The 56,583-nt window shown below is 54.0% G+C and carries 59 protein-coding genes and 2 tRNA genes (1 of these 61 running past the window's edge); 22 read left to right on the forward strand and 39 right to left on the reverse strand.

Features of this window, described 5'->3' with window-relative positions; translation table 11 throughout:
- Positions 1 to 18 precede the first annotated feature (18 nt).
- The 3 genes from OGY62_RS01370 to OGY62_RS01380 all read right to left on the reverse strand — a co-directional run bounded on the left by OGY62_RS01370 (position 19) and on the right by OGY62_RS01380 (position 2,355).
- Complete coding sequence (locus OGY62_RS01370; RefSeq protein WP_110493757.1) at positions 19 to 1,056, reverse strand: permease; 1,038 nt, start codon at positions 1,054 to 1,056, stop codon at positions 19 to 21.
- 190 nt (positions 1,057 to 1,246) lie between these two features.
- Complete coding sequence (locus OGY62_RS01375; protein WP_058668149.1) at positions 1,247 to 1,882, reverse strand: NAD(P)H-binding protein; 636 nt, start codon at positions 1,880 to 1,882, stop codon at positions 1,247 to 1,249.
- Between the two features lie 32 nt (positions 1,883 to 1,914).
- Positions 1,915 to 2,355: a YhbP family protein gene (locus OGY62_RS01380; RefSeq protein WP_012135284.1), complete on the reverse strand. Its 441-nt coding sequence runs from the start codon at positions 2,353 to 2,355 to the stop codon at positions 1,915 to 1,917.
- 52 nt (positions 2,356 to 2,407) lie between these two features.
- On the opposite strand from OGY62_RS01380, the gene OGY62_RS01385 reads away from it, so the two are divergent.
- A complete protein-coding gene (locus tag OGY62_RS01385) occupies positions 2,408 to 2,710 on the forward strand; it encodes a GIY-YIG nuclease family protein (RefSeq protein WP_058669124.1) in 303 nt (100 codons plus the stop codon).
- On the opposite strand, the gene OGY62_RS01390 is transcribed toward OGY62_RS01385, so the two are convergent.
- Entirely contained in the window at positions 2,697 to 3,200 is a 504-nt protein-coding gene (locus OGY62_RS01390) for a GNAT family N-acetyltransferase (protein WP_012135286.1), read from the reverse strand. The genes OGY62_RS01385 and OGY62_RS01390 overlap by 14 nt on opposite strands.
- Positions 3,194 to 3,718, reverse strand: coding sequence for a ubiquinone anaerobic biosynthesis accessory factor UbiT (ubiT, locus tag OGY62_RS01395; protein WP_024130981.1), 525 nt, complete (start codon positions 3,716 to 3,718; stop codon positions 3,194 to 3,196). The genes OGY62_RS01390 and ubiT overlap by 7 nt, the downstream gene beginning before the upstream one ends.
- A gap of 220 nt (positions 3,719 to 3,938) precedes the next feature.
- Here ubiT and ubiU point away from each other — a divergent pair, with 220 nt between their 5' ends.
- From ubiU to OGY62_RS01410, 3 genes are all read left to right on the forward strand, one after another.
- Entirely contained in the window at positions 3,939 to 4,934 is a 996-nt protein-coding gene (gene ubiU / locus OGY62_RS01400) for a ubiquinone anaerobic biosynthesis protein UbiU (protein WP_012135289.1), read from the forward strand.
- A gap of 8 nt (positions 4,935 to 4,942) precedes the next feature.
- Positions 4,943 to 5,821, forward strand: a complete 879-nt coding sequence (locus OGY62_RS01405) for a U32 family peptidase (RefSeq protein WP_286458916.1) — start codon at positions 4,943 to 4,945, stop codon at positions 5,819 to 5,821.
- A 185-nt stretch (positions 5,822 to 6,006) separates the two neighbouring features.
- Positions 6,007 to 7,014, forward strand: a complete 1,008-nt coding sequence (locus tag OGY62_RS01410) for a luciferase-like monooxygenase (protein WP_012135293.1) — start codon at positions 6,007 to 6,009, stop codon at positions 7,012 to 7,014.
- 90 nt (positions 7,015 to 7,104) lie between these two features.
- On the opposite strand, the gene mtr is transcribed toward OGY62_RS01410, so the two are convergent.
- From mtr to OGY62_RS01470, 12 genes are all read right to left on the reverse strand, one after another.
- Complete coding sequence (gene mtr / locus OGY62_RS01415; protein WP_047461011.1) at positions 7,105 to 8,349, reverse strand: tryptophan permease; 1,245 nt, start codon at positions 8,347 to 8,349, stop codon at positions 7,105 to 7,107.
- 153 nt (positions 8,350 to 8,502) lie between these two features.
- A complete protein-coding gene (deaD, locus tag OGY62_RS01420; protein WP_024130983.1) occupies positions 8,503 to 10,401 on the reverse strand; it encodes an ATP-dependent RNA helicase DeaD in 1,899 nt (632 codons plus the stop codon).
- The gene (gene yrbN, locus OGY62_RS01425; RefSeq protein WP_010723222.1) at positions 10,394 to 10,474 is read right to left on the reverse strand and encodes a protein YrbN; all 81 of its coding nucleotides are present in this window, start codon (positions 10,472 to 10,474) and stop codon (positions 10,394 to 10,396) included. The genes deaD and yrbN overlap by 8 nt, the downstream gene beginning before the upstream one ends.
- 105 nt (positions 10,475 to 10,579) lie before the next feature.
- Complete coding sequence (gene nlpI, locus OGY62_RS01430; protein WP_012135296.1) at positions 10,580 to 11,464, reverse strand: lipoprotein NlpI; 885 nt, start codon at positions 11,462 to 11,464, stop codon at positions 10,580 to 10,582.
- A 109-nt stretch (positions 11,465 to 11,573) separates the two neighbouring features.
- On the reverse strand, positions 11,574 to 13,709 hold the full coding sequence (gene pnp / locus OGY62_RS01435; protein ID WP_047461008.1) for a polyribonucleotide nucleotidyltransferase: 2,136 nt from the start codon (positions 13,707 to 13,709) through the stop codon (positions 11,574 to 11,576).
- A 246-nt stretch (positions 13,710 to 13,955) separates the two neighbouring features.
- On the reverse strand, positions 13,956 to 14,225 hold the full coding sequence (gene rpsO / locus OGY62_RS01440; protein ID WP_003861789.1) for a 30S ribosomal protein S15: 270 nt from the start codon (positions 14,223 to 14,225) through the stop codon (positions 13,956 to 13,958).
- 152 nt (positions 14,226 to 14,377) lie between these two features.
- Complete coding sequence (truB, locus tag OGY62_RS01445) at positions 14,378 to 15,322, reverse strand: tRNA pseudouridine(55) synthase TruB (protein WP_012135299.1); 945 nt, start codon at positions 15,320 to 15,322, stop codon at positions 14,378 to 14,380.
- Positions 15,322 to 15,723 (reverse strand): 30S ribosome-binding factor RbfA, encoded by a 402-nt coding sequence (gene rbfA, locus OGY62_RS01450; RefSeq protein ID WP_001040203.1) that lies wholly within the window; start codon positions 15,721 to 15,723, stop codon positions 15,322 to 15,324. Before rbfA ends, truB begins: the two co-directional genes overlap by 1 nt.
- Positions 15,724 to 15,943: 220 nt before the next feature.
- Positions 15,944 to 18,628, reverse strand: a complete 2,685-nt coding sequence (gene infB / locus OGY62_RS01455; RefSeq protein WP_012135301.1) for a translation initiation factor IF-2 — start codon at positions 18,626 to 18,628, stop codon at positions 15,944 to 15,946.
- 24 nt (positions 18,629 to 18,652) lie between these two features.
- The gene (nusA, locus tag OGY62_RS01460; protein WP_286458919.1) at positions 18,653 to 20,140 is read right to left on the reverse strand and encodes a transcription termination factor NusA; all 1,488 of its coding nucleotides are present in this window, start codon (positions 20,138 to 20,140) and stop codon (positions 18,653 to 18,655) included.
- Between the two features lie 28 nt (positions 20,141 to 20,168).
- Positions 20,169 to 20,621 (reverse strand): ribosome maturation factor RimP, encoded by a 453-nt coding sequence (rimP, locus tag OGY62_RS01465; protein WP_012135304.1) that lies wholly within the window; start codon positions 20,619 to 20,621, stop codon positions 20,169 to 20,171.
- A 207-nt stretch (positions 20,622 to 20,828) separates the two neighbouring features.
- Positions 20,829 to 20,905 (reverse strand) — tRNA-Met (locus OGY62_RS01470).
- A gap of 346 nt (positions 20,906 to 21,251) precedes the next feature.
- On the opposite strand from OGY62_RS01470, the gene argG reads away from it, so the two are divergent.
- Complete coding sequence (argG, locus tag OGY62_RS01475) at positions 21,252 to 22,595, forward strand: argininosuccinate synthase (RefSeq protein ID WP_200024210.1); 1,344 nt, start codon at positions 21,252 to 21,254, stop codon at positions 22,593 to 22,595.
- A 205-nt stretch (positions 22,596 to 22,800) separates the two neighbouring features.
- Here argG and OGY62_RS01480 read toward each other — a convergent pair.
- From OGY62_RS01480 to rlmE, 6 genes are all read right to left on the reverse strand, one after another.
- Positions 22,801 to 22,887: transfer RNA gene (locus tag OGY62_RS01480), tRNA-Leu, on the reverse strand.
- A gap of 9 nt (positions 22,888 to 22,896) precedes the next feature.
- A complete protein-coding gene (secG, locus tag OGY62_RS01485; RefSeq protein WP_012135307.1) occupies positions 22,897 to 23,229 on the reverse strand; it encodes a preprotein translocase subunit SecG in 333 nt (110 codons plus the stop codon).
- Between the two features lie 227 nt (positions 23,230 to 23,456).
- Positions 23,457 to 24,794, reverse strand: coding sequence for a phosphoglucosamine mutase (gene glmM / locus OGY62_RS01490; protein ID WP_012135308.1), 1,338 nt, complete (start codon positions 24,792 to 24,794; stop codon positions 23,457 to 23,459).
- Positions 24,787 to 25,635, reverse strand: a complete 849-nt coding sequence (gene folP / locus OGY62_RS01495) for a dihydropteroate synthase (RefSeq protein WP_058668151.1) — start codon at positions 25,633 to 25,635, stop codon at positions 24,787 to 24,789. The genes glmM and folP overlap by 8 nt, the downstream gene beginning before the upstream one ends.
- Positions 25,636 to 25,725: 90 nt before the next feature.
- A complete protein-coding gene (ftsH, locus tag OGY62_RS01500) occupies positions 25,726 to 27,660 on the reverse strand; it encodes an ATP-dependent zinc metalloprotease FtsH (protein WP_012135310.1) in 1,935 nt (644 codons plus the stop codon).
- Between the two features lie 99 nt (positions 27,661 to 27,759).
- Positions 27,760 to 28,389, reverse strand: coding sequence for a 23S rRNA (uridine(2552)-2'-O)-methyltransferase RlmE (gene rlmE, locus OGY62_RS01505; RefSeq protein WP_000145975.1), 630 nt, complete (start codon positions 28,387 to 28,389; stop codon positions 27,760 to 27,762).
- A gap of 126 nt (positions 28,390 to 28,515) precedes the next feature.
- Here rlmE and yhbY point away from each other — a divergent pair, with 126 nt between their 5' ends.
- Positions 28,516 to 28,809: a ribosome assembly RNA-binding protein YhbY gene (gene yhbY / locus OGY62_RS01510; protein ID WP_004139797.1), complete on the forward strand. Its 294-nt coding sequence runs from the start codon at positions 28,516 to 28,518 to the stop codon at positions 28,807 to 28,809.
- 155 nt (positions 28,810 to 28,964) lie between these two features.
- Here yhbY and greA read toward each other — a convergent pair whose 3' ends face one another.
- Positions 28,965 to 29,441 (reverse strand): transcription elongation factor GreA, encoded by a 477-nt coding sequence (gene greA, locus OGY62_RS01515; protein WP_012135312.1) that lies wholly within the window; start codon positions 29,439 to 29,441, stop codon positions 28,965 to 28,967.
- Between the two features lie 247 nt (positions 29,442 to 29,688).
- Between greA and dacB the strand changes: the two genes are divergently transcribed.
- Positions 29,689 to 31,122 (forward strand): serine-type D-Ala-D-Ala carboxypeptidase, encoded by a 1,434-nt coding sequence (gene dacB, locus OGY62_RS01520; RefSeq protein WP_049010979.1) that lies wholly within the window; start codon positions 29,689 to 29,691, stop codon positions 31,120 to 31,122.
- Positions 31,123 to 31,270: 148 nt separating this feature from the next.
- Here dacB and cgtA read toward each other — a convergent pair whose 3' ends face one another.
- From cgtA to rplU, 4 genes are all read right to left on the reverse strand, one after another.
- A complete protein-coding gene (gene cgtA, locus OGY62_RS01525; protein WP_286458921.1) occupies positions 31,271 to 32,455 on the reverse strand; it encodes an Obg family GTPase CgtA in 1,185 nt (394 codons plus the stop codon).
- Positions 32,456 to 32,470: 15 nt separating this feature from the next.
- Positions 32,471 to 33,436 carry a DMT family transporter gene (locus OGY62_RS01530; RefSeq protein ID WP_104868137.1) on the reverse strand — a complete coding sequence of 322 codons (966 nt, stop codon included), beginning with the start codon at positions 33,434 to 33,436 and terminating at the stop codon, positions 32,471 to 32,473.
- 96 nt (positions 33,437 to 33,532) lie between these two features.
- On the reverse strand, positions 33,533 to 33,790 hold the full coding sequence (gene rpmA, locus OGY62_RS01535; protein ID WP_012135319.1) for a 50S ribosomal protein L27: 258 nt from the start codon (positions 33,788 to 33,790) through the stop codon (positions 33,533 to 33,535).
- Positions 33,791 to 33,809: 19 nt separating this feature from the next.
- Complete coding sequence (rplU, locus tag OGY62_RS01540) at positions 33,810 to 34,121, reverse strand: 50S ribosomal protein L21 (protein ID WP_000271396.1); 312 nt, start codon at positions 34,119 to 34,121, stop codon at positions 33,810 to 33,812.
- A 258-nt stretch (positions 34,122 to 34,379) separates the two neighbouring features.
- Between rplU and ispB the strand changes: the two genes are divergently transcribed.
- Together ispB and sfsB are read left to right on the forward strand one after the other, a co-directional pair.
- Positions 34,380 to 35,351: an octaprenyl diphosphate synthase gene (gene ispB, locus OGY62_RS01545; protein ID WP_047460989.1), complete on the forward strand. Its 972-nt coding sequence runs from the start codon at positions 34,380 to 34,382 to the stop codon at positions 35,349 to 35,351.
- 235 nt (positions 35,352 to 35,586) lie between these two features.
- Positions 35,587 to 35,859 carry a DNA-binding transcriptional regulator SfsB gene (gene sfsB / locus OGY62_RS01550; RefSeq protein ID WP_012135321.1) on the forward strand — a complete coding sequence of 91 codons (273 nt, stop codon included), beginning with the start codon at positions 35,587 to 35,589 and terminating at the stop codon, positions 35,857 to 35,859.
- Between the two features lie 70 nt (positions 35,860 to 35,929).
- Here the strand turns inward: sfsB and murA are convergent, their stop codons facing one another.
- The 7 genes from murA to mlaF form a co-directional block, all read right to left on the reverse strand.
- Positions 35,930 to 37,189 carry a UDP-N-acetylglucosamine 1-carboxyvinyltransferase gene (gene murA, locus OGY62_RS01555; RefSeq protein ID WP_012135322.1) on the reverse strand — a complete coding sequence of 420 codons (1,260 nt, stop codon included), beginning with the start codon at positions 37,187 to 37,189 and terminating at the stop codon, positions 35,930 to 35,932.
- Positions 37,190 to 37,242: 53 nt separating this feature from the next.
- Entirely contained in the window at positions 37,243 to 37,497 is a 255-nt protein-coding gene (ibaG, locus tag OGY62_RS01560; RefSeq protein ID WP_024130986.1) for a BolA family iron metabolism protein IbaG, read from the reverse strand.
- 169 nt (positions 37,498 to 37,666) lie between these two features.
- Positions 37,667 to 37,960, reverse strand: a complete 294-nt coding sequence (mlaB, locus tag OGY62_RS01565; RefSeq protein ID WP_049010395.1) for a lipid asymmetry maintenance protein MlaB — start codon at positions 37,958 to 37,960, stop codon at positions 37,667 to 37,669.
- On the reverse strand, positions 37,960 to 38,595 hold the full coding sequence (gene mlaC / locus OGY62_RS01570) for a phospholipid-binding protein MlaC (RefSeq protein WP_012135325.1): 636 nt from the start codon (positions 38,593 to 38,595) through the stop codon (positions 37,960 to 37,962). Before mlaC ends, mlaB begins: the two co-directional genes overlap by 1 nt.
- A gap of 18 nt (positions 38,596 to 38,613) precedes the next feature.
- Positions 38,614 to 39,165, reverse strand: a complete 552-nt coding sequence (mlaD, locus tag OGY62_RS01575; RefSeq protein WP_012135326.1) for an outer membrane lipid asymmetry maintenance protein MlaD — start codon at positions 39,163 to 39,165, stop codon at positions 38,614 to 38,616.
- A gap of 4 nt (positions 39,166 to 39,169) precedes the next feature.
- Positions 39,170 to 39,952 (reverse strand): lipid asymmetry maintenance ABC transporter permease subunit MlaE, encoded by a 783-nt coding sequence (gene mlaE / locus OGY62_RS01580; protein ID WP_047460983.1) that lies wholly within the window; start codon positions 39,950 to 39,952, stop codon positions 39,170 to 39,172.
- Positions 39,953 to 39,959: 7 nt separating this feature from the next.
- A complete protein-coding gene (gene mlaF, locus OGY62_RS01585; protein ID WP_012135328.1) occupies positions 39,960 to 40,772 on the reverse strand; it encodes a phospholipid ABC transporter ATP-binding protein MlaF in 813 nt (270 codons plus the stop codon).
- Positions 40,773 to 40,984: 212 nt separating this feature from the next.
- On the opposite strand from mlaF, the gene OGY62_RS01590 reads away from it, so the two are divergent.
- From OGY62_RS01590 to yrbL, 12 genes are all read left to right on the forward strand, one after another.
- A complete protein-coding gene (locus OGY62_RS01590; RefSeq protein ID WP_012135329.1) occupies positions 40,985 to 41,962 on the forward strand; it encodes a calcium/sodium antiporter in 978 nt (325 codons plus the stop codon).
- A gap of 14 nt (positions 41,963 to 41,976) precedes the next feature.
- The gene (gene kdsD, locus OGY62_RS01595) at positions 41,977 to 42,963 is read left to right on the forward strand and encodes an arabinose-5-phosphate isomerase KdsD (RefSeq protein ID WP_012135330.1); all 987 of its coding nucleotides are present in this window, start codon (positions 41,977 to 41,979) and stop codon (positions 42,961 to 42,963) included.
- Positions 42,964 to 42,982: 19 nt separating this feature from the next.
- Positions 42,983 to 43,549, forward strand: a complete 567-nt coding sequence (gene kdsC / locus OGY62_RS01600; RefSeq protein ID WP_012135331.1) for a 3-deoxy-manno-octulosonate-8-phosphatase KdsC — start codon at positions 42,983 to 42,985, stop codon at positions 43,547 to 43,549.
- Complete coding sequence (gene lptC / locus OGY62_RS01605; RefSeq protein WP_012135332.1) at positions 43,546 to 44,121, forward strand: LPS export ABC transporter periplasmic protein LptC; 576 nt, start codon at positions 43,546 to 43,548, stop codon at positions 44,119 to 44,121. Before kdsC ends, lptC begins: the two co-directional genes overlap by 4 nt.
- Positions 44,090 to 44,644 (forward strand): lipopolysaccharide ABC transporter substrate-binding protein LptA, encoded by a 555-nt coding sequence (gene lptA / locus OGY62_RS01610; protein WP_286458922.1) that lies wholly within the window; start codon positions 44,090 to 44,092, stop codon positions 44,642 to 44,644. Before lptC ends, lptA begins: the two co-directional genes overlap by 32 nt.
- A 6-nt stretch (positions 44,645 to 44,650) precedes the next feature.
- A complete protein-coding gene (lptB, locus tag OGY62_RS01615) occupies positions 44,651 to 45,376 on the forward strand; it encodes an LPS export ABC transporter ATP-binding protein (protein WP_012135334.1) in 726 nt (241 codons plus the stop codon).
- Between the two features lie 47 nt (positions 45,377 to 45,423).
- The gene (rpoN, locus tag OGY62_RS01620; RefSeq protein WP_286458923.1) at positions 45,424 to 46,857 is read left to right on the forward strand and encodes an RNA polymerase factor sigma-54; all 1,434 of its coding nucleotides are present in this window, start codon (positions 45,424 to 45,426) and stop codon (positions 46,855 to 46,857) included.
- 22 nt (positions 46,858 to 46,879) lie between these two features.
- A complete protein-coding gene (gene hpf / locus OGY62_RS01625) occupies positions 46,880 to 47,167 on the forward strand; it encodes a ribosome hibernation promoting factor (RefSeq protein WP_012135336.1) in 288 nt (95 codons plus the stop codon).
- 125 nt (positions 47,168 to 47,292) lie between these two features.
- Positions 47,293 to 47,784 carry a PTS IIA-like nitrogen regulatory protein PtsN gene (ptsN, locus tag OGY62_RS01630; RefSeq protein WP_012135337.1) on the forward strand — a complete coding sequence of 164 codons (492 nt, stop codon included), beginning with the start codon at positions 47,293 to 47,295 and terminating at the stop codon, positions 47,782 to 47,784.
- 36 nt (positions 47,785 to 47,820) lie between these two features.
- Positions 47,821 to 48,675, forward strand: a complete 855-nt coding sequence (gene rapZ / locus OGY62_RS01635; protein WP_012135338.1) for an RNase adapter RapZ — start codon at positions 47,821 to 47,823, stop codon at positions 48,673 to 48,675.
- Positions 48,672 to 48,944 (forward strand): PTS phosphocarrier protein NPr, encoded by a 273-nt coding sequence (gene npr, locus OGY62_RS01640; RefSeq protein ID WP_012135339.1) that lies wholly within the window; start codon positions 48,672 to 48,674, stop codon positions 48,942 to 48,944. Before rapZ ends, npr begins: the two co-directional genes overlap by 4 nt.
- Before the next feature lie 210 nt (positions 48,945 to 49,154).
- Entirely contained in the window at positions 49,155 to 49,826 is a 672-nt protein-coding gene (gene yrbL / locus OGY62_RS01645; protein WP_286458925.1) for a PhoP regulatory network protein YrbL, read from the forward strand.
- Here the strand turns inward: yrbL and mtgA are convergent.
- The 4 genes from mtgA to mnmL form a co-directional block, all read right to left on the reverse strand.
- On the reverse strand, positions 49,801 to 50,529 hold the full coding sequence (mtgA, locus tag OGY62_RS01650; RefSeq protein WP_286458928.1) for a monofunctional biosynthetic peptidoglycan transglycosylase: 729 nt from the start codon (positions 50,527 to 50,529) through the stop codon (positions 49,801 to 49,803). The genes yrbL and mtgA overlap by 26 nt on opposite strands.
- Positions 50,526 to 51,179 carry an isoprenoid biosynthesis glyoxalase ElbB gene (gene elbB, locus OGY62_RS01655; protein ID WP_012135342.1) on the reverse strand — a complete coding sequence of 218 codons (654 nt, stop codon included), beginning with the start codon at positions 51,177 to 51,179 and terminating at the stop codon, positions 50,526 to 50,528. Before elbB ends, mtgA begins: the two co-directional genes overlap by 4 nt.
- 230 nt (positions 51,180 to 51,409) lie before the next feature.
- A complete protein-coding gene (arcB, locus tag OGY62_RS01660) occupies positions 51,410 to 53,746 on the reverse strand; it encodes an aerobic respiration two-component sensor histidine kinase ArcB (protein WP_012135343.1) in 2,337 nt (778 codons plus the stop codon).
- Positions 53,747 to 53,944: 198 nt separating this feature from the next.
- Positions 53,945 to 54,874 (reverse strand): tRNA modification radical SAM protein MnmL/YtqA, encoded by a 930-nt coding sequence (gene mnmL / locus OGY62_RS01665; RefSeq protein WP_286458930.1) that lies wholly within the window; start codon positions 54,872 to 54,874, stop codon positions 53,945 to 53,947.
- Positions 54,875 to 55,547: 673 nt separating this feature from the next.
- Between mnmL and gltB the strand changes: the two genes are divergently transcribed.
- Positions 55,548 to 56,583, forward strand: partial view of a glutamate synthase large subunit gene (gltB, locus tag OGY62_RS01670; RefSeq protein ID WP_286458932.1) — the 5' end (the start) only. The gene runs 3,425 nt beyond the window's last position; only the first 1,036 of its 4,461 coding nucleotides appear in the window; its start codon is at positions 55,548 to 55,550; its stop codon lies beyond the right edge, outside the window.

The raw sequence follows: 56,583 nt of genomic DNA on the forward strand, positions 1-56,583 counted from the left end.
GCCCCCGGCATTTCCACTTCACACCAGCGCAATACTTCCCACTATCACCCCAGAAATCGCCACCAGTACGCCTGTAAGCCACAACGCTTTTGCCGGGAAGGCTTTACGCAGCATAATCAGCGACGGCAGACTCACCGCCGGCAAGGTCATCAGCAGCGCCAGAGCAGGCGCGGTTCCCATTCCTGCCAGCATCATCGTTTGTACAATCGGAATCTCTGCGGCGGTAGGGATCACAAACAGGCATCCCGCGACAGCCATCGCAATAACCCACATCAGCGTATTATCAACTGCGCCATCGGCATGCGGGAACAGCCAGACGCGCGCCGCGCCTAATACCAGTACCGCCAGGATATAAACCGGGATCGTACTCCAGAACAGCGACCACAATGCTTTTCCCCAGCGAGCAAAGAATCCGCCCTGCGGTTCAGATACGGTGATCTCCTGAGGAATGTCTACCTGCGGCGACTCTTTCACCCATTTCTGCACCAGCGTCGCTACCACCAGCACCATCGCCAGCCCGGCAACCAGACGAATAGCCGCAAAATGCCAGCCGAGCACAAAGCCCATAAACACCAGCGTTGCCGGGTTTAACAGCGGATTCCCCATCCAGAACGCCAGCGCGCCGCCCATAGAAACCTGCTGGCGACGCATTCCCGCCGCCACCGGCGCGGCGCAGCAGGTACACATCATACCTGGCAGCGAGAACAGGGTGCCAAACAGCGTGCCGCGAAAACGCGACTGCCCCAGCGTACGTAGCAGCCAGTCGCGCGGGATCAACACCTGAATCAGCGAACCGAGGATCACCCCCAGCACCGCCGCCTTCCAGACCGCGATAAAATAGATCATCGCGTAGTCCCAGGCCGCTCGCCACGGGTTCGCATCCGCCTGCGCCAGAATAGATTTACCGATACTGTGCGTTTCCGCAGCCGTGAAGGCTTTGCCGTAATAAGGCTGCCATTTCACATACCAGAGGCCAACGATAACGACGAGAAAGAAGAGTGCGGGTTTCCACCATTGAAATGGCGTCACCGCCTGAGATGAAGACTGACCAGCCATAGCATTCCCCAGGAAGTTATTGAGATAATTAAGCCCGTGAATACTACGCCTTTGGGAAATGTTTGGAAACGTCGTTTTTTATTGGATGGGGGCAAAATGCCCGGTGGCGCTCGCGCTTATCCGGCCTGGAGAACGCCACGAAATCCCAGGCCGGATAAGGCGTTAGCCACCATCCGGCAGTGAACAGATGCTATAACGCCCTTTCCCGCAACCGGGATGAGGTCAGGATGGTAACGCCTTCTTGCTCCGGCGCCAGAGCCTCCTCCAGCATCGCACGCGCCACATCTCTGGCGTCGATGGATTTCCAGTTTCCCGGCAGCAGCCGGAACAGCGGCGCAAACAGCGTTTCATTCATCCGGTGTTTAGCTCTGTCGCCAAGCAACATGGAGGGACGCGCAATCGTCAGGCGCGGCCATTGCTGGGCGATTAACGCCTCTTCCATTTCACCTTTGACCCGGTTATAGAAAAACGGCGATCGCGCATTTGCGCCCATTGCGCTCACGACCAGCATATGTCGGGCGCCCAGCCGCCGCCCCGTCAGCGCGGTATCCACCACCAGCGTATAATCCGCATGAATAAACGCCTCTTTGCTTCCGGCCTCGCGGCGAGTCGTTCCCAGACAGCAAAAAACAATGTCCACCGGATCGGTCACCTGCGCCAGCGCATCGGTCAGTTGAGGATCGTGAGGATTATAAACACCGACCATATCCGCCAGAGGGCGGCGTGTGGGCGCGGCTATCGAATGAATCCGGGGTTCATTAAGCAACATCCGCAGGAGGTGTCCTCCCACCAGCCCCGTCGCCCCTGTAATTAACACCTGAGTCATCGCGCGCTCCATAACCTCAACCATTCATCTAACTATAGGCTACGGATCGGGCTGCGTAGCCAGTGCATTTTTTTGCCAAATCCCAACGTGTTGTCAGTGAATTTAATTTCATCCAGGCGGATTTCCCATACTGGCGCAGGCAGCATTCTGGCGACAGGAAAGCGGCGGAGATAGGCCTGACGCGCCGCATCGCTTTCCTCGCCCTCAAGCTTGCGGATCTCCCCTTTAAACTGTATTCCGCGAATCCGCGCCACCGTTTTCGGCTGACCGTTGACCGTTCCGGCAACGGGCGCGCGCGGGCCGGACATCTGCGCATGGCGCGTTTTCTCTTCCGTGAGTACATAAAACGCGACCTTTTGCGCATCAAACAGATAAAACGCGTTTGCGCACCAGAGTTCGCCCTCATGCTGAACGCACCAGGTGACCACATGCTGCTTTGCCAGCCAGCGGCTTATCGCGGTGAGTGTTTCCATCGTTATTCTCTCTTATACTGGGCATCTGAAAATTAACACGCTAATGGTCATGATGACACCCTGGTATCTGTATCTGATCCGCACCGCAGACAATGCCCTCTACACCGGGATTACGACCGATGTGGCGCGCCGCTATAAGCAGCATCAAAGTGGTAAAGGCGCAAAAGCGTTGCGCGGAAAAGGGGAACTCACCCTGGCGTTTTCGGCGCGGGTCGGCGAGCGCTCGCTTGCCCTGCGCATGGAGTATCGCATCAAGAGACTCACAAAGCGCCAGAAGGAGCGCCTCGTGACAGAAGGTGAAGGGTTTGAGGCGCTACTGGCCAGCCTGCAAACCCCAACGCTTAAAAGCGATTGAAATGGTCGTGGTATTCCACCAGGCCCGTCACGCCGTCCAGCGCGTCTTCCGCCAGGCGGTGTACCTGGAAAGCGCTTTCGGTGCCCGGCCAACGGCAATGAAGATCGTAATGCGCCGCCAGTTCAAAACCGAAACGGCTGTACAATGCCGGCTCGCCCAGCGTGACGACCGCCGCATAGCCAAACTCGTTGAGTGAATCCAGTCCTTCGTAGACCAGTTGGCGCGCAAGCCCTTGTCCACGGTAGTTTTCATCTACCGCCAACGGCGCCATTCCTACCCATTGCAGGTCTTCACCCTGTACATCGACCGGACTAAACGCCACATAGCCAACCACCTGACCTTCGTCGTCAGTGGCGACCAAACCCAGCGTCAGGAAGCCATCTTCGCGCAGGTCATGCACCAGCTTCGCTTCCGCATCGCTTTCGAACGTGCGGCGCAGCAAAGCGTCGATACCGGGCGCGTCAATGGGAATTTCAACTCGAATCAGCATGGTTCACCTACCGAGGTCTGTTTGGTTTCTGGCGAGGTTTTCATACCCGCCTCAACAAAATCCGCCAGTTGCAGCAGCATAATGCGTAACGCTTTCGGCATCTGCTCCAGTTCGATGGCGTCCATCAGGTTTTTCACATACAGCCCTAACTCTGTATCGCCTTCAATGACCAGACGACGCTGGAAGAAGAGCGTATCAGGGTCCTGCTTACGCGCCGCAATCATCAACAAGTCGCTGGCATCGGCGCTAAAGCTCACGTCGGCCTCAGCGTTCTGACTGACAATCAGTTTGCCGTTCTCAACAGAGGTGTACCATCTGAGGTTAATATCACGCACCGTAATACTTAACCAACGGCCTTCGAGGAACTCAAGCTCCCCATCTGCCAGCGCCTGACGAAATTGCCAGCTCAGAACCTGTTCCAGAACCTGGCGCTTCAGCGCAAAGGGCGTCAGTTTAACCGGAACACTCATCAGAGACGGGCCAAAATGTACTAAGCGTGAACGCAGTTTATCCAACACGAGCTTTACTCCCTGTTTCAATAATCCCGTTATTTTGCCATATCAGATAAACGACATAGCGGCGTAAATCAACAATTCGATACGAAATTGTTACCCAGTTATAGGTGTAACCAATACGCCTTTAACTGCCTTAAATCAAAAATTGTCGCAGCAAGGTTAACTAAAATCTCTCTTCGTTAACAATTTTGCGGCCTGGACGGCGCAACATTCAGGAATAATTATGGAGCTGCTCTGCCCTGCCGGAAATCTCCCGGCGCTTAAGGCGGCCATTGAGAACGGTGCTGATGCCGTTTATATCGGGCTAAAAGATGATACTAACGCCCGTCACTTCGCCGGTCTTAATTTTACTGAGAAAAAATTGCAGGAAGCGGTGAATTACGTCCATCAACATCGCCGTAAACTGCACATCGCGATTAACACGTTTGCACACCCGGATGGATATGTTCGCTGGCAGCGTGCCGTGGATATGGCGGCGCAACTGGGCGCGGATGCGCTGATCCTGGCCGACCTTGCTATGCTTGAGTATGCAGCAGAACGCTATCCGCATATTGAGCGCCATGTCTCTGTTCAGGCATCGGCAACGAATGAAGAAGCAATTAACTTCTACCATCGCAACTTTGACGTTGCGCGCGTCGTCCTGCCGCGCGTGCTTTCCATTCATCAGGTGAAACAGCTCGCCCGCGTCACGCCCGTGCCGCTGGAGGTCTTCGCCTTCGGCAGCCTGTGCATTATGGCGGAAGGCCGTTGCTACCTCTCCTCTTATCTGACGGGTGAATCCCCCAATACCGTCGGCGCCTGCTCTCCGGCCCGCTTCGTGCGCTGGCAACAGACCCCTCAGGGGCTGGAATCTCGCCTGAACGAGGTGCTCATCGACCGCTATCAGGACGGTGAGAACGCCGGTTATCCAACGCTGTGTAAAGGTCGCTATCTGGTTGATGGCGAGCGCTACCACGCGCTGGAAGAACCTACCAGCCTCAACACGCTGGAACTGCTGCCTGACCTGCTGGCGGCGAATATCGCCTCGGTGAAAATTGAAGGGCGTCAGCGCAGCCCGGCGTATGTCAGCCAGGTGGCGAAAGTGTGGCGTCAGGCGATCGACCGCTGCATGGCCGACCCGCAAAACTTCGTCCCGCAAAGCGCCTGGATGGAGACGCTTGGCTCCATGTCCGAAGGCACTCAGACCACGCTTGGCGCGTATCACCGTAAATGGCAGTGAGAGAAGCAATGAAATATTCCTTAGGGCCGGTGCTTTACTATTGGCCGAAAGAGACGCTGGAAGCATTTTATCAGCAGGCCGCCACCAGCAGCGCCGACGTGATTTACCTTGGCGAAGCGGTGTGCAGCAAACGCCGCGCCACCAAAGTGGGCGACTGGCTTGATATGGCGAAATCCCTTGCCGGAAGCGGCAAGCAGGTCGTGCTCTCCACGCTGGCGCTGGTACAGGCCGCCTCTGAATTAGGCGAACTAAAACGCTATGTGGAAAACGGCGACTTCCTGCTGGAGGCCAGCGATCTCGGCGTCGTGAATATGTGCGCCGAGCGCAAGCTGCCGTTTGTCGCCGGTCATGCGCTTAACTGCTATAACGCGGTAACGCTGCGTCTGCTGCTTAAACAGGGCATGGTGCGCTGGTGCATGCCGGTCGAGCTTTCCCGCGACTGGCTGGTGAATCTGCTGAACCAGTGCGATGAGCTCGGCATCCGCAATCAGTTTGAAGTGGAAGTGCTGAGCTACGGTCATCTGCCACTGGCGTACTCCGCCCGCTGTTTTACCGCGCGTTCAGAAGACCGCCCGAAAGACGAGTGTGAAACCTGCTGCATCAAGTACCCGAACGGGCGCAACGTGTTGTCGCAGGAGAATCAGCAGGTGTTCGTGCTTAACGGTATTCAGACCATGAGCGGCTACGTTTATAACCTCGGCAACGAACTGACCTCCATGCAGGGGCTGGTCGACATTGTGCGCCTTTCCCCGCTGAGTACGGAGACATTCGCCATGCTCGACGCCTTCCGCGCCAATGAAAACGGCAGCACGCCGTTACCGCTGGCCGCGCACAGCGACTGCAACGGTTACTGGAAACGCCTGGCCGGTCTGGAACTACAGGTGTAACTGAACCTTGCCGGATGGCGGCATAAATGCCTTATCCGGCCTACAATACGTTTGTAGGCCTGATAAGCGAAACGCCATCAGGCAGTTGATGTTTGCGCCCCGCCTTATACCGCTCACTTTGTTAACAACGGTAATCAAATTTTAATGCAGTATTAAATGATTCACCGACGACAAAGTGAGCCGTTATGACTGACAAAACCATTCCATTTTCGCTGCTGGATCTGGCACCGATCCCCGAAGGCTCCTCTGCGAAAGAGGCCTTCTCACACTCACTGGATCTCGCCCGTCTGGCAGAGCGGCGCGGCTATCACCGCTACTGGCTGGCGGAACATCACAACATGACCGGTATCGCCAGCGCAGCGACATCGGTGCTGATTGGCTATCTGGCCGCCAATACCACCACATTGCATCTGGGTTCTGGCGGGGTGATGCTCCCCAACCACTCGCCGCTGGTTATCGCCGAGCAGTTCGGTACGCTGAATACGCTCTATCCTGGACGGATTGATCTGGGCCTGGGGCGCGCGCCGGGAAGCGATCAGCGCACCATGATGGCGCTGCGCCGTCATATGAACGGCGATATTGATAATTTCCCGCGCGACGTTGCTGAACTGGTGGACTGGTTCGACGCGCGCGATCCCAATCCGCATGTACGCCCGGTTCCGGGCTATGGCGAGAAGATCCCGGTGTGGCTGCTGGGTTCCAGCCTGTACGGCGCACAGCTGGCGGCGCAGCGTGGTCTACCGTTCGCCTTCGCCTCCCACTTCGCACCCGATATGCTGTTCCAGGCGCTGCATCTCTATCGCACCCAGTTCAAGCCGTCCGCGCGGCTGGAAAAACCGTATGCGATGGTGTGCATCAATATCATCGCCGCTGACAGCAATCGCGATGCGGAATTTCTGTTTACCTCTATGCAGCAGGCGTTTGTGAAACTGCGTCGCGGTGAGACCGGACAGCTACCCGCGCCAATTCAAAATATGGATCAGTTCTGGTCGCCGTCCGAGCAATATGGCGTGCAGCAGGCGCTGAGCATGTCGCTGGTGGGCGATAAAGCCAAAGTACGTCACGGGCTGGAATCTATTCTGCGCGAAACGCAGGCGGATGAGATTATGGTCAACGGGCAGATTTTCGATCATCAGGCGCGGCTGCATTCGTTTGACCTGGCGATGCAGGTGAAAGAAGAGTTGGTGGGGTAGTGCGTTGTTTTGCCCGGTGGCGCTTCGCTTACCGGGCCTACGAGATTGTTCAGGCCGGATAAGGCGTAGCCGCCATCCGGCACAACAAACTTACTGGTACACCGGTAGCAGGTTCACGCTCGACAGAATATGCACCAGCGCGTTGCCGATACCGAATACCAGGATCAGCGCAATCATCGGCTTGCCGCCCCAGACGCGGAATTTCGGGCTGCCGAAGCGTTGGCGTGAAGCTCGCGCCAGCAGAGCCGGAACAATGGCTGCCCAGATGGTTGCCGCCAGCCCCGCATAGCCAATAGCATACAGGAACCCGTTCGGCCACAGCAGACCGCCAATCACCGGCGGCAGGAAAGTCAGCAGCGCAGTTTTGAAGCGCCCCAGCGCCGAATCATCAAAACCAAACAGATCCGCCAGATAGTCAAACAGACCGAGCGTCACGCCGAGGAACGAACTCGCCACCGCAAAGTTAGAGAACACCACCAGCAGCAGATCCAGACTGCGGCTGTTCAGTACGCCGCTCAGCGCCTGTACCAGCACATCAATATTACCGCCCTGCTGCGCAATACCGATAAACGCCGGGCGCGGAATATTACCCATCGTACCCAACAGCCAGATGGTATACAGCACCAGCGCCATCAGCGTACCGTACACCAGGCATTTCACGATGGTACGCGGATCTTTACCGTAATACTTCATCAGGCTTGGTACGTTGCCGTGATAACCAAACGATGCCAGGCAAAACGGCAGTGTCATCAGCAGGTACGGCGTGTAAGACGCGTTGCTTTCGGCCACGTTAAACAGCGTCGCTGGCGTGACGTGCCCCAGCAGACTGCCGAAGGTCAGAAAGAAGGTGATGACTTTCGCGCCCAGCACAATCGCCGTCATCCGGCTAACCGCTTTTGTACTCAACCAGACGACAAAGGCCACCAGCAACGCAAACGCAAAACCTGCCGCCCGCGCCGGAACGTTCAGCGACATTTCAGCAAAGGTATGATGCAGAATCGAGCCGCTCGCCGAGATATAGGCGTAGGTCAGGATATAGAGCACAAAGGCAATAGAGATCCCATTCACCACGTTCCAGCCTTTACCCAGCAGGTCTTTGGTGATGGTGTCAAAGCTGGAGCCAATCCGGTAGTTGAGGTTGGCTTCGAGGATCATCAGCCCGGAATGCAGCATACAGAACCAGGTAAACACCAACGCCGCCATCGACCAGAAGAACCACGCACCGGACATGACCACCGGCAGGGAGAACATTCCCGCGCCAATAATGGTGCCGCCGATGATCACCACGCCGCCAAGCAGCGAAGGTGACGTTTGGGTGGTGGTTAGTGTTGCCATTCAGCCCTCTCTCCAGTGAATAATATTGCGACTGCATTTTATTGTGTCGCACTGTACCAGTACGCGAGTACAAAAGAAATAAAAAAAGCCCCGATCGCAATCATCGGGGCTGTATATTTTACTTTACGGTGCGAGACCGCGATTTAGCGTGAATTACGCATCACCGCCGAAACGACGACGACCGGTGGAGTCGTCACGACGCGGCGCACGGCCTTCACGACGCTCACCGCTGAAACGACGACCATCACCACGGCCACCTTCACGGCGCTCACCGCCAAAACCACGACCGCCTTCACGACGCTCGCCACCGAAGCTACGACCACCGCCACGACGCTCGTTACCGGAATGCGGTTGCGCATCGCCCAGCAGTTGCATGTTCATCGGCTTGTTCAGGATGCGGGTGCGCGTAAAGTGCTGCAACACCTCACCCGGCATACCTTTCGGCAGCTCAATGGTGGAGTGGGAAGCAAACAGCTTGATGTTACCAATGTAACGGCTGCTGATGTCGCCTTCGTTAGCAATCGCGCCAACGATATGACGCACTTCAACACCGTCATCACGGCCCACTTCAATGCGGTACAGCTGCATATCGCCAACGTCACGACGTTCACGACGCGGGCGATCTTCACGGTCACCACGATCAGCACGCGGGCCACGATCGTTACGATCGCGCGGACCACGGTCATCACGGTCACGGAATTCACGTTTAGGACGCATCGGCGCATCCGGCGGTACGATCAGCGTGCGTTCGCCCTGCGCCATTTTCAGCAGTGCGGCAGCCAGCGTTTCGAGATCCAGCTCTTCGCCTTCTTCGGTCGGCTGGATTTTCGCCAGCAGTGCGCGGTACTGATCCAGATCGCTGCTTTCCAGCTGCTGCTGAACTTTCGCTGCAAATTTTTCCAGACGGCGTTTGCCCAGCAGTTCTGCGTTCGGCAGTTCCACTTCCGGGATGGTCAGCTTCATGGTGCGTTCAATGTTGCGCAGCAGACGACGCTCGCGGTTCTCAACGAACAGCAGCGCGCGGCCAGCACGACCCGCACGACCGGTACGGCCGATACGGTGAACGTAAGACTCGGAGTCCATCGGGATATCGTAGTTTACAACCAGGCTGATGCGCTCAACGTCCAGGCCACGGGCCGCAACGTCAGTTGCAATCAGGATATCCAGACGACCGTCTTTCAGACGCTCCAGAGTCTGCTCACGCAGCGCCTGGTTCATGTCGCCATTCAGCGCGGCGCTGTTGTAACCGCTACGCTCCAGCGCTTCAGCCACTTCCAGGGTCGCATTTTTAGTACGAACGAAGATAATCGCCGCATCAAAATCTTCAGCTTCCAGGAAACGCACCAGCGCTTCGTTTTTACGCATGCCCCAGACAGTCCAGTAGCTCTGGCTGATGTCAGGACGCGTGGTCACGCTGGACTGAATGCGCACTTCCTGCGGCTCTTTCATAAAGCGGCGGGTAATGCGACGAATCGCTTCCGGCATGGTGGCAGAGAACAGCGCGGTCTGATGACCTTCAGGAATCTGCGCCATGATGGTTTCAACGTCTTCGATGAAGCCCATACGCAGCATTTCGTCGGCTTCGTCCAGCACCAGACCGCTCAGTTTAGAGAGATCCAGCGTGCCGCGTTTTAAGTGATCAAGCAGACGTCCCGGCGTACCAACAACGATCTGCGGCCCTTGACGCAGGGCGCGTAACTGCACGTCATAACGCTGGCCGCCGTACAGGGCAACCACGTTCACGCCGCGCATATGTTTAGAGAAATCCGTCATGGCTTCAGCAACCTGAACCGCCAGTTCGCGGGTCGGTGCCAGCACCAGAATCTGAGGTGCCTTCAGCTCAGGATCAAGATTGTTAAGCAGCGGTAAGGAGAACGCTGCGGTTTTGCCGCTACCGGTCTGGGCCATACCCAGAACATCGCGACCGCCCAGCAGATGCGGGATGCACTCTGCCTGGATTGGAGATGGTTTTTCGTAACCCAGATCGTTAAGGGCGTCAAGGATAGGAGCCTTCAGGCCCAGATCTGCAAAAGTGGTTTCGAATTCAGCCATGTAGTACGTGTGCCTCAAAATTAATGGCGGCCAGTCTACATAACTCATCATGAAATTGATCTGCAATTTTCATTGAAAAGTGTGAACCGGCTCAAAGTAGGTGTATTAACGAACAACAACGCCCTCACCCGTGAAGGTGATGGCAATCAAAAAGATTACGGGCTGATGTGTACGTCAGCTATTGCTGGTCCGATTCTGCCAGGTCATCTTGGTCCTGGCCCAGGAGCGATAATTCCAACAATGCGTATCGGTGCTCAACAAAGTTATGAACGTTGTTAGCCACCGCCAGTTTGAACAATGCCGTAGCGTTGTCCAAATCCCCCAGACTTAGGTAATACTTACCTAAATAGAAGTTGGTTTCACTGAGATGCTCAGCGAGCGAGGTGTTATCCGTTGCGTCCGCCTTCAGGCGTTCCATCAGCGTTGCTTCGCTAATGTTGCCCAGGTAGAACTCGACAATGTTCCATCCCCATTGTTCTTTATCCGATTTCTCGAAGCGTTGCTTTAACGCTTCTTTCGCCTGCTTCTCATCGAGCTTCTGCTCAGCGAGATAAAGCCACAGGCTGCGGAAAGGATCATTGGGATCGTCTTGATAAAACGCCAGCAGATCATCTTGCGCTAACTTGTCGCGACCGCCGTAATACAATGCGATACCGCGATTTAAGTACGCGTAGTTGTAAGTTGGATCAAGCTCAAGTACAGAATCAAACGCTTCATAGGCAGCATCAAAATTGCCTGCCTGCGTTAAATAAATGCCTAAGTAATTGAATACTTCAGGCATATCCGGTCGGATTGCCAGCGCTTGTGAAAAATCATTTCGCGCTAATGCCCTCAGACCCAGACTATCATACAACACTCCGCGCTCATATAAAAGCTGTGCGCGTTCGTCATCGGTTAAAGCCCGACTGGCAAGAATTTGTTCCATGCGTGCCAGAATCACTTCCTGCTGCAAAGTCGGTTGCAATGGCACCGCGAGGACTTCACTCTTACGCCAGGCAGAGTTGCTGCATCCTGCCAGCGTGAGTGCTGTCGCAACGAAACACCAGCGCAAAAAAGGCTTCATTTCCCACTCCCGAAGACAACGATTGAATGAACGTCCTGTTCCCCGGTTGCTGACAAGGCGTCCTGCCGGGTCAAAGGCCCTCCGCCAAAGCGGAGGGCAAATGGCAACCTTACTCGCCCTGTTCTGCTGCCGGAGCTTCCGGCGCCGCAGCTGGTTGAGACTGCTCAGTTGCTTCTTTAATGCTCAGACGTACGCGGCCCTGGCGATCAACTTCCAGAACTTTAACCGGTACTTCCTGACCCATTTGCAGGTAATCGGTCACTTTCTCTACGCGCTTGTCAGCGATCTGAGAGATGTGTACCAGACCTTCTTTACCGCCGCCAATGGCAACAAACGCGCCAAAGTCAACGATGCGGGTCACTTTACCATTGTAGATACGGCCCACTTCGATTTCCGCAGTGATCTCTTCGATACGACGGATAGCATGTTTCGCTTTTTCGCCGTCGGTCGCCGCGATCTTCACCGTACCGTCATCTTCGATTTCGATGGTGGTGCCAGTTTCTTCGGTCAGAGCACGGATAACAGAACCGCCCTTACCGATAACGTCTTTGATCTTGTCCGGGTTGATCTTGATGGTGTGGATACGCGGAGCGAACTGAGAAATGTCGCCACGCGGCGCGTTGATCGCCTGTTCCATCACGCCCAGGATGTGCAGACGCGCACCTTTTGCCTGGTTCAGCGCAACCTGCATGATCTCTTTGGTGATACCTTCAATTTTGATATCCATCTGCAACGCAGAGATACCGTCGCGGGAACCCGCCACTTTGAAGTCCATATCGCCCAGGTGGTCTTCGTCGCCCAGGATGTCAGACAGAACAACAAAGTTGTCGCCTTCTTTCACCAGACCCATCGCGATCCCCGCAACGGCCGCTTTAATCGGCACGCCTGCGTCCATCAGCGCCAGGGAAGCGCCACACACGGAAGCCATAGAGGAAGACCCGTTGGATTCGGTAATTTCAGACACCACGCGAACGGTGTACGGGAATTTGTCCATTTCCGGCATAACTGCCAGAACGCCGCGCTTCGCCAGACGACCGTGACCAATTTCACGACGCTTCGGAGAACCGACCATGCCGGTTTCGCCAACGGAGTACGGAGGGAAGTTGTAGTGGAACAGGAAGCTGTCAGTGCGTTCGCCCATCAGTTCATCAAGAACCTGCGCGTCACGAGCGGTACCCAGCGTCGCCGTGACCAGCGCCTGCGTTTCGCCACGAGTGAACAGCGCGGAACCGTGAGTACGCGGCAGCACGCCAGTACGCACGTCCAGGCCACGGATCATGTCTTTTTCACGGCCATCAATACGCGGCTCGCCGGCCAGTACGCGGCTACGAACAACGTTTTTCTCGATAGCGTGCAGGATTTCGCCCAGTTCGTTTTCGTCCAGGGTTTCGTCTTCTGCAACCAGCGCAGCGATGGTTTCAGATTTGATCACGTCAACCTGAGCATAACGCTCCTGTTTGTCGGTGATACGGTAAGCGTCGCTCAGGCGAGCTTCGGCCAGTGCAGCAACGCGCGCGTTCAGCGCTTCGTTTACCGCTTCCGGCTGCCAGTCCCAACGCGGTTTGCCCGCTTCTTTCACCAGATCGTTGATGTTCTGAATCACAATCTGCTGCTGCTCGTGGCCGAATACCACGGCGCCCAGCATGGTGTCTTCGCTCAGCAGTTCTGCTTCGGATTCAACCATCAGAACAGCCGCTTCAGTACCGGCAACCACCAGGTCCAGCTTACTTTCTTTCAGTTCGTCCTGAGTCGGGTTCAGTACATACTGGTCATTGATATAACCAACACGCGCGGCGCCAATCGGGCCGTTGAACGGAATGCCGGACAGAGACAGCGCGGCGGAAGCACCGATCATCGCGACGATATCCGGGTTAACCTGCGGGTTAACGGAAACGACGGTTGCGATAACCTGAACTTCGTTAACGAAGCCTTCCGGGAACAGCGGACGAACCGGGCGGTCAATCAGACGCGCGATCAGGGTTTCGCCTTCGCTCGGACGGCCTTCACGACGGAAGAAGCTGCCCGGGATACGGCCAGCAGCGTAAGTACGCTCCTGATAGTTAACGGTCAGCGGGAAGAAATCCTGGCCCGGCTTCGCTTTTTTCTGACCAACAACGGTAACGAATACCGCAGTGTCATCCATGCTTACCATAACGGCGGCAGTTGCCTGACGCGCCATCATGCCAGTTTCCAGCGTAACGGTATGCTGACCGTACTGGAATTTACGAACGATCGGATTAAGCAAAATAATACCCTTTCTTAATTTTTGACGGCACACTCAGGCGCCATCGTTAATACCCGATCTTCTGCGCATCCTCGCGACTAATGACAACCCTAACCCATGCTCTTTGGGTGAAGCCTCTCATTAGCCGCGCGAACCTCTGCAACGGAAGATCATCCATAGCAACAATACATTAGTTTCCAGTGAATTGCTGCCGTCTGGTTGAAAAAAGGGGCCATGAAGGCCCCCTCTTTCTGAAACTCGCAAGAATTAGCGACGCAGACCCAGACGCTCGATCAGCGCGGTGTAACGTGCAACATCTTTACGTTTCAGGTAGTCGAGCAGTTTACGACGCTGAGAAACCATGCGCAGCAGACCACGACGGCTGTGGTGATCTTTTTTGTGCTCTGCAAAGTGGCCCTGCAGGTGGTTAATCTGTGCAGTCAGCAGAGCAACCTGAACTTCGGTAGAACCGCTGTCGTTAGTACCACGACCAAACTCAGAAACGATTTTAGCTTTAGCTTCAACGCTTAGAGACATGATGAACTCCAAAAATAATAAAGAATGAAAGGGTGCCAATCTCTAATTCAGCGACCCCATGTAAACGCCGCGCGAACTTGTTAAAAAATTTACGTGACGTTAAGCGGCGGTATTCTACTCGTAGCGTCCTGTTATCGCAAGACGGAGCAGCATTACGCCGGGTACTCAACCACTAACCGACGAGGCGCCACGCGGCCTTCATCGTCGATTTCGCCCATGCCAATAAATTTTTCGTCATCACCTTCCGTCACGCGAACCAGCCCTTCAAGCGGCACGCCTGTCGTCCGTACCGGGTTACCGTTTTTAAAGTAAACCGATGACGTTAAAGGAAGATTGACAACTGGATAGTCCGAAGCCGGACTGTCCATCGGCATCAGCAGCGGATCTAACAGTTGCGCAGCCGGAATATCCTGCCGTTCCGCCTGTTCAACAAGCTCACGTAGCTGTTCCAGCGTGACCATACGGTCAACCGGATATTTACTGACCGCCAGACGTCGCAGGAAGATCACATGCGCGCCACACCCAAGTTTCTCACCCAAATCATCGATAATGGTGCGAATGTAGGTGCCCTTCGAGCAGTGAACCTCCAGCTCCAGTTCATCCCCTTCATGGCGAATAAACAGCAGTTCGTAAACGGTAATCGGGCGGGCTTCACGGGGAACTTCAATCCCCTGACGCGCATATTCGTAGAGCTTCTTGCCCTGATACTTCAGCGCCGAATACATCGATGGAATCTGCTCGATATCGCCACGGAACGTCTCCAGCGCGGCAGCTAACTGCTCTGCGCTGAAGGTTACCGGACGTTCCTGCACGATTTGACCATCGGCATCGGAGGTGTCGGTACGCTGCCCCAGGCGGGCAATCACGCGGTAACGTTTGTCAGAATCCAGCAGATACTGCGAAAACTTTGTCGCTTCCCCAAGGCAGATGGGCAACATGCCCGTCGCCAGCGGGTCCAGCGCGCCGGTATGTCCGGCACGGTTGGCGTTATAGATGCGTTTTACTTTCTGCAAGACGTCATTGCTGGACATGCCCTGCGGCTTATCCAGCAGCAGGACGCCGTGAATGTCGCGACCACGACGACGAGGACGACTCATTAGTCCTCCTTGCTGTCGTCCGGGTTCACACGACGTTCTTCGTCATGTTTCACCACGTTAGTCACCAAGTTAGACATACGCATCCCTTCAACCAGCGAGTTGTCGTAGAAGAAGGTCAGTTCCGGCACAATACGCAGACGCATCGCTTTCCCCAGCAGGGTACGGATAAAGCCAGACGCTTCCTGCAACGCTTTGATGCCCGCTTTTACCGCGTCTTCATCTTTGTCGTTCAGAAAGGTGACATACACTTTGGCATAGGCCAGATCGCGGGACATCTCCACACCGGAAACGGTGGTCATCATGCCAAGACGCGGATCTTTAATTTCGCGTTGCAGGATGATAGCGATCTCTTTTTGCATTTCCTGGGCTACGCGCTGCGGGCGACCAAATTCTTTCGCCATAATAAATTCTCCAGAATAAAGACAAAAAAGGGGCCAAAAGCCCCTTTTTAAATTTCATGCCGGGTGGCGCTTCGCTTACCCGGCCTACGCAAAACAATCTTCTAAGTATTTTGGGTTGCAACAAGGCGGCAAGGGTGTGAATCCCCGGGAGCATAGATAACTATGTGACCGGGGTGAACGCACGTAGCCAACGCAGTGGCGGCCCGAAAGACGACGAAGATTACGCGATAGTACGTTGGATCTCGATGATCTCGAACACTTCGATCATATCGCCAACGCGAACGTCGTTGTAGTTCTTAACGCCGATACCACATTCCATGCCGTTACGGACTTCGTTAACGTCATCTTTGAAGCGGCGCAGGGATTCCAGCTCGCCTTCGTAGATAACCACGTTGTCGCGCAGTACGCGGATCGGGTTGTGGCGTTTAATCGTACCTTCAGTAACCATACAGCCTGCGACAGCGCCAAATTTCGGTGATTTGAACACGTCACGGACTTCAGCCAGACCAATGATCTGCTGTTTCAGTTCTGGAGACAGCATGCCGCTCATTGCCGCTTTCACTTCGTCGATCAGGTTATAGATGACGGAGTAGTAGCGCAGATCCAAGCTTTCCGCTTCAATCACTTTACGCGCAGAGGCATCGGCACGCACGTTGAAGCCAACCAGGATCGCGTTGGATGCAGCAGCCAGGGTTGCGTCGGTTTCGGTGATACCACCTACGCCGGAACCGATGATCTTCACTTTCACTTCGTCGGTAGACAGTTTCAGTAAAGAGTCGGAGATCGCTTCCACAGAGCCCTGAACGTCCGCTTTCAATACGATGTTCACTTCATGAACTTCGCCTTCGGTCATGTTAGCGAACATGTTCTCAAGTTTAGATTTCTGCTGACGCGCCAGTTTAACTTCACGGAATTTACCCTGACGATACAGCGCAACTTCACGGGCTTTCTTCTCGTCACGAACCACGGTCACTTCATCACCGGCAGCCGGAACACCGGACAGACCCAGGATCTCAACCGGAATGGACGGACCCGCTTCCAGTACTTCCTGACCCAGTTCGTTACGCATTGCACGAACGCGGCCATATTCGAAGCCACACAGGACGATGTCGCCTTTGTTCAGCGTACCTTCACGAACCAGGACGGTTGCAACCGGACCACGACCTTTATCCAGGAAGGATTCGATTACCGCGCCGCTCGCCATGCCTTTACGAACTGCTTTCAATTCGAGGACTTCAGCCTGCAACAGGATTGCATCCAGCAGTTCGTCGATGCCGGTACCCGCTTTTGCAGATACGTGGACGAACTGGCTTTCGCCGCCCCACTCTTCCGGCAGGATGCCGTACTGGGACAGTTCGTTTTTAACACGATCCGGATCGGCTTCTGGCTTATCGATCTTGTTCACCGCAACCACAACCGGCACACCCGCCGCTTTCGCGTGCTGGATAGCTTCGATGGTCTGCGGCATCACGCCGTCGTCTGCCGCCACAACCAGAACAACGATATCCGTTGCCTGCGCACCACGAGCACGCATAGAGGTAAACGCGGCGTGACCCGGGGTATCCAGGAAGGTGATCATACCGTTGTCGGTTTCAACGTGGTAAGCACCGATGTGCTGGGTAATGCCGCCCGCTTCGCCAGAGGCAACTTTCGTTGAACGAATGTAGTCCAGCAGAGAGGTTTTACCGTGGTCAACGTGGCCCATGATGGTCACAACCGGAGCACGCGGTTCTGCCGCCGCACCTGTATCACGGTCGCTCATTACCGCTTCTTCCAGCTCGTTTTCACGACGCAGGATAACTTTGTGGCCCATCTCTTCAGCAACCAGCTGTGCGGTTTCCTGGTCGATGACCTGGTTGATGGTTGCCATCGCGCCCAGCTTCATCATCGCTTTGATGACCTGAGAGCCTTTTACCGCCATCTTGTTCGCCAGCTCGCCAACGGTGATGGTTTCACCAATCACAACGTCACGGTTAACAGCCTGAACCGGTTTCTGGAAGCTCTGTTGCAGAGCAGAACCTTTACGGTTTTTACCGCCTTTACCGCCGCGAACGGCCGCACGGGCTTCTTCACGATCGGCTTTCGATTCAGAGTGTTTGTTGCCTTTTTTCGCCGGACGCGCTGCTTTCGCATTGCGACTACGACCACGGCCGCCTTCAACTTCACGGTCGTTTTCGTCTTCGGCCTGGCGGGCGTGTTGAGACGTGGTAACGTGATAATCGCTGGTGTCTTCAGTCGGCTCCGCGTTATCAGTCCATTTGTTCTCTTCCGCCATGCGGCGAGCTTCTTCTGCTACGCGACGCGCTTCTTCTTCAAGTTTGCGACGCGCTTCTTCTTCCGCTTTACGCTTCAGCTCTGCTGCTTCATTTTCACGGCGGGCTTTTTCGGCCTGGGCGGTTTTGGTCATATCGTCAGTCTGTTGATTGCTCACTTTGTCTTTTTCCGCAGCTTCACGTTTCGCTTTTTCAGCGGCGTCACGTTTAGCTTGTTCTGCGGCCTCACGGTCAGCTTTTTGTTGCGCCTCGCGTTTGGCTGTTTCTTCTGCCTCACGACGGGCTTGCTCTTCCGCTTCACGCTGCGCCTGCTCTTCCGCAGCGAGACGTTCTGTCTCTTGCGGATCGCGTTTCACAAAGGTGCGTTTCTTGCGGACTTCGATTTGTACCGATTTACTTTTTCCACCGGTACCTGGAATATTCAACGTGCTGCGCGTTTTACGTTGCAGCGTCAACTTATCCGGCCCTGAACCATTTTCACGATTCAGGTGCGCCAGTAAAGTCTGTTTTTCTTGTGCGGACACAGAGTCATCAGCAGACTTCGGGATACCGGCATCAGCGAATTGCTGTACCAGGCGATCCACGGAGGTCTGTATCTCTGCGGCCAGCGCTTTTACGGTTACATCTGTCATGCTGTTCCTTCCTGCTACAGTTTATTACGCTTCGTCGCCGAACCAGCAAATATTACGGGCAGCCATAATCAGCTCACCGGCTTTTTCGTCGGTCAACCCTTCGATATCAGCCAGATCATCAATGCCCTGCTCAGCGAGATCTTCCAGCGTACAAACACCACGGGCAGCCAGTTTGAATGCCAGGTCGCGACCCAATCCTTCCAGATTCAGCAGATCGTCAGACGGTTTGTTATCACCAAGGCTTTCTTCCTGGGCCAGTGCCAGAGTGGTCAGTGCGTTTTTGGCACGCTCGCGCAGCGCTTCAACGGTCGGTTCATCCAGCCCGTCGATTTCCAGCAGTTCTTTCATTGGCACGTAGGCCAGTTCTTCCAGCGTCGCGAAACCTTCTTCAACCAGTATGGTTGCGAACTCTTCATCAATATCGAGATATTTGGTGAAGGTATCGATAGCTGCATGTGCTTCAGCCTGATGCTTAGCCTGCAAGTCATCAACCGTCATCACGTTAAGTTCCCAGCCGCTCAGTTGCGCAGCCAGACGGACGTTCTGACCATTACGTCCGATCGCCTGAGCCAGATTACCGGCTTCAACAGCGATATCCATGGTGTGTTTATCTTCATCCACCACGATAGAAGCGACGTCTGCTGGCGCCATCGCGTTAATCACGAACTGCGCCGGGTTATCATCCCACAGGACGATATCGATACGCTCGCCGCCCAGTTCAGTAGAAACGGCCTGAACGCGCGCACCACGCATACCCACACAGGCGCCGACCGGATCGATACGCTTGTCGTTGGTTTTCACCGCGATTTTCGCACGGGAACCTGGATCGCGAGCCGCCGCTTTAATCTCAATGACTTCTTCGCCGATTTCCGGTACTTCAATACGGAACAGCTCGATCAGCATTTCCGGTTTGGAACGCGTCACAAACAGTTGCGCACCGCGCGCTTCCGGGCGAACGGAGTACAGAACGCCACGAATACGGTCGCCAGGACGGAAGTTTTCGCGCGGCAACATATCTTCACGCAGGATCACGGCTTCAGCATTGCTGCCCAAATCCAAAGAGATGTTGTCGCGGTTTACTTTCTTCACCACGCCGGTGATGATTTCGCCTTCGTGCTCGCGGAACTGATCGACCACCATCGCACGCTCGGCTTCACGAACTTTCTGTACGATAACCTGTTTTGCCGTCTGGGTGGTGATACGGTCAAAGGTGACAGATTCAATCTGATCTTCAACGTAGTCGCCCAGGTTCAGGCTTTCGTCTTCAAAACGCGCCGCTTCCAGCGTAATTTCTTTTGTCGGCAGCGTGACTTCTTCTACGATTAACCAACGACGGAAGGTATCGAAATCACCGCTTTTACGATCGATTTGTACGCGAACATCGATCTCTTGTTCGTATTTTTTCTTCGTTGCTGTAGCCAGCGCACTTTCCAGCGCTTCAAAAATCTTCTCGCGTGGCAGCGCTTTCTCATTGGAAACGGCTTCAACAACGGCCAAAATTTCTTTGTTCATCGCGGGCTTTTCACCTCAATCCAGACTATTAAAAGTGGGGAACCAGGTTCGCCTTCTGGATATTACTCAGCGCGAACACTTCATCTTTACCTTCGACTGTGACAGTGATCATTTCACCGTCAACCGCTTTGATAACGCCCTGCCATTTACGACGGTTTTGTACCGCCATACGAAGTACCAGCGTCACTTCTTCACCCAGGAAACGCGCGTAGTGCTCAGCCGTGAACATAGGACGGTCGAGACCTGGCGAGGAGACTTCCAGGTTGTATGCCACAGTGATGGGATCTTCGACATCCAGCACCGCGCTCACCTGGTGACTCACATCAGCACAATCATCAACATTGATGCCATCTTCACTATCAATATAGATGCGCAGTGTGGATGTGCGACCGCGAATAAATTCGATGCCGACCAGTTCGTAACCTAAGGCTTCAACTGGCGCTGTAATCATCTCTGTTAATTTTTGCTCTAATGTGGACAAGCCCACCCCCAAGACATAAAAAAAGGGCCTAAAGCCCAGTTATTCTGTAGTCAGATAACAAAAAACCCCGATAAATCGGGGCTTTAGATAACTGAACCCTATAACCGCAACTGCGGTCTGGAGAACCTTCCGAAAGAATTTTTTTCAAATCCAGCTACGAAGGCCTAAGTCTTCACAGTATATTTGAAAAAGAACTCTAAGGGAAAGTGGTTGCGGGGGCCGGATTTGAACCGACGACCTTCGGGTTATGAGCCCGACGAGCTACCAGGCTGCTCCACCCCGCGCCTGAAACGTGGCAAATTTTACTCGCTTTGGGTAAAAGATGCAAATACTGCTGGGATTTGGTACCGAGGACGGGACGTAAAATCTGCGCGTATTATATTGATTCAATATGCGATATGTCAACCGCGTTAATAATATGCACATGAATGAATACTAACCCGGCCTCCGTTAAGAAGCCGCGCCAGTCAGGAAAGAAGCCACCCCATACCGTTTTTTAACGAAATTATCACTAAACTCTTCCTGTCATCCGTAAAAGATGATTAAATGAAAACTCACTTATTTTGCATAAAAATGCACTGAGAGCAGAAAGCCGATCTCTTCATCAGTCTATCAAGCAGGGTTTTATTTATGACGACGATTCTCAAGCATCTTCCGGTAGGTCAACGTATTGGTATCGCTTTTTCCGGCGGCCTGGACACCAGTGCTGCACTGCTGTGGATGCGACAAAAAGGCGCTGTCCCTTATGCATATACTGCGAATCTGGGCCAGCCGGATGAGGATGACTATGACGCCATTCCTCGTCGCGCAATGGAATACGGTGCAGAGAACGCTCGCCTGATTGATTGCCGTAAACAGCTGGTTGCCGAAGGGATCGCCGCGATTCAGTGCGGCGCTTTCCATAACACCACCGGCGGACTGACCTATTTCAACACCACGCCGCTGGGCCGCGCCGTTACCGGCACGATGCTGGTCGCCGCGATGAAGGAAGATGGTGTTAACATCTGGGGCGACGGCAGTACCTATAAAGGAAACGACATCGAGCGTTTCTACCGTTACGGCCTGTTGACCAACGCGGAGCTACAGATTTACAAACCGTGGCTGGATACCGACTTTATTGATGAGCTGGGCGGTCGTCATGAGATGTCCGAGTTTATGATTGCCTGCGGTTTCGACTACAAGATGTCCGTCGAAAAAGCCTATTCCACTGACTCCAACATGCTCGGCGCGACCCATGAAGCCAAAGACCTGGAATTCCTGAACTCCAGCGTCAAGATCGTCAATCCAATCATGGGCGTCAAGTTCTGGGATGAAAACGTGAAAATCCCGGCGGAAGAAGTTACCGTGCGCTTTGAACAGGGGCATCCTGTCGCGCTAAACGGTAAGACCTTCAGCGATGATGTTGAACTGATGCTGGAAGCTAACCATATCGGCGGCCGTCACGGTCTGGGCATGAGCGATCAGATTGAGAACCGTATCATCGAAGCGAAGAGCCGGGGTATCTATGAAGCGCCGGGGATGGCGCTGCTGCATATCGCCTACGAGCGTCTGCTGACCGGCATCCACAACGAAGACACGATCGAGCAATATCATGCGCATGGCCGTCAGTTAGGCCGCCTGCTGTATCAGGGCCGCTGGTTTGACTCCCAGGCGCTAATGCTGCGTGACGGTCTGCAACGTTGGGTGGCCAGCCAGATTACCGGTGAAGTCACGCTGGAGCTGCGTCGTGGTAACGACTATTCGATCCTGAATACCGTCTCTGACAATCTGACCTACAAACCAGAGCGTCTGACGATGGAAAAAGGAGACTCCGTGTTCTCGCCGGATGACCGTATCGGTCAGTTGACGATGCGCAATCTGGATATCACCGATACGCGTGAAAAACTGTTTGGTTATGCGCAGTCAGGCCTGCTTTCAGCCTCTTCCGCGACAGGTTTGCCGCAGGTTGAGAATCTGGAAAACAAAAGCAAGTAAGTTAACGGACAACGATTAAAGGCCGCGTAAGCGGCCTTTTTTGTGGGCGGTGTAGACTTTGTTTTTGTCGGTTGGATAAGGCGTTTACGCCGCCATCCGACATGTTACGTAATGTGCCTGATGGCACTTCGTTTATCAGGCCTACAACCTCCGCGAGATACAGACGAAAAAAAAGACGCTTTTCAGCGTCTTTCTTTCGGAATATTGGTACCGAGGACGGGACTTGAACCCGTAAGCCCTATTGGGCACTACCACCTCAAGGTAGCGTGTCTACCAATTCCACCACCTCGGCACGGAAATCTTAGTGTGGGATATCGCTGCTCGGCTGTGCCGGTGCAACTGGCTGAGTCTGCTCGGTTTTTGCCGGAGCGCTCAGATTTTCCCACTCACTTCCTTTATTGGTCTTGTTGCTGTTGATATTGCCCAGCGCCAGACTGATGATGAAGAACAGCGTTGCCAGCACAGCCGTCATGCGGGTCATGAAGTTACCAGAACCACTTGAACCAAACAGCGTAGCGGAAGCGCCTGCTCCAAAGGAGGCTCCCATATCAGCGCCTTTACCTTGCTGTAGCATGATCAAGCCTACCAGGCCAATTGCCACAATAAGGAAAACTACCAAAAGAGCTTCGTACATAATCAACCTGTTCCTTGCGGAGTTGCCGCATACCAATGCTTCAACCAATAAAGCGGGATAATTTACTGTTTCCCACTGAAGCGGGTGTGAATACTAACCAAAGCGAATGACCTTCGCAAGGGCAATTTTAGTGCATTGTATCAACTGCGGAAAAAAACAGCAAAAAGGTCTTTTTCCTGCAACAAAAAGGCAGCAAACGCCGCCTTTTTAGTCACTTATCACCAGGATTAAACCGCTTTTACGGCATCCGCAATACGATGAGCAAACTCAGTAACCTGTGCTTCATCCTCGCCTTCTACCATTACGCGAATTAACGGTTCAGTACCGGACTTACGCAGCAGCACGCGACCACGATTTCCCAGCGCCGCTTCGACTTCCGCCGTCACCGCCTTAACGTTGTCATTCTCCAGCGGATCGCCGCTACCGGCCGCATAACGTACGTTAACCAGAATCTGCGGGAACATTTTCATGCCGCTGCACAAATCGTGCAGACTCATGTGGTTACGCACCATCGCCGCCAGAACCTGTAGCCCCGCGACAATACCGTCACCGGTGGTGGTTTTATCCAGCAGAATAACGTGGCCGGAGTTTTCCGCCCCAATACGCCAGCCTTTTTCTTGCAGTTTTTCCAGCACGTAGCGGTCGCCAACTTTAGCACGCGCAAACGGAATGCCCAGCTGTTTCAACGCCAGCTCCAGGCCCATGTTGCTCATAAGCGTACCGACTGCGCCACCGCGCAGTTGACCCTGACGCAAACCTTCGCGGGCGATGATATACATGATCTGATCGCCATCGACTTTATTCCCTTCATGGTCAACCATGATCACGCGATCGCCGTCGCCGTCCAGCGCGATCCCTAAATCGGCTTTCTCCGCGATCACGCGAGCCTGTAGCGCACGCACATCCGTAGCGCCGACTTCTTCATTAATATTGACGCCGTTCGGCTCACAGCCAATCGCAATGACATTCGCACCCAGTTCACGCAGGACGTTCGGTGCAATGTGATAGGTCGCGCCGTTGGCGCAATCCACAACAATCTTCAGCTCATTCAGGCTCAGTTCGTTCGGGAACGTACCTTTGCAGAACTCAATGTAGCGCCCCGCAGCATCCACAATACGGCTGGCTTTACCCAGCTCTGAGGAATCCACGCAGGTGATCTCTTTTTCCATCTCTGCTTCAATGGCCTCTTCAACTTCATCAGGCAGTTTGGTGCCGTCAATGGAGAAGAATTTAATCCCGTTGTCATAAAACGGGTTATGTGAAGCGGAGATAACGATCCCGGCCTCTGCACGGAAGGTTCGGGTCAGGTAAGCCACCGCAGGCGTCGGCATCGGGCCGGTAAAAGAGGCAGACAATCCCGCTGCCGCCAGACCGGCTTCCAGCGCAGACTCCAGCATATAGCCAGAAATACGCGTGTCTTTACCGATAATGATTTTACGTGAACCATGACGCGCCAGCACTTTCCCTGCGGCCCAGCCCAGCTTAAGCACAAAGTCAGGAGTAATGGGCGCATCGCCTACACGACCACGGATCCCATCGGTGCCAAAATATTTACGATTACTCATAGCGTTTATTTTCCTTTGCAGACAGAGTGGCTTCTACCACACGCATCGCTTCTACGGTTTCTTTAACGTCATGGACACGAATGATATGCGCCCCCTGCATTGCGGCGATAACCGCACACGCCAGGCTCCCGCTCAAACGATCGGAGGGCCCGACGTTGAGCAACTGACCAATCATCGATTTACGTGACATTCCCACCAGCAGCGGCAGGTTAAAATGATGAAACTCCGCCAGACGTGCCAGTAACGTATAGTTATGGGAGAGATTTTTACCGAAACCGAATCCCGGGTCGAGCAACAATTTCTCTTTTGCGATGCCAGCCCTTTCACAGCGTGCTATTTGGTCAATAAAGTAGCGATTGACCTCCGCAAAAACGTCTTCGTACTTTGGCGCTTCCTGCATTGTTTTAGGCTGCCCTTGCATATGCATCAGGCAGACCGGTAAACCAGTCTCAGCCGCCGCCTCAAGCGCGCCCGGTTCAGAGAGAGAGCGAATGTCGTTGATGATGTGGGCGCCCACTCTTGCCGATTCCCGAATTACCTCCGGTTTTGAGGTATCCACTGAAATCCATACCTCAAAACGCTGGGCGATGGACTCAACTACCGGGATCACGCGTTCCAGTTCTTCTTCAACGCTGACATCCGCCGCACCCGGTCGCGTTGATTCGCCGCCGACATCAATAATCGTCGCTCCGGCGTTAATCATCAGATTAGCGTGCTTCACCGCCTCCACCAGCGTATTGTGCGTCCCGCCATCGGAGAAAGAATCCGGCGTGACGTTCAGGATGCCCATTACGTGTGGGTGAGAGAGATCCAGCGTGGAGCCCTGGGCGAAGAGTTTCATAGCTAATCCTTCTGATGTTATTTCAAATATAAAAAACCCCGGAGCAAGCCCCAGGGTTTCGGTGAAGCAGAGTCATCAATAACAGATAACTTATTTGTCGCCTAACTGCTCTGACATGGTGTTGCCTGGGTTCGGCGTACGCGGTTCATCAACCGGGCGCGGCGCACGAGGCGTGCCATTGTTGTCAGAGTTGTTGGTGCCGTTCGGATCTTCCCAGCCAGCCGGCGGGCGAACTTCGCGGCGCGCCATCAGGTCATCAATCTGCGGCGCATCGATGGTCTCATACTTCATGAGCGCATCTTTCATTGCATGCAGGATGTCCATATTGTCATTCAGGATCTGACGAGCACGATTGTAGTTACGTTCAATCAGCGCTTTCACTTCCTGGTCGATGATACGCGCGGTTTCATCAGACATGTGTTTGGCTTTCGCAACGCTACGCCCCAGGAACACTTCACCCTCTTCCTCTGCATACAGCAGCGGGCCGAGCTTATCGGAGAAGCCCCACTGGGTGACCATGTTACGCGCCAGGTTAGTCGCGACTTTAATGTCGTTCGACGCACCGGTAGAAACATGCTCTACGCCATAGATGATCTCTTCCGCCAGACGACCGCCGTACAACGTGGAGATCTGGCTTTCTAGTTTCTGACGGCTGGCGCTAATCGCGTCGCCTTCAGGCAGGAAGAAGGTCACACCCAGCGCACGACCGCGCGGAATAATCGTCACTTTATGCACCGGATCGTGCTCTGGAACAAGGCGACCAATAATCGCATGGCCTGCTTCGTGGTAAGCGGTAGATTCTTTCTGCGCTTCCGTCATCACCATGGAGCGGCGTTCCGCACCCATCATGATTTTGTCTTTCGCTTTCTCGAACTCAACCATGGATACCACACGCTTGTTGCCACGGGCAGCAAACAGCGCCGCTTCGTTCACAAGGTTCGCCAGATCGGCGCCAGAGAAGCCCGGCGTGCCGCGTGCGATGATTGCCGCATCGATATCCGGCGCCAGCGGTACGCGACGCATATGCACTTTCAGGATCTGCTCACGACCACGCACGTCTGGCAGACCTACCACGACCTGACGGTCGAAACGGCCAGGACGCAGCAGCGCAGGGTCAAGTACGTCTGGACGGTTAGTCGCCGCGATAACGATGATACCTTCGTTACCTTCGAAGCCGTCCATCTCAACCAACATCTGGTTCAATGTCTGTTCACGTTCATCATGACCACCGCCCAGACCCGCGCCACGCTGGCGGCCTACGGCGTCGATTTCATCGATGAAGATAATGCACGGCGCCGCTTTCTTAGCCTGCTCGAACATGTCACGCACACGAGATGCGCCAACACCGACGAACATTTCGACAAAGTCAGAACCGGAAATCGTAAAGAACGGGACTTTCGCTTCGCCTGCGATAGCTTTTGCCAGCAGGGTTTTACCCGTACCCGGAGGGCCGACCATCAGGACGCCTTTCGGGATTTTACCGCCCAGCTTCTGGAAGCGGCTTGGTTCACGCAGATACTCGACCAGCTCAGCCACTTCTTCTTTCGCTTCGTCACAACCTGCGACATCGGCAAAAGTGGTTTTGATCTGATCTTCCGTCAGCATGCGCGCTTTACTCTTACCGAACGACATGGCGCCTTTGCCACCGCCGCCCTGCATCTGACGCATGAAGAAGATCCAGACACCGATCAGCAACAGCATCGGGAACCAGGAAATAAAGATTGAAGCCAGCAGGCTCGGCTCTTCAGGTGGTTCGCCAACAACCTTGACGTTTTTGGTCAGCAGGTTATCAAGCAGCTTCGGATCGTTAACCGGAATGTAGGTCGTGTAACGGTTACTATCTTTCTTGGTAACGTTGATCTCACGTCCGTTGATACGCGCTTCACGAACCTGGTCCTGGTTGACCTCTTGCAGGAAGGTAGAGTAATCCACCTTACGGCCATTAGACTCGCTGGGCCCAAAGCTCTGGAATACTGACATCAGCACAACGGCAATGACCAGCCAGAGTATTAGGTTTTTCGCCATGTCACTCAAGGGATTAACCTCTTATTACAACTGTGTTAAAAACAGCGTCAGGATACTCTATATCCAGCTTCTTTCAAACTTTCGTCTGAAATCCCCCGGTTATGGTTTTCGCCCGGTCGCTACAATATACACTTCGCGTGAACGCGCACGCGAAGAGTCCGGCTTACGAACTTTAACCTTCGTAAACAGGGAGCGAATTTCCCTTAGGTACTCATCGAAACCTTCGCCCTGGAACACCTTCACTACAAAACTTCCACCTGGCGCCAGCACATCACGACACATTTCTAACGCCAGTTCCACCAGATACATGGCGCGGGGGATATCCACCGCCGGTGTTCCGCTCATGTTTGGTGCCATATCTGACATGACAACTTGTACTTTACTGTCACCCACGCGTTCCAGCAGCGCTTTCATAACAAGTTCATCACGAAAATCGCCCTGAAGAAAGTCCACACCAACGATAGGATCCATAGGTAAAAGATCACAAGCGATGATACGGCCTTTGCCGCCAATCTGCGTGACCACATACTGTGACCAGCCTCCTGGCGCAGCACCGAGGTCGACAACTGTCATCCCCGGCTTAAAAAGTTTGTCACTTTGCTGTATTTCATCAAGTTTAAACCAGGCACGGGAACGTAACCCCTTTTTCTGCGCCTGTTGAACATATTTATCGCTAAAGTGTTCCTGAAGCCAGCGACTCGAGCTGGCAGAACGCTTTTTACCTGTCATTTAACTTTCCCGTCGGGGCAATTCATCGTTACCCGTAGCGTAAATTTTTACGCGCTCATTTGGTGATATATGGGAGATGGCGGTAGAATGACCCGTTTTCAATCCCAACGTAAGCAAAAATATACGATGAATCTGAGTACTAAACAAAAACAGCACCTGAAAGGTCTGGCACATCCGCTCAAGCCGGTAGTTATGCTTGGCAACAATGGTTTGACCGAAGGGGTACTGGCCGAGATTGAACAAGCGTTAGAGCACCATGAACTTATCAAGGTGAAGATCGCCTCGGAAGATCGCGAAACCAAAACCTTGATCGTGGAAGCTATCGTACGCGAAACCGGCGCCTGTAACGTACAGGTCATCGGTAAAACGCTGGTACTTTATCGCCCAACTAAAGAACGTAAAATCTCGCTGCCACGCTAAGAATATCCTAAAGTCGAACACAAAATCTGTGTAAAACGAGGGGTTTTCCGCAAGCAGGAGAGCAAAATGCCACGCTCTCTTCGTTGATAAAAGGCCGCATAGCGGCCTTTTTCCTTTCTTTACAATACATCAACATCTTGAGTATTGGGTAATTCTTACAGGTATTCCACCTTAATCACTTCGTATTCCACTTCGCCGCCAGGCGTTTTGATGGTCACGACGTCATCCTGCTCTTTGCCAACCAGGCCGCGCGCGATAGGTGAATTCACGGAAATCAGGTTCTGTTTAAAATCCGCTTCGTCATCGCCGACAATACGCCAGGTCTGCTCTTCATCGTTATCGAGATTCAGAACAGTTACCGTTGCGCCGAAAACAACACGTCCGTTGTTCGGCATCTTCGTCACGTCGATCACCTGCGCATTCGACAGCTTCGCCTCGATATCCTTGATACGTCCTTCGCAGAAACCCTGCTGTTCACGCGCAGCGTGATACTCGGCGTTCTCTTTCAGGTCGCCATGCTCACGCGCTTCCGCGATAGCGGCGATGATTTCAGGACGGCGCACAGATTTCAGAAAATCCAGCTCTTCGCGCAGTTTTTCGGCACCACGTAAAGTCATCGGAATAGCTTGCATTTGTTATACCTCTTGAACATTCCTGTAGGGGGTGATTGACCCCGCCTCGGCTGCTAAGCCTGCTCCGGTATGCGTTCTACCAAAGCCAGAAGCAAAAAAATACCGACCCGGGTACAAAGCCCCAGGTCAGCTACAATTCTCAATTTGATACGTATTTTACCCTGGAGTTCCCTATGGGTCATCGTTTACTTTCCAGGGCATTGCGCCGTAGTATGACGGCTTGTTTCCAGGTTGTTAGCGCGAGATTATGCGATTTTCCAGATTTATCATCGGATTGACCACCAGTATAGCGTTCAGCGTCCAGGCCGCGAATGTTGATGAATACATCAATCAGCTCCCTGATGGGGCCAACCTTGCTTTCATGGCTCAGAAGGTCGGCGCGTCCACGCCCGCGATTGATTACCATAGCCAGCAGATGGCGCTGCCCGCCAGTACGCAAAAAGTGATCACGGCCCTCGCGGCATTGATTCAGCTCGGCCCCGATTTTCGTTTTACCACCACGCTGGAGACAAAAGGCAACGTGGACAATGGCGTCTTAAAAGGGGACTTAGTGGCGCGATTTGGTGCCGATCCGACGCTAAAACGCCAGGATATTCGCAATATGGTCGCAACGCTGAAAAAATCCGGCGTGACGCAAATTGCGGGAAATGTGCTCATCGACACCTCCATTTTCGCCAGCCATGATAAAGCGCCAGGCTGGCCCTGGAATGACATGACGCAATGTTTTAGCGCACCACCCGCAGCCGCCATTGTCGATCGCAACTGCTTTTCCATCTCCCTCTACAGCGCGCAAAAACCGAATGACTTAGCGTATATTCGCGTGGCGTCCTATTACCCGGTGACCATGTTCAGTCAGGTTCGCACTCTCCCACGCGGCTCTGCGGAAGCGCAATACTGTGAGCTGGATGTCGTTCCGGGGGATTTAAACCGCTTCACGCTGACAGGCTGTCTGCCGCAGCGCGCCGAACCGTTACCGCTGGCCTTCGCCATTCAGGACGGCGCCAGCTATGCCGGAGCGATCCTGAAAGACGAGTTAAAACAAGCAGGTATTACCTACAGTGGTACGCTGTTACGCCAGACGCAGGTCAACGAACCCGGAACGGTGGTTGCCAGCAAGCAGTCTGCGCCGCTGCATGATTTGCTTAAGATTATGCTGAAAAAATCGGACAACATGATTGCCGATACCGTCTTTCGCATGATCGGCCACGCACGCTTCAACGTCCCCGGCACATGGCGGGCGGGATCTGATGCCGTACGCCAGATCCTGCGTCAGCAAGCTGGCGTTGATATTGGCAATACCATCATCGCTGACGGTTCGGGCCTCTCTCGCCACAACCTGATTGCCCCGGCCACCATGATGCAGGTGCTGCAATACATCGCCCAACACGACAACGAGCTGAACTTTATCTCCATGCTGCCGCTGGCGGGATATGACGGCTCTCTGCAATACCGTGCGGGTCTGCATCAGGCTGGGGTCGATGGTAAAGTTTCGGCGAAAACAGGCTCGCTGCAAGGGGTCTATAATCTGGCGGGATTTATTACAACGGCAAGTGGGCAACGGATGGCGTTTGTTCAGTATCTTTCCGGGTATGCCGTTACGCCAGCTGACCAGCGCAATCGTCGTATTCCGTTAGTACGTTTTGAAAGCCGGTTGTACAAAGATCTTTATCAGAACAACTAGGTGAGGATAGTGCCGGATGGCGCTGACGCTTATCCGGCCTACACACTAGATGGGTCATTTAATTGCCGGATGGCGGCGCTTTGCGCCTTATCCGGCCTACTATCCGTAAGCCCGGTAAGCGTAAGCACCACCGGGCATTTGAACCATATTAACGCTTGTAGATGAACTCGACGCCTTCTTCGTCGTCTTCGTCCCAGTCGTCATCCCAGTCATCTTCCCAGTCATCTTCCGCTTCATCTTCGACTTCAGCGAGCTGCTGACGGTGATAATCGTCCCACATGAACTCCACTTTCTCCGGCTGCTTCGCTTCATCAGCCTGAACGATGGGGTTCTCAATGATAAAGGTCATCACATCCCAGCAGAGATCTTTCACGCCAGTCTGGCTGGCAGCGGAAATCATGTAGTACTTATCTTCCCAGCCCAGCGCCTGCGCGATAGCTTTCGCTTTTTCTTCCGCTTCGGCCTGGTCCAGCAAATCAATTTTGTTGAACACTAACCAGCGCGGCTTAGCAGCCAGATCCTGACTGTATTTTTCCAGTTCGCCGATAATGATACGGGCGTTTTCCACCGGATCGGAACCGTCGATCGGATCGATATCAATAAGGTGCAGCAGTACGCGGCAACGTTCCAGGTGCTTCAGGAAGCGAATCCCCAGACCCGCGCCTTCCGCCGCGCCTTCAATCAGCCCCGGAATATCGGCAACCACAAAGCTCTTTTCGTTGTCCATACGCACAACGCCAAGGCTCGGCACCAGAGTGGTAAACGGATAGTCCGCCACTTTCGGTTTTGCCGCAGATACCGCGCGGATAAAGGTTGATTTACCGGCATTTGGCATACCCAGCATACCCACGTCCGCCAGCAGCATCAGCTCCAGCATCAAATCACGCTTATCGCCCGGCGTACCCATCGTTTTCTGACGCGGAGTGCGGTTAACAGAGGACTTAAAGCGGGTATTGCCCAGGCCGTGCCAGCCGCCTTTGGCAACCATCAGACGCTGACCGTGTTTGGTCATATCGCCCATGGTTTCGCCGGTGCCCTGATCGATAACACGCGTACCGACAGGCACTTTGATCGTGACATCTTTCCCACGTTTACCGGTGCAGTCACGGCTTGCGCCATTCTGACCACGTTCAGCACGGAACGATTTTTCAAAGCGATAATCGATCAGCGTGTTCAGGTTTTCGTCGGCTTCCAGCCAGACGTCGCCACCATCGCCGCCATCACCGCCATCCGGGCCGCCTTTCGGGATGTATTTTTCGCGGCGGAAGCTCACGCAACCATTGCCGCCATCGCCAGCAACGACCAGAATCGATGCTTCATCAACAAACTTCATTTTACTCTCCGTAAATCATTCGCCTGAGCGGGGTTGCGAAACCACCGTTTCATGCTTGCGTAAACCGCCCCAAATACGATGACCAATGGCGGAATACATCGCGCCCGCAACCACGACAAACGCACCGAGATAACCTAAAAGGTTTAACATCGGTCTGGCGAAGAAATCGGGCCAGGCCATAGATAATAGATCTGAAAATAACAGCGTAAACAGCGGAGTGAGCGTGATTAACGCACTCACCTGCGCTGCCTGCCAACGCGCCATCGCTTCCGCCAGGGCGCCATATCCTACCAGCGTATTCAGCCCACAGAAAATCAAACACGCGAGCTGCCAGTCGCTTAACTGCGAGATAACCCCCGGCTTCGCCAGCGGCAATAACGCAATCGTACATAAAGTGTACAGTAAAAACAGGATCTGCTGTGAGGCCAGACGACGCAATAACACCTTTTGCGCGACGCCATAACTCACCCAGACCGTCGCCGCACCGACCCCAAAGATCACACCCCAGGTGTAATCAGTCAGTTTGGTAAAAATCTCGATCAGACTGGTATTAAAGAACATCACCAGCCCACAAAGCAGCATGAGCGCGCCAATCACCTGCGTGCCGCGCATCTTTTCTTTCAAAATAAAGACGCTGGCGACCATCATGCCAACCGGTGACAGTTGACCGATAACCTGCGATGCCGTCGGACTCAAATATTGCAGGGAAGAGCTGAACAGGATGAAATTCCCGAAAAGTCCACCTGTTGCAATCGCCAGCAACACCAGCCAGCGCGGTTTGCGAAAAATACGCAATGGCGGGAGCTTTCTTTTAACTGCCAGGATCGCGCCGAGGCCGATACTCGCCATTAAAAAGCGATAGAAGACAATGGTTGGAGGTTCCATCACCTCCAGCACCTGCTTCATTGCAATTGGCAAGGCGCCCCAACACATTGCAGTGGTGAGTGCTAAAAGGATGCCAATGCCAGCCTGCTGCTTCATGCCCGTTTTCCCTACAAGAAAATTTTCCGGGTTTTCAATGTAAAAAGCCCCGCAACACGTTGCGGGGCTTTAATCCGTTACCGGACCACGAAGAACTTACTCAGCAACGATGCTGATGTATTTACGGTTGTTCGGGCCTTTAACTTCGAATTTCACTTTACCGTCTGCTTTAGCAAACAGAGTGTGGTCACGACCGCAACCTACGTTAGTGCCAGCGTGGAATTTGGTGCCACGTTGACGAACGATGATGCTACCCGCCAGAACGGTTTCGCCACCGAAACGCTTAACGCCCAGGCGTTTAGCTTCTGAATCGCGACCGTTACGAGTTGAGCCGCCAGCCTTTTTATGTGCCATTTAAATCTCTCCTCAGGTCTTAGGCGCTGATGCCAGTAATTTTCACATCAGTGAACCACTGACGGTGGCCTTGCTGCTTACGATAGTGTTTACGACGACGAAACTTAACGATTTTAACTTTCTCGCCACGACCGTGAGCAACAACTTCAGCTTTGATTACGCCGCCATCAACGAAAGGAACGCCGATTTTGACTTCTTCACCGTTTGCGATCATCAGAACTTCAGCGAACTCAATAGTTTCGCCAGTTGCGATGTCCAGCTTTTCCAGGCGAACGGTCTGACCTTCGCTTACTCGGTGTTGTTTACCACCACTTTGGAAAACCGCGTACATAAAAAACTCCGCTTCCGCGCACGCCTTTTCAATGATTCAGAGTGCGCTATAAATATTCACAATAGGGCGCGAATATTACGCAAAACGCGAGCCTTTGACAAGTGCTACCGTCAATACATGAAGAAAAAAAACACAACGTGTACGGTAACGTTTATCTGCGCCGTTTTTTCAGTACAATCAGCATATATTCCTAACCCTAAACCCTTAGTTATCTCATCCCATGATGAGTTAATCGGGGCGATAAGCCCGGCTTTTGCGATGAATTTAGAAAAAATCAATGAGTTAACCGCGCAAGATATGGCGGGTGTCAATGCGACAATCCTTGAACAGCTCAATTCCGACGTCCAACTGATCAATCAGTTAGGGTATTACATCGTTAGCGGCGGCGGAAAACGTATCCGCCCGATGATTGCCGTACTCGCTGCGCGCGCCGTTGGTTATCAGGAAAATGCGCACGTCACGATCGCTGCCTTAATCGAGTTTATCCACACCGCCACCCTGCTACACGACGATGTTGTGGATGAATCCGATATGCGTCGTGGGAAGGCAACGGCGAATGCGGCATTTGGCAACGCCGCCAGCGTCCTGGTCGGTGATTTTATCTACACCCGCGCGTTCCAGATGATGACCAGCCTTGGCTCGCTGAAAGTGCTGGAAGTAATGTCAGAAGCGGTGAACGTCATCGCCGAAGGCGAAGTGCTGCAACTGATGAACGTCAACGACCCGGACATCACCGAAGAAAATTACATGCGCGTGATTTACAGCAAAACGGCGCGCCTGTTTGAAGCTGCGGCGCAGTGTTCCGGTATTCTTGCAGGCTGCACTCCTGAGCAGGAAAAAGGGTTGCAGGATTATGGTCGTTATCTCGGTACGGCCTTTCAGCTGATTGACGATTTACTCGATTACAGCGCTGATGGCGAGCAGTTAGGTAAAAATGTCGGCGATGACCTCAACGAAGGAAAACCAACGCTGCCGCTGCTGCACGCTATGCGTAACGGTACGCCAGAGCAGGCACAAATGATCCGTACCGCCATTGAACAAGGCAATGGTCGCCACCTTCTGGAACCCGTTCTGGAAGCTATGACCGCCTGCGGTTCACTGGAATGGACGCGTCAGCGTGCAGAAGACGAGGCCGATAAAGCCATCGCCGCCCTACAGATTCTGCCTGATACGCCGTGGCGCGAAGCCCTGATCGGTCTGGCGCACATCGCCGTACAACGCGATCGTTAACCCTCCCTTCTCATCCCGTGCTTTGCGCGGGATGAATCTTTAAGTTCCAGTAAATTCCAGTTACTCATTTCTTTTCCGGCCCTTTTCCCATCGCACGTATGCTGTCACATTTTATGAATATGCATACTCTTTACAGGAACATATTAGAGCAATACTATCACCTGGCGTATAGTATTTCTCACAGGCTGATTATCCAGGCCGCAAGCGACTGACTGACCGAAGGAGTGAGGGAATAATGGAAAATAAACTCATTGACTGGCATCCCGCAGACATCATTGCCGGATTACGTAAAAAAGGGACATCTATGGCGGCGGAATCACGCAAGAATGGATTAAGTTCCTCGACGCTGGCAAACGCCCTGACCCGACCGTGGCCGAAAGGAGAGCTCATCATTGCGAAGGCACTGGGTACAGAACCCTGGGTGATCTGGCCGTCGCGCTATCATGACCCAGAAACCCATGAGTTCATTGACAGAACACGTCTGATGCGGGCTCGAAAAGGGAAATAGAGAAGTAAGGAACGGATAACGCTCTGAACGGTAGCCCCCGAACAGGGGCTACCAGTGCATGAGGAAAAAATTACTCGCCTTTCACACGCTCAATATTCGCGCCCAGCGCGCGCAGTTTGTCTTCAATGCGCTCATAGCCACGATCGATGTGATAAATACGATCGACCAGCGTCGTGCCTTCTGCAATGCATCCCGCCAGCACCAGGCTCGCAGACGCACGCAAGTCGGTCGCCATCACCTGCGCCCCGGAGAGTTTTTCAACGCCGTGGCAAATCACGGTGTTGCTCTCGATTTCCGCGTGCGCGCCCATACGGATCAGTTCAGGCACATGCATAAAGCGGTTTTCGAAAATGGTTTCCGTGATGAAACCCGTCCCTTCCGCGACAAGGTTCAGCAGCGTGAACTGCGCCTGCATATCGGTCGGGAAAGCCGGGTGCGGCGCGGTGCGCACATTCACAGCTTTCGGACGCTGGCCATGCATGTCCAGGCTGATCCAGTCTTCACCGGTTTCAATATCCGCTCCGGCGTCACGCAGTTTAGCCAGTACGGCATCCAGCGTATCCGGCTGCGCGTTACGGCAGACGATTTTACCGCCGGAAATCGCCGCCGCGACCAGGAAGGTGCCGGTTTCAATGCGATCGGGCAGAACACGGTATACGCCGCCGCCCAGACGCTCAACGCCCTCAATGGTAATACGATCGGTGCCCTGACCGCTGATCTTCGCTCCCAACGTCACCAGGAAGTTCGCGGTATCGACGATCTCCGGCTCACGCGCGGCGTTTTCAATCACGGTGGTCCCTTCGGCCAGCGTTGCCGCAGACATGATGGTCACCGTCGCACCGACGCTGACTTTGTCCATCACGATATGCGCGCCTTTCAGACGACCATTAACAGACGCCTTCACATAGCCTTCTTCCAGCTTGATCTCAGCGCCCAATTGTTCCAGGCCGGTGATGTGCAGATCGACCGGACGCGCGCCGATGGCGCAGCCGCCTGGCAGAGAAACCTGTCCCTGACCAAAACGCGCAACCAGCGGCCCCAGCGCCCAAATCGACGCGCGCATGGTTTTTACCAGTTCGTAAGGCGCGCAGAAGATGTTGACCTGGCTGGCGTCGATCCAGACAGAACCGTTACGTTCCACTTTCGTTCCAAGCTGGCTGAGCAGTTTCATCGTCGTATCGATGTCTTTCAGCTTTGGAACGTTCTGGATCTCTACCGGCTCTTCTGCCAGCAGCGCCGCGAAAAGGATCGGCAATGCGGCATTTTTAGCGCCTGAAATTGTGACTTCGCCCTGGAGCGTTGTCGGCCCCTGTACACGAAATTTATCCATTATTCTGTTCTCTGTTAAGAATTCATATCTGCTACCGGCGTGTCGCCCGTCGCTCAAAAACCGTTAAGTTTGCGATCGCGTTCCCATTCCGCTGGGGTATACGCTTTGATCGATACGGCATGGATACGGTTATCCGCAATAAACTCCATCAACGGGCCGTAAACAGACTGCTGCTTCTTGACCCGGCTCATGCCGTCAAACATCTCACCCACGGCGATAACCTGAAAGTGACTGCCATCGCCAGAGACGTGGACTTCCTGGAGGGAGAGTGCGCTCATCAGCACGCTCTGAATTTCATGATTTTCCATGGGCTCTTCATTCGTCAAATAGGGAAAACAGCCCAACATCTTAGAGCAAAGTGGCGCTGTCATAAATAAGCAAAAAGCCCAGCTGATAAATCAGGCAAGGCTTTGGTGGCAAATCCCACTTAGGGGTTTTGCCGGATGGCGGCACAAGGCCTTATCCGGCCTACAAAAATTAACGTGGAAGCACGTCAGCAGGCAAATTATAGAGCTTCGCCAGCGTGTAAACCTTCTCGTTTACCCCTTGCAGCGAAACGCTGTTGCCCTGTCGTTTCGCCTGATCGACAAGATGCACCAGTAACGCCAGACCACCGGTATCCACCCGGGAGACCTGGCTCAGATCGATGCAGGTTACGCCTTTCATCGCATCAACGCGCGCATCCCACAGAGGGTTCAGCACGTCCTGGTCCAGCTCCCCCGCTAATGCCAGCGTGTCACCTTCGCGCGTCCAGCTAAGTGACTGCGTCATTATTTTTTCTCTTCCAGCGAAATTTTCTGACGAGAAATTGACTGCAACTGCGCGGTCAGGCCGTCGATGCCTTTGGTACGCAGCAGATCGCTCCACTCATTCTGTTTTGTGGTGATCATGCTGACGCCTTCCGCGATCATGTCATAAGCCTGCCAGTTACCGGTCTGGGTGTTTTTACGCCACTGGAAATCCAGTCGAACCGGAGGACGGCCATTCGGATCGATGATCGTCACGCGGATCGGCACGATGGTCGCATTGCCCAGCGGTTGTTCCGGCGCAATCTGGTAAGTCTGGCCGTGGTACATTGCCAGCGCCTGACCATAAGCCTGTTTCAGGTATTCACGGAACGCCGCGAAATAGGCGTCACGCTGCGCCGGCGTCGCCTCCCGGTAGTAACGACCCAGTACCAGCGCGCCCGCGTATTTCACCTGCACATACGGCAGCAGTTCCTGGTCAACGACGTCGCGCAGGTAATCCGGGTTGGCACGGATTTTCGGCTGTTCGTTTTTCAGACGATCGAAGGTTTTCTGCGCCGCCTCATTCATCAATTTATATGGGTTAGTCTGGTCCGCCGCGGTTGCCGCGCTCAACGGTGCAATGACCAGCAGCGCTACCATCATTAATCGCTTAAACATACATCGATTCTCCTGTGATTAATTTGTTGCGCCCGCAGGCGGTGTCGCTTCATTATTGCCTTCAGTTGGCGCTGGCGCATCGCCAGAATTCTTATTGTCGTCCCCTTTGCTGTTGTAAAGGAACTGACCAATCATGTCTTCAAGCACCATCGCGGACTTGGTGTCCTGAATAGTGTCGCCATCTTTGAGGATAGACGTTCCCAGTTCAGGATCTTCAAACCCGACGTTTAACGCCAGATATTGCTCCCCCAGCAGGCCAGAGGTGCGGATACTCAGCGAACTGGTGTCAGGAATGTGGTTATAGCGCTCTTCAATATCCAGCGTGACGCGCGGCAGGTAGGTTTTCGGATCCAGCGAGATATCCGCAACCCGGCCGACAACCACCCCGCCGATGCGCACCGGAGAGCGCGCTTTCAGGCCGCCAATATTGTCGAAGGTCGCATAAATCGTGTAGGTCGGCTCCGTGCGCATTGAGGTGACATTGGCCGCTTTCAGGCAAACAAACAGCGCCGCCAGCAACGCAACCAGCAAGAAGATCCCTACCCAAATTTCACTTTTTTTCGTTTGCATGAACTCAATTCCCAAACATCAGTGCGGTCAACACAAAATCCAGACCCAGAACGGCCAAAGACGAGTGCACAACGGTGCGCGTGGTTGCGCGGCTAATCCCGGCAGAGGTCGGAATCGCGTCATACCCATTGAACAGCGCAATCCACGTTACCGTGATGGCGAACACCACGCTCTTAATCAAACAGTTCACGAGATCCAGACGCCAGTCGACGGCATCCTGCATCGCCGACCAGAAGAAACCGGCATCGATCCCCTTCCAGCTAACGCCAACCAGCGATCCTCCCCAGATGCCAACGGCCACGAAGATAATCGTCAGCAGCGGCAGCGAAATCACCCCCGCCCACAGGCGCGGAGAGATCACCCGGCGCAGCGGATCGACGGCCATCATTTCCATACTGGAGAGCTGCTCAGTCGCTCGCATAAGACCAATTTCTGCGGTCAGCGCAGACCCTGCGCGCCCGGCAAACAGCAACGCCGCGACAACCGGCCCCAGTTCACGCAGCAATGAAAGCGCCACCAGCATACCCAGGCTGGTTTCCGCGCTGTAGGTCGTCAGAACCAGATAGCCCTGCAACCCGAGCACCATGCCGATAAAAACGCCAGAGACGATAATAATGAGCATCGACAGGACGCCCACATTATAGAGCTGACGCACCAGCAACGGCGCATGCTTGCGAAATTCCGGCTTACCAATCACCGCATTGAATAACATTAACCCGGCACGCCCGAACGTTCTGAGGGTTTTGATCCCCCGGTGTCCAAGCGATGCCAGCGCATTTAACAGCATGAGTGGCTTAACTCCCTGTTTCGAGTAAATCGGAGTGATAATCGCCCGCCGGATAGCGGAACGGAACCGGCCCGTCGGCAATACCGTCCAGGAACTGGCGGACGCGCGGGTCGGCATTTTCTTGCAGTTCCTTCGCGCTACCGTGCGCCACGATTTTTTTGTCCGCCATAATCCAGGCGTGATCGGCGATGCTCAGCACCTCCGGCACATCGTGGGACACGACAACGCAGGTTACGCCCAGCGTGCTGTTCAGTTCTGAAATCAGCTTCACCAGTACGCCCATCGTAATCGGGTCCTGACCTACAAACGGCTCATCGAACATAATGAGGTCGGGTTCCAGCGCAATAGCACGGGCTAATGCCGCACGCCGCGCCATCCCCCCGGACAGTTCAGAGGGCATGAGCTTTGCCGCGCCGCGCAGACCAACGGCTTCCAGTTTCATCATCACCGTGCTTTTCAACAGCGGCGCGGGTAAATTCGTGTGCTCCCGCAGCGGGTAGGCTACGTTATCAAACACGTTCATGTCAGTGAACAGCGCCCCCGACTGAAACAGCATGCTCATCCGTTTTCGTACCGTGTACAACCGCGAGCGAGACATGGCAGGTACGTTTTCGCCATCAAACAGTATTTCCCCGCTATCCGGCGGGATCTGTCCGCCAATCAGTCGTAACAGCGTGGTTTTACCGATCCCCGATGGCCCCATGATCGCCGTGATCTTCCCGCGTGGCACGGTCAGGGAAATATTATCGAAAATGCAGCGGTCGCCACGCGAAAAGCTGACGTCGCGCATATCGACTAAATTCGCCACAGACTGACCCATTGATTCATCCTTTGTATCGCCTTGTTGATCTAAGCATGGCGCTGAATTTAGCCATGAACCCAACATATTTACAGAATATTACCTGCCCTGGTTAGCTAAAGCTGGCATTTGTTTTACTTTTTAGCCGCATAAAGTCAAAATTAAGACTTCGTTACGGCTTCCAGAAGATCCCTCCAGTGGACCGGCGAGTATACCTGAAGAAAGGACTTTAGATGCTTTTAGCTACGGCGCTGTTAATTATTGGTTTACTTCTGGTGGTCTACAGCGCCGATCGTCTGGTGTTTGCCGCATCGATTTTGTGCCGGGCAGTGGGGATTCCTCCGCTCATTATCGGGATGACAGTCGTCAGTATCGGAACATCATTACCGGAGATAATTGTCTCAGTTGCCGCGTCGCTTCACGGGCAACTGGATTTAGCCGTGGGCACCGCGCTCGGCTCCAACATCATCAATATCTTGCTGATTCTGGGCCTGGCGGCGCTGTTTCACCCTTTTACCGTGCATTCTGATGTTTTGCGCCGCGAATTGCCGCTAATGTTATTTGTCAGTGTGCTGGCGGGTTCCGTCCTGCACGATGGCGAGCTGAGCCGTAGCGACGGAATCTTTCTTCTGCTGCTGGCCGTGCTATGGCTGCTGTTCATTGTTAAGATCGCGCGCCTGGCGGAGCGACAGGGAAATGACAGCCTCACCCGGGAGCAGGTGGCGGAGCTGCCGCGCGAAGGCGGCTTACCCGTCGCGTTTTTGTGGCTGGGTATCGCGCTGATTATTATGCCGATGGCGACGCGGATGGTGGTTGATAACGCCACCGTACTGGCGAACTACTTCGCCATGAGCGAACTGACTATCGGCCTGACGGTGATTGCGATTGGCACCAGCCTGCCGGAGCTGGCGACGGCGATCGCGGGCATCCGCAAAGGTGAAAATGATATCGCCATTGGCAACATTATCGGCGCCAATATTTCTAATATCGCCATCGTTCTGGGGCTGCCTGCATTGATTACGCCAGGCGACGTCAACCCGCTGGCGTTTGGGCGTGACTATAGCGTGATGCTGTTAGTGAGCATTGTTTTGGCATTGCTGTGCTGGCGGCGTCCGCGCCAGATTGGTCGGGGCGCAGGCGTGCTGCTGACCGGCGGTTTTATCGTATGGCTGGCGATGCTGTACTGGCTATCGCCGCTTCTTATTGGATAACGGGAAAACGGACTATGTCGCACTTAGCGTTACAACCGGGTTTTGACTTTCAGAAAGCAGGCAAAGACGTCCTGGAGATTGAACGTGAAGGCCTGGCGGAGCTTGACCAATACATCGACCAGAACTTCACGCTCGCCTGTGAAAAAATCTTCTCGTGCACAGGCAAAGTCGTTGTCATGGGGATGGGAAAATCAGGTCATATCGGGCGGAAAATGGCCGCCACCTTTGCCAGCACCGGCACTTCCGCCTTTTTTGTTCACCCGGGCGAGGCCGCGCATGGCGATCTCGGCATGGTCACCTCGCAGGATGTGGTGATCGCGATTTCCAACTCTGGCGAATCCAATGAGATTGCCGCATTAATCCCGGTACTCAAACGCTTGCAGGTGCCGCTGATTTGTATCACCGGGCGGCCAGAAAGCAGCATGGCGCGTGCGGCGGATGTGCATCTGTGTGTTAAAGTGCCGAAAGAAGCCTGCCCGTTGGGTCTGGCGCCGACCAGCAGCACCACGGCTACGCTGGTCATGGGCGATGCGCTCGCGGTCGCGTTATTAAAAGCCCGCGGCTTTACCGCCGAAGATTTTGCGTTGTCGCATCCGGGCGGCGCACTTGGCCGTAAACTTCTGCTGCGCGTTAACGATATCATGCACACCGGCGATGAAATCCCGCATGTGAATAAAAACGCCAGCCTGCGTGATGCCCTGCTGGAAATTACGCGTAAAAATCTCGGCATGACCGTCATTTGTGATGACACAATGAAGATTGACGGCATCTTTACCGATGGCGACTTGCGTCGTGTTTTCGATATGGGTGTGGATGTTCGCCAGTTAGGGATTGCCGACGTCATGACACCAGGGGGAATTCGCGTTCGCCCCGGTATTCTCGCCGTTAACGCCCTGAACTTAATGCAGTCCCGTCATATCACCTCCGTTTTGGTTGCTGATGGCGACCAGTTACTGGGTGTGTTACATATGCATGATTTACTGCGTGCAGGCGTAGTGTAGAAACTCAAGGATAAAAGAAATGAGTAAAGCAGGTGCGTCGCTTGCGACCTGTTATGGCCCCGTCAGTACACAGGTTATCGCCCAGGCGGAAAACATCCGTCTGCTCATCCTCGATGTGGATGGCGTGCTGTCTGATGGTCTGATTTATATGGGCAACAACGGTGAAGAGCTGAAGGCCTTTAACGTCCGTGATGGCTACGGCATTCGCTGTGCGCTCACTTCCGGGATTGAGGTCGCTATTATTACCGGACGAAAGGCTAAACTTGTAGAAGATCGCTGTGCCACCCTGGGGATCACGCATCTCTATCAGGGGCAGTCGGACAAACTTATCGCGTTTGGCGACCTGCTCGATAAGCTGGGCGTTGCGCCTGAAAATGTGGCTTACGTCGGTGACGATCTGATCGACTGGCCGGTGATGGAAAAAGTGGGTCTGAGCGTTGCGGTCGCTGATGCGCATCCGCTCCTGATCCCTCGCGCCGACTATGTGACGCATATCGCCGGTGGACGCGGCGCGGTGCGGGAAGTGTGCGATCTACTCTTGCTGGCGCAGGGTAAGCTTGATGAGGCCAAAGGGCAATCGATATGAGTAAAACCAGACGTTGGGTTATCATTCTACTGTCGTTGGCCGTACTGGTGTTGATCGGAATTAATCTGGCGGATAAAGACGATCCTGCTCAGGTTGTGGTGAACACCAGCGATCCGACTTATAAGAGCGAGCATACCGATACGGTCGTCTATAGCCCGGAAGGCGCGTTGAACTATCGTCTTATTGCGCAGCACGTTGAATATTATTCAGAACAGGCGCTTTCGTGGTTTACCCAACCGGTATTAACCACCTTTGATAAAGATAAAGTCCCGACATGGTCGATTAAAGCGGATAAGGCGAAATTGACCGAAGACCGGATGCTCTATCTGTATGGTCACGTTGAAGTCAATGCGCTGGCGCCTGACGCTCAACTACGCAGAATCACGACGGATAACGCGACGATCAACCTGGTGACGCAGGATGTCACCTCTGAAGATCTGGTCACGTTATACGGAACAACATTTAACTCCAGCGGACTGAAAATGCGCGGCAACTTACGCAGCAAGAACGCCGAGCTGATTGAAAAGGTTAGAACCTCCTATGAAATTCAAAACAAACAAACTCAGCCTTAATCTTGTGCTTGCCAGCACACTTCTGGCCACCAGTCTTCCGGCGTTCGCGGTCACCGGCGATACCGAACAACCGATTCATATTGAATCGGACCAGCAGTCACTGGATATGCAGGGTAACGTGGTGACGTTTACCGGAAATGTCGTCGTGACTCAGGGCACCATCAAAATCAATGCCGACAAAGTGGTCGTCACCCGTCCGGGCGGCGAGCAAGGCAAAGAGGTGATCGACGGCTTCGGCAACCCGGCGACGTTTTATCAGATGCAGGACAACGGCAAGCCGGTAAAAGGCCATGCCCAAAAAATGCATTATGAACTGGCGAAAGATTTCGTCGTCCTGACCGGTAACGCCTACCTGGAGCAGCTCGACAGCAACATCACCGGCGATAAGATCACTTACCTGGTGAAAGAGCAGAAAATGCAGGCGTTCAGCGAAAAAGGCAAACGTGTAACGACGGTTCTGGTGCCGTCGCAGTTGCAGGACAAAAACAAAGACCAGACCCCGGCACAGAAGAAGGGTAACTAATTCGTTATGGCAACATTAACTGCAAAGAATCTTGCGAAAGCCTATAAAGGCCGTCGCGTGGTGGAAGATGTCAGCCTGACCGTGAATTCCGGGGAGATCGTCGGTCTGCTCGGGCCGAACGGCGCAGGCAAAACCACTACCTTCTACATGGTGGTGGGCATTGTGCCGCGCGACGCTGGCAACATTATTATTGACGATGAAGACATCAGCCTGCTGCCGCTGCATGCCCGCGCGCGTCGCGGTATTGGCTATTTACCGCAGGAAGCCTCCATTTTCCGCCGTCTGAGCGTGTTTGATAACCTGATGGCGGTGCTGCAAATTCGCGACGATCTCACGACCGAACAGCGTGAAGACCGCGCCAATGAACTGATGGAAGAGTTCCACATCGAGCATCTGCGCGACAGCCTCGGACAAGCGTTGTCCGGCGGTGAACGCCGCCGTGTGGAGATTGCCCGCGCGCTGGCCGCAAATCCGAAATTTATCCTGCTGGATGAACCGTTTGCAGGCGTTGACCCGATTTCCGTCATCGACATCAAACGCATTATCGAGCACCTGCGCGACAGCGGCCTTGGCGTTCTGATTACCGACCACAACGTTCGTGAGACGCTGGCGGTGTGTGAACGCGCGTATATTGTCAGCCAGGGGCATCTGATCGCACACGGCACACCGACAGAAATCCTGCAAGACGAGCACGTTAAGCGCGTATACCTTGGGGAAGACTTCAGACTCTGATAGGGTAGAAGACTGCGACGTCACAGCGGGAGAAAACGACTCTGAACATGAAGCAAGGTTTGCAACTCAGGCTCAGCCAACAACTGGCGATGACGCCCCAGCTACAACAGGCCATCCGTCTGTTGCAGTTGTCTACGCTGGAACTTCAGCAGGAACTTCAGCAAGCGCTGGAGAGTAATCCGCTGCTTGAGCAAACCGATCTTCACGATGAAATCGACACGCGCGAAACCCAGGACAACGAAGCCCTGGATACCGCAGACGCGCTCGAACAGAAAGAGATGCCCGAAGAGCTGCCGCTTGACGCCAGCTGGGATGAGATTTACACCGCAGGTACGCCGTCCGGCACCAGCGGCGACTACATCGACGACGAGCTGCCGGTGTACCAGGGCGAAACCACGCAGTCCCTCCAGGACTACCTGATGTGGCAAGTCGGGCTGACTCCGTTCTCGGATACCGATCGCGCGATTGCCACCTCAATTGTCGATGCCGTTGATGATACCGGCTATCTCACCATTTCGCTGGATGACATTCTCGAAAGCATCGGCGATGAAGAGATCGGCCTCGATGAAATAGAAGCGGTGCTCAAACGCGTTCAGCGCTTCGATCCCATCGGCGTGGCGGCGAAAGATCTCCGTGACTGCCTGCTGATCCAGCTCTCACAGTTCGATAAATCCACGCCCTGGCTGGAAGACGCCCGGTTGATCATCAGCAATCACCTCGATCTGCTGGCCAATCATGACTTCCGCACCCTGATGCGCGTTACGCGGCTGAAAGAAGAGGTGCTGAAAGAGGCGGTCAATCTTATCCAGTCGCTCGATCCCAGACCGGGTCAGTCTATCCAGACCGGCGAACCTGAATATGTGATCCCGGATGTGCTGGTGCGTAAGCATAACGGTTACTGGATGGTGGAGCTGAACGGCGACAGCATTCCCCGTCTACAGATCAATCAACATTATGCCGCCCTGTGCAACGGCGCGCGTAATGATGCCGACAGCCAGTTCATTCGCAGCAACCTTCAGGATGCGAAGTGGCTGATCAAAAGTCTGGAAAGCCGCAACGACACCCTGTTACGCGTGAGCCGCTGTATTGTTGAGCAGCAGCAGGCCTTCTTCGAGCAAGGCGAAGAGTTTATGAAACCGATGGTGCTGGCGGACATCGCCCAGGCCGTCGAGATGCACGAATCGACGATTTCCCGTGTGACCACGCAGAAGTATCTGCACAGTCCACGCGGCATTTTTGAACTGAAGTATTTCTTTTCCAGCCATGTGAATACCGAAGGCGGAGGCGAAGCCTCTTCCACGGCGATACGTGCGCTGGTGAAGAAATTAATTGCTGCGGAGAACCCCGCGAAGCCGCTGAGCGACAGCAAGTTAACCTCTATGTTGTCGGATCAGGGTATCATGGTGGCGCGCCGCACCGTTGCGAAGTACCGAGAGTCTTTATCCATTCCGCCGTCCAATCAGCGCAAACAGCTGGTTTGAACCAACCGATAAGGAAGACACTATGCAGCTCAACATCACTGGAAATAACGTCGAAATTACTGAAGCCCTGCGCGACTTTGTCTCAACCAAATTCGCCAAACTTGAGCAGTATTTTGACAGGATTAATCAGGTCTACGTTGTTTTGAAAGTGGAGAAGGTAACACACATCTCGGATGCGACACTGCATGTAAACGGTGGCGAAATTCACGCCAGCGCGGAAGGTCAGGATATGTATGCCGCCATTGACGGTTTGATCGATAAACTGGCAAGGCAGCTAACGAAACACAAAGATAAACTGAAACAACACTAATTGTCCGGGCAGTTAGCGAGTGCAGGACGGCCTGTTGTGACGCACAACAGGCCATTTGTACAGTTAGCGCTCCGAATCTGCCTCATCAGGAATCATCCTGATGGAACAGGTTCTTAGGTGAAATTATGACAAATAACGATACGACTCTACAACTGAGCAGCGTACTTAACCAGGAATGTACGCGTAGCGGCGTTCACTGCCAGAGCAAAAAACGTGCGCTGGAGATTATCAGTGAACTGGCGGCAAAACAGCTCAGCCTGCCTCCGCAGGTGGTATTTGAAGCAATCCTGACGCGTGAGAAAATGGGCAGTACCGGCATTGGCAATGGTATCGCCATCCCGCACGGCAAGCTGGAAGAAGATACGCTGCGCGCCGTCGGCGTGTTCGTCCAACTCGAAACGCCTATCGCTTTCGATGCCATTGATAATCAACCGGTCGATCTGCTTTTCGCCCTGCTGGTGCCCGCAGATCAGACCAAAACGCATCTGCATACACTGTCGCTGGTCGCTAAACGTCTGGCGGATAAAACCATCTGCCGCCGTCTGCGCGCCGCGCAGAGTGACGAAGAGCTGTATCAAATCATCACTGACACCGAAGGTGGAAAGGATGAGGCATAACCACCCAATGGCATCTGTTGTGAGGAGAAACGGTACATGGTACTGATGATCGTCAGCGGTCGTTCAGGGTCAGGGAAATCTGTCGCCCTGCGTGCGCTGGAAGATATGGGTTTTTACTGCGTGGACAACCTCCCCGTGGTGCTGTTGCCCGATCTGGCTCGTACGCTGGCCGATCGCCAGATTTCTGCGGCCGTCAGCATTGACGTGCGTAACATGCCTGAGTCCCCTGAAATTTTCGAGCAGGCGATGAACAACCTGCCCGATGCGTTTTCACCACAGCTTCTGTTCCTTGATGCCGATCGCAACACGCTGATTCGCCGTTACAGCGATACGCGCCGTCTGCATCCGCTTTCCAGCAAAAATCTCTCCCTGGAAAGCGCCATCGACCAGGAAAGCGATCTGCTGGAACCGCTGCGTTCCCGCGCCGATCTGATTGTCGATACCTCTGAAATGTCCGTGCATGAACTGGCGGAAATGCTGCGTACCCGTCTGCTGGGCAAGCGCGAACGCGAGCTGACAATGGTGTTCGAGTCCTTCGGCTTCAAGCACGGTATTCCAATTGATGCCGATTATGTTTTTGACGTGCGCTTCCTGCCTAACCCGCACTGGGACCCGAAACTGCGTCCAATGACCGGCCTCGATAAACCGGTTGCGGCATTCCTCGACAGGCACACAGAAGTACACAATTTTATCTACCAGACTCGCAGCTATCTTGAGTTATGGTTACCCATGCTGGAGACAAACAACCGTAGCTATCTCACCGTAGCCATCGGCTGTACCGGCGGGAAACACCGTTCGGTGTATATTGCAGAACAGCTGGCAGACTACTTCCGCTCACGCGGTAAGAACGTGCAGTCACGCCATAGAACGCTGGAAAAACGCAAAACATGACCGTGAAGCAGACTGTAGAAGTCACGAACAAGCTGGGTATGCATGCCCGGCCTGCCATGAAACTGTTTGAATTAATGCAGGGTTTTGAGGCCGAAGTGCTGTTACGCAATGATGAAGGAACCGAAGCCGAAGCCAATAGCGTCATCGCCCTGCTGATGCTGGACTCTGCTAAAGGTCGCCAGATAGAAATTGAAGCTACCGGCCCGCAGGAGGTCGAAGCGCTGGCGGCGGTGATCGCGCTGTTCAATTCAGGATTCGACGAAGATTAGGCCATTTCGCTTTCGTCTCCTCCTTTCTCCCAGAAAACGCCATCCGGCGTTTTTTTTATTCTCTCGCCTTTCTGCCTGCGTCAATATTGTACATTCCGTGCGCTTTTCCGTCCTGATTAAACCTTAAGAAAACCTTAAGAAGGGTTGTTTACGTTCTATTTAAGTTGAGCGTTCATACTGGTTCTATTAGCAACATTACCAGGAGATCTCATGATACTTTTATCTGAACAAAATCCCCTGGGCACCGGACGCCATCGTAAATGTTATGCGCATCCGGGCGATGCCCAACGCTGCATTAAGATCATTTACAATGCCGACCGCAGCGGCAAGAAAGAGATCCGCCGCGAGCTGAAATATTACGCGCATCTGTCACGTTACCTGCAAGACTGGAGCGGCATCCCGCGCTATCACGGTACGGTAGAGACCGATTGTGGTACGGGCTACGTCTACGATGTAATAACCGATTTCGATGGCAAACCGTCCGTCACGCTGACTGAATTTGTGGCGCAGTGCCGCAATGACGAAGATGCCACCGTCCTGCGCCAGTTGCTGAAAACGCTCAAGCGTTATATCTACGATAACCGCATCGTCACCATGACCCTGAAGCCGCAAAATATTCTGTGTCACCGCATTAGCGAATCCGAAGCGATCCCGGTGATCTGCGACAACATCGGCGAGAGCACGCTGATCCCGCTGGCAAGCTGGTCAGCCTGGTTTTGCCATCGCAAACAGGAAAGACAGTGGGAACGGTTGATTGCCCAACCGGGTCTGGTGGCGGCGCTGAAGATGAACCGCCAGGAAGAAGACAAAAGCGCGCTGCCGCTCCCCTCTCTTGAGGCCGCGCGTCAGCGCAATCTTAATACAGATGGTTACGCGTCATAAACGATTCGCCGCCCAACTGGCGCATCTGACGCAAAATCCACGCCTGACGGCTACGCACGTAGCCTGAAGGCGCGTTCGCTTTAAAACGTAAAGGGTTTGGCAGCACCGCCGCCAATAGCGCGGCTTCTGACATACTTAACCGGCTGGCTGGTTTATTAAAATAGCGCTGCGACGCCGCTTCCACGCCAAACACGCCGTCGCCAAACTCCGCAATATTCAGGTAGACGGTCAGAATGCGTTTTTTACTCCAGACGGTTTCCAGCCCGACGGTGAGCCCGGCCTCCAGCCCTTTACGCACCCAACTGCGGCCATCCCATAAAAAGAGATTCTTCGCTGTTTGCTGAGAAAGCGTGGACGCCCCACGAATTCGGTTTTCATTGCGCTCATTGTACGCCAGCGCCTTCTCAATGGCCGAAACATCAAATCCCCAGTGCTCCGGGAATTTCTGATCTTCCGCCGCAATCACCGCCAGCCCCATCCACGGCGAGATCGCATCCATGCCAGCCCAGTCGGAATGCGCAACATAGCCGAAATCACCTTGCAGCCACGCGCTAATCTGCCGTTCCACCATCACTGCGGAAAAAGGCACCGGAACGACGCTGAACAGCGCGATGCCGCCGCCCCAAAAAACCGCCAGCACCACAAGGATGCGCAGGAGCAAACGGCGCAGGGACGCCAGCGGAGTGAAACGCCCTTTACTCATTCAGCCAGAACCAGTACGCGAGACACCAGTTTTTCAATGCCGGTCGCCGCCTGTGCAATATCCTGCGCCAGCATGTAAGCAGGCGTGGTGACAATTTTGTTATCTTCATCCACCACAATATCGTCAACCGGACATGGCACATGCTCGGCTCCCATATCTTCCAGCACTTCCGCCGTATCGATATCGGTGCCAATCGTCAGACGAAGCGGGAAACCAAAAATCCTGGGCAGCATTGCCGGGGCAATGCACATAAACCCTAACGGCTTACCCGACTGGTGCATGGCGATTGCCAGCGCGGCCAGGTCGCTATCTACCCGGCACTCGCTGCCCTGACTGGCAAAATTACTCAGGTTTTTCGCCGCGCCAAATCCACCCGGAACAATCAGCGCGTCCAGATCGCTGGAGACCGCCTGGGCGAGTGGACGAATTTCCCCTCGCGTAATACGCGCGGCTTCGATCAGGACATTTCGCGTCTCCGCCATCGCTTCGCCCGTCAGATGATTAATCACATCAGCCTGCTGTTTATCCGGCGCAAAGCAGATGGCCTGCGCGCCGCTGCGGGCAATCGCCAGAAGGGTCAGAACGGCTTCATGAATCTCGGCGCCGTCGTATACGCCACATCCACTGAGCACTACGCCAATTTTTTTCATCGTGATGATCCTTTTCGCAACTTACTGAAGCGTATTAATAATTCTGATTAAAATGCTGCGCTTCACACATTTAACTGATTCATGTAACAAAACATTTAAGATTTGCTATCTTAACTGCGTGCGGCCTGAAAAGCAGAGCTGCGCCTGTGTAAAAAACAATCATAACTTACGGCGCAGCCACGATTTCCCTGGTGTTGGCGCAGTATTCGCGCACCCCGGTCAATCCGGGGTCATTTTTTTTCCGCGTTTGCCACCCAGGCTTTCAGCACCGCGACGTCGTGCTGCCACTCCTGCTTCATCTCTTCAACCCATTCACCCACGTTATCTTCCCAGGCAGGAAGATCCGGCGACTGAATTTGCTGACCCAGTTGCTGTAGATGACGCAACCCAACGGAGCCCGCCGCGCCTTTAATTTTGTGCCCTTCTTCAACAACGCCTTTGGTATCCCGCGCCGTCAGGTTGGACTCCAGAATGCTTAAGTAACCCGGCATCATTTTTTCGAACACCGCCAGCCCATCCGTAATTAATTTCGGGCCGACCAGTTCGATATACTGCTCTAACATCGGGATATCTAACAACGCTTGCGATTTACTGCTCTCTTCAGATGTCACAGTGCTCTCCTCTTCGTTACGGGTATCCCAGTATTTTTTAATCATGGCGGTTAACGCCGGAACCGACAGCGGCTTGCTCAACACATCGTCCATTCCCGCGTCCAGATACTCTTTCTTGTCTTTCAGGACGTTAGCAGTGAGTGCGACCAGCGGCGGCAATTCTTCCCGCGCATAGCGGCGGGTAAGTTCTCTGGAGATATCCAGACCCGTCATATCCGGCAGTTGAATATCCAGCAGCAGCAGATCGTATTCACCCGGGGTGAACATTTCCAGTGCGGCTTTCCCGGTCATCGCCACATCAACGCTGTTGCCCAGTTTTTCCAGCACTGAACGCGCCACAATGACGTTCAGCTCAATGTCCTCGACCAGCAGCACATGCAGCGCAGGCAGCGGCATGTCATTCTCTTCCAGCGTGTCCTCGACCTCTTCCGCCACGGCTGGCGCATGTACGGTTAACGTAAAGACGGAACCTTTACCCGGCTGGCTGGAAACGGTGATGTCGCCGCCCATATTTTTTGCCAAACGGCGCGATACCGCCAGGCCAATCCCGGTCCCCGTCGCGGGTTTACCGCCATGACTGTCTTTCACCTGATAATACATGGCGAAGATTTTATCCTGCTCATCCTGCGGAATACCGATGCCGGAATCTTCCACGTCAAAATGCAGCACATCGCCTTCGTCATAGCGTACGCGCACCGTCACCTGCCCTTGCTGGGTAAACTTCACGGCGTTGCTGATCAGGTTCCACAGAATTTGGCGCAAACGCGTGCCGTCGGTGATCACCTTATGCGGCAGCGGCAACGTCGGATCGAGCACAAAGCGTAGCCCTTTTTGCTGCGCTTGCAGGCCGGAGAGATTCTCCAGATCCGCCATGAAACTGGTGAAATCTACCGGCTGGTTATCCAGTTGGACTTTACGCCGCTCCATCTTATCCATATCAATGATATCGTTGAAAATATTCCCCAACGTGACCGCAGAGACATGGATGGTTTTCAGGTATTTTTCCTGCTCGCTGGTAAGGTCGGTATCCAGCAGAATGCGGCTTAAGCCGACAATGCCGTTCAGCGGCGTACGCAGCTCGTGGCTGATCGTAGAGATAAACGTGGTCTTGTCGCGGCTGGCGCGTTCAAGCGCGTCCTGATAACGCTTACGTTCCGTAATATCGCGCCCAAAGCCCATCAGGCCATGACGTTTACCAACGCGGTCGTAATAGGGCACCTTGCGAATTTCAAAGCACGCTTTGCGCCCGTCCGGGTAATCGAGCCACTGTTCATAGGTCAACGAGACGTTATGGCGGAAGACTTTTTCGTCGGTCTCAATCACTTTTTCCGCCGCTTCGGGGGAATAGACGTCAGCCGGTTTTAAATGGACGAGCTGTTTTTCACTCTTGCCGGTCAGCAGTTCCATCGCGCGGTTACAGCCGGAAAACTCTTTATCCTCATTGCGATAAAAAACCAAATCCGGCGACGCATCGAGGAAAGAGCGTAAGAAAGAGGATTGCTGTTCAAGCTGAATCTGCGTCTCTTCACGCTCCTTGATTTCCACTTTTAGCTGTTCGAAGGTCGACTGGCGCTCAGCCTCCGCTTTTTCGCGATCGGCAATTTCCTGATTAAGCTGAGCAATATTGTCTTTCAGTTGTACCGTGAGTTTGAGATCGCGCTCGCGCATCTCTTCCAGCTTTTGTACCAGCCGTGACAGGCGCTGCCTGGACTCCTCCAGTTGCTCCACCACCACCGACAAGAAATAGACGGCCCAGGGCGTGATTAACAAGCCAAAAAAGATGGAGCGGATGACATCAATACTTTCGACCTGACCATGCAACACCATGGTAACTGCCATCTGCACCACTATCGCCAGCACCACCAGCGCTAATGCCAACAGCATCGAAAAGCGCACCAGACCCAGCTTCATCATCAGGTCGACATAGTATTGCGCCAGCATACGAATTTGCTTCATAGGGGATTCCTTCACGACAACTTCGCACAATAATACTCAATTCTGAGCAGTACGTTGAAAATTGTGCAATAAATGCGGAGGTTATCGGTGAAATGACCGGGTAGGCGGTAGGCCGGATAAGGCATAGCCGCCATCCGGCAATGTGCGCCAGGCTGCCTGATGGCGCTTCGCTTATCAGGCCTACACGCCTACGGGTGGTTAGCTCCCCGGCTGAATCCACGGAGTGCCAAGCGCGGAGCCTTGCGCGCCATGTTCGTTAAGATAGCGGTCCAGCTCCACCATGCCCGTCCAGCGATTCTCACACCATAGCGGGGCGAGCAACGTCGGACGACGGGCGCTGGCGGAAATGCGATGATAAATAACCTCCGGCGGCGTATGGCGAATCATCTCCCCCGCCGTCAGCGTGTACGCCTCCAGCGCAATGCCGTTCAGGCGTCCCGCCTCCCAGGCTTTCGCCATAATGCTGCCTTTTACAATATGCAGCGGGTGCAGCTTAATGCCATCCACGCCCGTTTCCACCACGCGATCCAGCGTTTGCAGGCATTCCGTCTGCCCTTCGCCGGGTAAACCCACAATCAGATGCGAGCACACTTCCAGCCCGCGCTCGCGCGCCAGTTGGGTGGTTCGCTGATAACAGGCAAAATCATGGCCGCGATTAATACGGCGCAGCGTTTTGTCATGCGCGGTTTGCAATCCCAGTTCCAGCCACACTTCATAGCCCTGGTCTTTATATTCGCAGAGCAGATCGAGCACCGCATCCGGTACACAGTCGGGGCGCGTACCGACGCACAGCCCGACAATGCTGGCCTGGCTTACCGCCTGCTGATACATAGAACGCAGCACCTGCACTTCGGCAAAGGTACTGGTGTACGCCTGGAAATAGGCCAGATAGCGTTTGGCGCGATTGACCAGATGCGCCTGATGCGCCAGTTGTTCGGCAATAGAGCGATACTGCTGCGCCTCATCGGCGAAAGAGGCGACATTACAGAAAGTACACCCGCCACGTCCGATGGTGCCATCGCGGTTTGGACAGCTAAATCCGCCGTGCAACGTCAGTTTATGAACTTTTTGCCCATAACGACGAGAAAGATCCCCACCAAACATATTGACTAATTTCTGTAACTGCATAATCTGATAGACCGCGCCTTGAAAAGAGGCCAAAGCCTGCCATTTTTAGCCTTTGTCGGCGATGACCTGGATCAATCGCTCCGGCAGGCTTTTATTTATTGCATAATCAAGCAAAATTACCGCAATTTCATTCACTCCATAGCTAATTACTTTTCCTTATAACTGCACACTTTTTTTATCTTCTGATGACACTGGCTAAAAAACAGTATCATGAAATGCCTGCGCCGCCTAAACCAGCATAAAATACTAAGCATTACGGATAATCAAGGTGAGATAAGGGTTAACAGGCCGTTATGATAGTGAGACAGATCACACTCTCCCCCGCGCTTATGCCGCATCAAATCAATGTAAAAAAGTCATTATTTTCAATACATTCATAAAGTTAATAGACCTATAGCACATTTTTGCATAAATAAGATTGCCATTTGACCTGTGTGTGGATTCCCGATAAGTTGGAAATCCGCTGGAAGCTTTCTGGATGAGCAGCCTGCTCATCATATTTATGCAGTAATTGAGATTCCCTCTTAAACGTATTTACCGATGCGAAAAGGATAAAAGAGGGCGAATGCGAGGTAAGCGTATGATACGCAACCCCCGTCGCCACGCTCTTTCTGTGCCCGTGCGCAATCGGTATCGGATGGGAGTCCCGCAGAGCCTGGGGAGGTTCACTGATATGTTGTACGATAAATCCCTTGAGAGGGATAACTGTGGTTTCGGCCTGATCGCCCACATAGAAGGCGAACCTAGCCACAAGGTAGTGCGTACCGCCATACACGCACTGGCCCGTATGCAGCACCGTGGCGCGATCCTCGCTGACGGTAAAACCGGCGACGGTTGCGGTTTGCTGCTGCAAAAACCCGATCGCTTTTTTCGCATCGTTGCAGAAGAGCGCGGCTGGCGTTTAGCCAAAAACTACGCTGTCGGCATGCTCTTCCTGAATAAGGACCCTGAGCTGGCGGCGGCATCACGTCGTATCGTCGAAGAAGAATTACAGCGGGAAACCCTGTCGATTGTGGGCTGGCGCGATGTGCCGACCAACGAAGGTGTCCTCGGTGAAATCGCCCTCTCCTCCCTGCCACGTATTGAGCAAATTTTTGTTAACGCCCCTGCGGGCTGGCGTCCCCGGGATATGGAACGCCGCCTGTTTATCGCCCGCCGCCGCATTGAGAAACGCCTTCAGGACGATAAAGACTTCTACGTTTGTAGCCTGTCGAACCTGGTGAACATCTATAAAGGTCTGTGTATGCCGGCGGATCTGCCGCGCTTCTACCTGGACCTGGCGGATTTGCGTCTGGAATCGGCCATTTGCCTGTTCCACCAGCGCTTCTCCACCAATACCGTGCCGCGCTGGCCGCTGGCGCAGCCGTTCCGCTACCTGGCGCACAACGGCGAAATCAACACCATTACCGGCAACCGTCAGTGGGCGCGCGCCCGTACTTATAAATTCCAGACGCCGTTGATCCCGGATTTACAATCCGCCGCGCCGTTCGTCAACGAGACCGGTTCCGACTCCAGCTCGCTGGATAACATGCTGGAACTGCTGCTGGCAGGCGGGATGGACATCGTGCGCGCCATGCGCCTGCTGGTGCCGCCCGCATGGCAGAACAACCCGGATATGGACCCGGATCTGCGCGCCTTCTTTGACTTTAACTCCATGCACATGGAGCCGTGGGATGGCCCGGCGGGCATCGTGATGTCCGACGGTCGCT

The sequence above is a fragment of the Citrobacter sp. CK198 genome, assembly GCF_030333295.1.
In the GTDB taxonomy this organism is placed as follows: domain Bacteria; phylum Pseudomonadota; class Gammaproteobacteria; order Enterobacterales; family Enterobacteriaceae; genus Citrobacter_B; species Citrobacter_B koseri.

Bases quoted from the DNA above. Each gene is read 5' to 3' on its own strand.
- OGY62_RS01370 (WP_110493757.1), bottom strand. From the start codon at position 1,056: ATGGCTGGTCAGTCTTCATCTCAGGCGGTGACGCCATTTCAATGGTGG.
- OGY62_RS01375 (WP_058668149.1), bottom strand. From the start codon at position 1,882: ATGACTCAGGTGTTAATTACAGGGGCGACGGGGCTGGTGGGAGGACAC.
- OGY62_RS01380 (WP_012135284.1), bottom strand. From the start codon at position 2,355: ATGGAAACACTCACCGCGATAAGCCGCTGGCTGGCAAAGCAGCATGTG.
- OGY62_RS01385 (WP_058669124.1), top strand. From the start codon at position 2,408: ATGACACCCTGGTATCTGTATCTGATCCGCACCGCAGACAATGCCCTC.
- OGY62_RS01390 (WP_012135286.1), bottom strand. From the start codon at position 3,200: ATGCTGATTCGAGTTGAAATTCCCATTGACGCGCCCGGTATCGACGCT.
- ubiU (WP_012135289.1), top strand. From the start codon at position 3,939: ATGGAGCTGCTCTGCCCTGCCGGAAATCTCCCGGCGCTTAAGGCGGCC.
- OGY62_RS01405 (WP_286458916.1), top strand. From the start codon at position 4,943: ATGAAATATTCCTTAGGGCCGGTGCTTTACTATTGGCCGAAAGAGACG.
- OGY62_RS01410 (WP_012135293.1), top strand. From the start codon at position 6,007: ATGACTGACAAAACCATTCCATTTTCGCTGCTGGATCTGGCACCGATC.
- mtr (WP_047461011.1), bottom strand. From the start codon at position 8,349: ATGGCAACACTAACCACCACCCAAACGTCACCTTCGCTGCTTGGCGGC.
- deaD (WP_024130983.1), bottom strand. From the start codon at position 10,401: ATGGCTGAATTCGAAACCACTTTTGCAGATCTGGGCCTGAAGGCTCCT.
- yrbN (WP_010723222.1), bottom strand. From the start codon at position 10,474: ATGAAAATTGCAGATCAATTTCATGATGAGTTATGTAGACTGGCCGCC.
- nlpI (WP_012135296.1), bottom strand. From the start codon at position 11,464: ATGAAGCCTTTTTTGCGCTGGTGTTTCGTTGCGACAGCACTCACGCTG.
- rpsO (WP_003861789.1), bottom strand. From the start codon at position 14,225: ATGTCTCTAAGCGTTGAAGCTAAAGCTAAAATCGTTTCTGAGTTTGGT.
- truB (WP_012135299.1), bottom strand. From the start codon at position 15,322: ATGAGTCGTCCTCGTCGTCGTGGTCGCGACATTCACGGCGTCCTGCTG.
- rbfA (WP_001040203.1), bottom strand. From the start codon at position 15,723: ATGGCGAAAGAATTTGGTCGCCCGCAGCGCGTAGCCCAGGAAATGCAA.
- infB (WP_012135301.1), bottom strand. From the start codon at position 18,628: ATGACAGATGTAACCGTAAAAGCGCTGGCCGCAGAGATACAGACCTCC.
- nusA (WP_286458919.1), bottom strand. From the start codon at position 20,140: ATGAACAAAGAAATTTTGGCCGTTGTTGAAGCCGTTTCCAATGAGAAA.
- argG (WP_200024210.1), top strand. From the start codon at position 21,252: ATGACGACGATTCTCAAGCATCTTCCGGTAGGTCAACGTATTGGTATC.
- secG (WP_012135307.1), bottom strand. From the start codon at position 23,229: ATGTACGAAGCTCTTTTGGTAGTTTTCCTTATTGTGGCAATTGGCCTG.
- glmM (WP_012135308.1), bottom strand. From the start codon at position 24,794: ATGAGTAATCGTAAATATTTTGGCACCGATGGGATCCGTGGTCGTGTA.
- folP (WP_058668151.1), bottom strand. From the start codon at position 25,635: ATGAAACTCTTCGCCCAGGGCTCCACGCTGGATCTCTCTCACCCACAC.
- ftsH (WP_012135310.1), bottom strand. From the start codon at position 27,660: ATGGCGAAAAACCTAATACTCTGGCTGGTCATTGCCGTTGTGCTGATG.
- rlmE (WP_000145975.1), bottom strand. From the start codon at position 28,389: ATGACAGGTAAAAAGCGTTCTGCCAGCTCGAGTCGCTGGCTTCAGGAA.
- yhbY (WP_004139797.1), top strand. From the start codon at position 28,516: ATGAATCTGAGTACTAAACAAAAACAGCACCTGAAAGGTCTGGCACAT.
- greA (WP_012135312.1), bottom strand. From the start codon at position 29,441: ATGCAAGCTATTCCGATGACTTTACGTGGTGCCGAAAAACTGCGCGAA.
- dacB (WP_049010979.1), top strand. From the start codon at position 29,689: ATGCGATTTTCCAGATTTATCATCGGATTGACCACCAGTATAGCGTTC.
- cgtA (WP_286458921.1), bottom strand. From the start codon at position 32,455: ATGAAGTTTGTTGATGAAGCATCGATTCTGGTCGTTGCTGGCGATGGC.
- OGY62_RS01530 (WP_104868137.1), bottom strand. From the start codon at position 33,436: ATGAAGCAGCAGGCTGGCATTGGCATCCTTTTAGCACTCACCACTGCA.
- rpmA (WP_012135319.1), bottom strand. From the start codon at position 33,790: ATGGCACATAAAAAGGCTGGCGGCTCAACTCGTAACGGTCGCGATTCA.
- rplU (WP_000271396.1), bottom strand. From the start codon at position 34,121: ATGTACGCGGTTTTCCAAAGTGGTGGTAAACAACACCGAGTAAGCGAA.
- ispB (WP_047460989.1), top strand. From the start codon at position 34,380: ATGAATTTAGAAAAAATCAATGAGTTAACCGCGCAAGATATGGCGGGT.
- sfsB (WP_012135321.1), top strand. From the start codon at position 35,587: ATGGAAAATAAACTCATTGACTGGCATCCCGCAGACATCATTGCCGGA.
- murA (WP_012135322.1), bottom strand. From the start codon at position 37,189: ATGGATAAATTTCGTGTACAGGGGCCGACAACGCTCCAGGGCGAAGTC.
- ibaG (WP_024130986.1), bottom strand. From the start codon at position 37,497: ATGGAAAATCATGAAATTCAGAGCGTGCTGATGAGCGCACTCTCCCTC.
- mlaB (WP_049010395.1), bottom strand. From the start codon at position 37,960: ATGACGCAGTCACTTAGCTGGACGCGCGAAGGTGACACGCTGGCATTA.
- mlaC (WP_012135325.1), bottom strand. From the start codon at position 38,595: ATGTTTAAGCGATTAATGATGGTAGCGCTGCTGGTCATTGCACCGTTG.
- mlaD (WP_012135326.1), bottom strand. From the start codon at position 39,165: ATGCAAACGAAAAAAAGTGAAATTTGGGTAGGGATCTTCTTGCTGGTT.
- mlaE (WP_047460983.1), bottom strand. From the start codon at position 39,952: ATGCTGTTAAATGCGCTGGCATCGCTTGGACACCGGGGGATCAAAACC.
- mlaF (WP_012135328.1), bottom strand. From the start codon at position 40,772: ATGGGTCAGTCTGTGGCGAATTTAGTCGATATGCGCGACGTCAGCTTT.
- OGY62_RS01590 (WP_012135329.1), top strand. From the start codon at position 40,985: ATGCTTTTAGCTACGGCGCTGTTAATTATTGGTTTACTTCTGGTGGTC.
- kdsD (WP_012135330.1), top strand. From the start codon at position 41,977: ATGTCGCACTTAGCGTTACAACCGGGTTTTGACTTTCAGAAAGCAGGC.
- kdsC (WP_012135331.1), top strand. From the start codon at position 42,983: ATGAGTAAAGCAGGTGCGTCGCTTGCGACCTGTTATGGCCCCGTCAGT.
- lptC (WP_012135332.1), top strand. From the start codon at position 43,546: ATGAGTAAAACCAGACGTTGGGTTATCATTCTACTGTCGTTGGCCGTA.
- lptA (WP_286458922.1), top strand. From the start codon at position 44,090: ATGAAATTCAAAACAAACAAACTCAGCCTTAATCTTGTGCTTGCCAGC.
- lptB (WP_012135334.1), top strand. From the start codon at position 44,651: ATGGCAACATTAACTGCAAAGAATCTTGCGAAAGCCTATAAAGGCCGT.
- rpoN (WP_286458923.1), top strand. From the start codon at position 45,424: ATGAAGCAAGGTTTGCAACTCAGGCTCAGCCAACAACTGGCGATGACG.
- hpf (WP_012135336.1), top strand. From the start codon at position 46,880: ATGCAGCTCAACATCACTGGAAATAACGTCGAAATTACTGAAGCCCTG.
- ptsN (WP_012135337.1), top strand. From the start codon at position 47,293: ATGACAAATAACGATACGACTCTACAACTGAGCAGCGTACTTAACCAG.
- rapZ (WP_012135338.1), top strand. From the start codon at position 47,821: ATGGTACTGATGATCGTCAGCGGTCGTTCAGGGTCAGGGAAATCTGTC.
- npr (WP_012135339.1), top strand. From the start codon at position 48,672: ATGACCGTGAAGCAGACTGTAGAAGTCACGAACAAGCTGGGTATGCAT.
- yrbL (WP_286458925.1), top strand. From the start codon at position 49,155: ATGATACTTTTATCTGAACAAAATCCCCTGGGCACCGGACGCCATCGT.
- mtgA (WP_286458928.1), bottom strand. From the start codon at position 50,529: ATGAGTAAAGGGCGTTTCACTCCGCTGGCGTCCCTGCGCCGTTTGCTC.
- elbB (WP_012135342.1), bottom strand. From the start codon at position 51,179: ATGAAAAAAATTGGCGTAGTGCTCAGTGGATGTGGCGTATACGACGGC.
- arcB (WP_012135343.1), bottom strand. From the start codon at position 53,746: ATGAAGCAAATTCGTATGCTGGCGCAATACTATGTCGACCTGATGATG.
- mnmL (WP_286458930.1), bottom strand. From the start codon at position 54,874: ATGCAGTTACAGAAATTAGTCAATATGTTTGGTGGGGATCTTTCTCGT.